A 56384-nucleotide genomic window follows, 5' to 3' on the forward strand; every position below is an offset into this window, starting at 1 on the left:
GCGGGGCCGGGATGGGGGCCAGCGGGCGACGCGAGCGCAGCTCCTTGGCCAGGAGCTTGCGCCGGTAGTCCCGCGGCATGTCGGCGTAGCGCCAGGACTCCTCGCCGAGCCGGTCGAAGAGCTGGCCCAGTGCGTGGTGGTGGGCGTCGGCGTGCTCGCGCACGTCCATGGTGGCGAGCTGGAGGCCGAAGGCGGCCAGCGTGCGGATGGTGCGGTCCATGTGGCCGTCGGCGAAGAGCGCGCCGCGGTGCTCGCGCAGGGAGCTCTGGATGAGGGTGAGGTCGGTGAGCAGCTCGGCGGTGCCGAGGTAGTCGCGGCCTTCCTCGTGCGGGGTGCCCTTGGCGAGGCGCTCCCGCGTGTTGACGAGCTTCTGCCGGATGCAGGTCGCCTTGAGGCGGTACGGCTCCTCCGCGTTCAGCCGCTTGTAGCGCGGGCTGATCTCGGGGAGGCGCTCCAGGTCGGCCTGGAGGGAGGCGAGCAGTTCCTCGGTGGCTCCGGTGTAGCGGATGGAGTTCGACAGCAGGCCGCGCAGGAAGTCGACGAGTTCGAGGGCGTCGGTGATGCCGTGCTCGTGCTGGAGGATCAGCACGTCGCGGGTGACCTCGGGGGTGACGTTCGGGTTGCCGTCGCGGTCGCCGCCGATCCAGGTGCCGAAGGTGAGCGGGCGGGTGCCGGGGGGCAGCTCGACGCCGACGCGCTGGAGCTCGGCGGCGAGGTCCTCCAGGACGTCGCCGACGGCGCCGGCGTGCAGCTCGTCGAGGTAGTAGATGGCGTTGCGGGCCTCGTCGGCGGGCTCGGGGCGGACCACGCGCAGCTCGTCGGTCTGCCAGACCAGGTCGATGTTCTCCGCGAGGCGCAGGTCGTGGCGGCGGCGGTCGCCGGCGCCGGTGACGGGCTCCTCCAGCAGGGCGGCGATGCGGCGCAGCTTGTTGAGGACGCTGCGGCGGGCCGCCTCGGTGGGGTGCGCGGTGAAGACGGGGCGGACGTTGAGGTTCCTGACCGTCGCGCGCAGGTGCTCGGGGTCGGCGTCCTTCAGCATGTCGGCGGTGCGGGCGAGGAGCCCGCCCTCGGCGGCGCGGTGGGCGCGCAGCTCCTTGCCGCGGTGCACCTGCTCGGTGACGTTGGCGAGGTGGAAGTAGATGGAGAAGGCGCGCACCAGCTTGGCGGCGGTCTCCAGGTCGATGTCGCCGAGCAGGGCGGCGGCGGCCTCGCCGTCGGTGCGGGTGAGGGCGCGGACGCGTTCGACGAGGTCGAGGAGGTCCTGGCCCTCCTGGCGTACGAGGGTCTCCCCGAGGAGGTCACCGAGACGGCGGATGTCCGCGCGCAGCTCTGCGTTCGCGGCGTCCGTGGTGCGGGCGGGGACCTGGTCAGCACTGCTCACAGGTGCGGCTCCTTGCAGTGTTCGAGCGCTACTGGGCGGTGGGCTCCCGGCCGTGCGCGGCGACGCTCCCCACGACTGGGGGCGCCCCGACCTGATGCGCAGCTGGGCTGCCCGTGCGGACCGCGCTGTCCGACGGCAACAGGATAGGTGTCCCGTCCGTGTGCCCGGGCAAATGTCTCATCAGGCGGCGCGTGAGCGGCTCCCGCGCACGCCGGTGCCCGGGCGCGCTCCTGTTGCCCCGGCACCCGGTTTTGCCATACTTACGATGCCGTAGGTTACGGGTCCGTAGGGTTCGTAACCCGGAGCCTGCCGACACTCTGACCCCCCAGAGGACCCATATGACCACCAGTCCCGATCTGATCGAGGGTGACTCAGCGCCCTCCGACACACCTGCGCCCTCCGCGACGCTGGGCGGCGAGAAGAAGCGCTCGATCGAGCAGATCGCCCTCCTGCTGTTCATCATCGTTCCCTTCGTGGCCCTGCTGGCGGCCGTCCCCCTGGTGTGGGGCTGGGGGGTGAGCTGGCTCGATCTCGGCCTCATGGTCTTCATGTACTTCCTGGCCTGCCACGGGATCACCATCGGTTTCCACCGCTACTTCACGCACGGCTCCTTCAAGGCGAAGCGCCCGCTGCGGATCGTCCTCGCCGTGATGGGGTCGATGGCGGTGGAGGGCCCGCTCGTGCGCTGGGTGGCGGACCACCGCAAGCACCACAAGTTCTCGGACCACGAGGGTGACCCGCACTCGCCGTGGCGGTTCGGGGAGACGCTGCCGGCGCTAATGAAGGGCCTGTGGTGGGCGCACATCGGCTGGCTCTTCGACGAGGAGCAGACCGATCAGCAGAAGTACGCCCCGGACCTGATCAAGGACCCGGCGATCCGCCGCATCTCGCGTGACTTCCTCCTGTGGACGGTCGTCTCGCTGGCGATCCCGCCGCTGGTGGGCGGTCTGGTGACGATGTCCTGGTGGGGCGCGTTCACGGCGTTCTTCTGGGGCTCCCTGGTGCGGGTCGCGCTGCTGCACCACGTGACCTGGTCGATCAACTCGATCTGCCACGCGGTGGGCAAGCGCCCGTTCAAGTCCCGGGACCGCTCGGGCAACGTGTGGTGGCTCGCGGTGCTCTCGTGCGGCGAGTCCTGGCACAACCTGCACCACGCCGACCCGACCTCGGCCCGGCACGGCGTGCTGCGCGGCCAGATCGACTCCAGCGCGCGGCTGATCCGCTGGTGCGAGCAGCTCGGGTGGGCCACGGACGTGCGCTGGCCGTCGGCGGACCGCATCGAAGCCCGGCGCAGGGAAAACGAGCCGAACGCGGCATGATGGGGACCGTGGCGATCGACGGCGGTAATTCCAGCAGCGACAAGCCCAGGCGTGGCCGCCGGGTACGGATGACGGGCGCGGAGCGGCGTCAGCAACTGCTGGACATCGGCCGGACCCTCTTCGCGGAGAAGGGCTTCGAAGGCACCTCGGTGGAGGAGATCGCGGCGAAGGCCGGGGTGTCCAAGCCGGTGGTGTACGAGCACTTCGGCGGCAAGGAGGGGCTGTACGCGGTCGTCGTGGACCGGGAGATGCGCCAGCTGCTGGACGGGGTGACGGGAGCGTTGACGGCCGGGCATCCGCGGGAGCTGCTGGAACAGGCGGCGTTCGCCCTGCTGGACTACATCGAGTCCTACACGGACGGTTTCCGGATCCTCGTACGGGACTCCCCCGTCGCCCAGTCGACCGGCACCTTCGCCTCGCTGATCAGCGATATCGCCACGCAGGTCGAGGACATCCTGGGCCTGGAGTTCAAGGCGCGGGGCTTCGACCCCAAGCTGGCCCCCCTCTACGCGCAGGCGCTGGTGGGGATGGTCGCGCTGACCGGGCAGTGGTGGCTGGACGTGCGCAAGCCCAAGAAGGCGGAGGTCGCCGCCCACCTGGTGAACCTGGCCTGGCACGGGCTGGACGGGCTGGAGTCGAAGCCGCAGCTGGTGGGCCGCCGCAAGAGCTGACCCGCGCCGCGGGCCCGCCCGCGGGCGGCACGAGACGGAGCCCCGTCACCGGAGATCCGGTGACGGGGCGCCGTCGTGTGGTGCGTGCCGGGCCGGGCGGGCTTCGCCTACGGCGCGCCGGATTCCCGGCCGCGCGGCGGCGGGTCGCGCCGTTCCAGGAATTCGAGCCGGTTGCCGACCGGGTCCTCGGAGTAGAAGCGGTCGTGGCCCGGCAGGTCGTCGTCCCAGACGACCGTGGCTCCCCGCTCCCGCAGTCTGCTCGCGTACGCGTGGATGCCGGTCACCCGTAGCCCCGGGTGCGCCTTGCGGGCGGGCCGGAAGTCCTCCTCGATGCCGAGGTGCAGCTGTACCGGTCCGGCGGCGAACCAGCAGCCGCCGCGCGCGGCGAGGACGGGCGGCTTGGGGATCTCGGTCATGCCGAGGACGTCCGTGTAGTACGCGCGGAGCCGCTCTTCCGAGTCGGGCGGCGCGGCGAGCTGGACGTGGTCGACTGCGCTGAGCACGCTCAGGCCTCCTTGCGGGCGACGGCGAAGATCCTGCGGAACGGGAAGACGGTGCCGCGTGGCCCGCTCGGGTAGGCCACGCGCAGCCGGTCGCGGTATTCGGTGAGGAAGGCGTCGACGGCTTCGCGGTCGTCGCCGAGGGCGGTCAGTACGGGGCGCAGGGCGGTGCCCTTGACCCATTCCAGTACGGGGTCGGGACCCTGGAGCAATTGGTGGTAGGTGGATTCCCAGACGTCCGTGGTGCAGCCCAGTGCGGTGAAGCGGGCGAGGTATTCGGCGGGTTCGAGGTGATGGACGTAACGGGCGCCGTGGCCGGCGAGCCGGGCCCGCCAGCGCGGGGCGTCGCAGAGCTCGGCGAGCAGGGCGTGGCTGGGGGCCTTGAAATTGCCGGGGATCTGGAAGGCGAAGGTGCCGCCGGGGCGCAGGCCGTTGATCCAGGCGCCGAAGGAGCCGGGGTGGCTGGGGACCCACTGGAGGGCGGCGTTGGAGACGATCAGGTCGTAGGGCTCCTCCGGGAGCCAGGAGGCGAGGTCCGCGCGACGGAAGTCGAGGCTGCCGCCTCCGTGAGTGGGGCCGGCGTACTCCTGGCCGGCGCGGTGGAGCATCTCCGGGGAGAGGTCGAAGCCCGTGATGCGGGCCTCGGGCCAGCGGTCGGCGAGCAGCGCGGTGACGTTGCCCGGGCCGCAGCCGAGGTCGGCGATCCGGGCGGGCTGGTGGGGCAGTTCGGGTATGCGGGTGAGGAGGTCCAGGAAGGGCCGTGTGCGGTGGCCTGAGTGATGGAGGTACTGCTGGGGATCCCAGGTGGGAGCGGAGGGGGCAGTGGACGTGGGGGTCCCGGCGTGCCCGGTATCGGAATACATGTTCGAGCCTCCCTGCTGGCGGGGCGGTCGGAAGCGGAATCTGTTCCGGCCCCCTCCATGCCCCATGCTCGTTCTTTTATATCTCGACGTCAAGATACTCGTGGTCAAGATGCTCCACATGAAGAGACTTCACATCGACAGACCCCTTACACTGATCGGCATGGAGGACGAGGTCGACCGACTGGTGGCGGCATGGCGGCGGGAGCGCCCTGACCTCGACGTGGAACCGCTCGAGGTACTGAGCCGCGTCAGCAGGCTCGCGCGCCATCTCGACCGCGCCCGGCGCCTGGCCTTCTCCGAGCACGGCCTGGAGCCCTGGGAGTTCGACGTCCTGACCTCGCTGCGGCGGGCCGGCGCGCCCTACCAGCTCTCCCCCGGCCAGCTCCTGACCCAGACCCTGGTCACCTCCGGCACCATGACCAACCGCATCGACCGGCTCGCCAAGAAAGGCCTGGTCGAACGGCTCCCGGACCCCAGCGACCGCCGGGGGGTCCTGGTGCGGCTCACCCCCGAGGGCCGGGACCGCGCCGACCAGGCCCTCGCCGGACTGCTGGCCCAGGAACGGGCCATCCTGGCCCAGCTCTCGCAGAACCAGCGCGGCGATCTCGCCGGGCTGCTACGCCAGTTGACCGCTCCGTTCGACAACATCCCCGGCTAGGTCGGCCGGTCGCACGCCCGCCCGGCGGGCCAGTGCCACCGCGGCCAGCGTGGAGTGCACCCCGAGCTTGCCCAGCACGTTCTGCATGTGGGTGCGGACGGTGTGCGGGGACAGGAACAGCCGCGCCGCCACGTCCTTGCGGCCCAGCCCCGCCACCATGCAGCGCAGCACCTCGTGTTCGCGCGGGGTGAGCGACTCCACGAGCCGCTCGCTGTCCGTACGGTGCTTGCGCGCCGCGGTCAGTTCCCGGAGCACCCCGGTGAGCAGTGCGGGCGGCAGGTGGGTCTCCTCGCGCAGGACCCCGCGGATGACGGCCAGCAGCCGCGACAGCGAACAGTCCTTCGCCACCCAGCCCGAGGCTCCCGCCTGGAGCGCGAGCGCCGCCCGGCGCGGGTCGTCGCGCTCGGCGAGCACGACCGTACGGACCCCGGGGTGGCTCACCCGCACCCCGGCGACCAGCGCGATCCCGTCCGGGCCGGGCGGCGGCGGCCCGGAGCCCGGCTCCCGCTGGGCGGGCACCGCCCCGGCGACCGTGCCGAGATCGGCGTCGACCAGCAGGACGTCGAAGCGGCGGCCCTCGGCCACCGCGCGTTCGAGGCAGCGCGCCGCGGCGGGGCCGCTGCCGGCCGCGGACACGTCCACGTCCGGCTCGGCCGCGAGCGCGGCTGCGAGCGATTCGGCGAAGATGCGGTGATCGTCGACGACGAGAACCCGGATACGAACCACAAAACCCCCAAGGGTAGGGGAACGGACAGCGGCGGGTACGGCGCCCGGACCGGGTGATCCGCAGCTGCCCCGGCCGCCGCCGAGACATCTCTGCACTACCCCGGACCGGACGACGTACCCGACTTGTCTCGACCCCTGAATCAACACCGGCCCCCACCGGCGTCACGCATCAGCGTAGGGCCGGGGGCGGTGCGCAGTTGGCCGAATAGCAGAAGTTTTCCCGGCGATTTTCCCGCCGGATGCTTCTGAACCGGCTTTGCGGTGGCTTGAATTCACCCGCACCTACGGCCCGGACGACGGTTTACGCCTCCGGGGGTGCCACGGGCAGTTGCACGGGGGGCATTTCACCCGGCGTGTGCACGCTGCGCGCCCGCGCGCAGCGCCCACTTTCGGCGCACGCCCGACACGCGCACGCCCCCCGCACCCAGAAGGTGTGGGGGGCGCGGGCGGAAGCAGTGGTGCGCGCGAGGACCGGTGGGTCAGGAGGTGTGCGTCCGCGCGAAGTTCCAGGCGTCCGTGATGATGCCGGTGAGGTCCGAACGGCTCGGGGTCCACCCCAGGCGCTCGTGCGCCGTGCGGGCGGAGGCGACCAGCATCGCCGGGTCCCCGGCCCGGCGCGGGGCGACGACCTCGGGGATGTCCCGGCCGGTCACCTTGCGCACGGTCTCGACGACCTCCCGCACCGAGAAGCCGCTCCCGTTGCCCAGGTTGCAGATCAGGTGCTCCCCCGCGACGGCCGCCTGGAGGGCGGCCAGGTGGGCCTCCGCCAGGTCGGCGACGTGGATGTAGTCCCGCACGCACGTGCCGTCCGGGGTCGGGTAGTCCTCCCCGTACACCGAGATCGCCTCCCGCTCGCCCAGCGCGACCTGGAGGACCAGGGGGATCAGGTGCGTCTCGGGGGTGTGCCGCTCGCCGAACCGGCCGTAGGCGCCGGCCACGTTGAAGTAGCGCAGGGACACCGCGGCCAGGCCGTGCGCCACGCACTCCCCCACGATCATGTGGTCCACGGCCAGCTTCGAGGCCCCGTACGGGTTGGTCGGCGCGGTCACCGAGGCCTCGGTGAGCAGGCCCTCCGTCGGCTCGCCGTAGGTGGCGGCGGTGGAGGAGAACACCAGCTTGCGCACCCCGGCCCCGCGCATCGCGGCCAGCAGGGCGAGCGTCCCGCCGACGTTGTTCTCCCAGTACTTGCCCGGATTCACCACGGACTCGCCGACCTGCGAGGAGGCCGCGAAGTGCAGCACCGCGTCATAGGAGGGGTCCAGGTACCGGGAGGCGTCCTGGATCCGGCCCTCGATGAACTCGGCGCCCTCCGGGACCCCGGCGCGGAAGCCGGTGCTGAGGTCGTCGAGGACGGTGACCTCGTGCCCGGCCTCCAGCAGGTGGGCAGCGACCACACTGCCGACGTATCCGGCGCCGCCGGTTACCAGGTATTTGTGCATCGCCGTCTGGCTCACTCGACTACTGCCTCTCCCAGGGGACCCGTGCGCGGTACGCGCGCACGCTAGGAGACTGGCTTACCGGATTCCGCGCGTCCGGGGAAATCGGGCGGGGGGATCCGGAGGAAACCGGGCGAAAGCGGCCGCGTCAGCCCAGCGGGGCACCCGCCGGCCGGCCCGGCAGGGCCCGGTCCAGCAGGCCCGTACGGGCGGCCAGCGCGGCCGCCTCCAGGCGCGAGCCCACGCCCAGCTTCATCAGCACCCGCTGCACGTGCGTACGGGCCGTGCTCGGCGCGATCTCCATGCCCGCGGCGATCAGCCGGGTGTCCTCGCCCTCGGCGACCCGCACCAACACCTCCACCTCGCGCGGGGTGAGCAGCCGCAGCAGCCTGCTGCCCTCGTCGTCGGGCTGGGCCGTGGGGTTCAGGAGCTCCGCGAAGGCCCCTTGCAGCAGTTGCGGGGCGATCGCCACCTCCCCGGCCCGCGCCTTGGCCAGCGCCCGCTCCACGCCCTCGATGCGCTCGTCCTGGCGCACGTACCCGCAGGCGCCCGCGGCGAAGGCGGCCGCGATGCCCCGCGGGTTCGGCACCGGGCCCAGGACGACCACGGCGATCTGCGGGCGCTCCCGCTTGATGCGGACGACGGGCTCGAAGACCCCGGCCTCGGCGGGCGACGCGGTACCGAAGAGACAGACCTCCGGCGCACGGCCGATGACCAGGTCGGCGGCGCCCGCGGCCGGGGCGGCGGCGGCCAGCACCCGGTGACCGCGAAGTTTCAGCGCGGAGGCGAGCGCCTCGGCCAGCAGCCGGTGCTCGTCGACCACCACGACCCGTACGCCCATTGCGGAACCCACCCCCCACCTTCTGACCCGGCAAGGTACACGGTTGTTCGACGGTGCGAGGGGGATACGGGCAGAACCCCCCGATCGGTGGGTACCGTTCGGGGGCTTCGCGGCGGAGCCGGACGCCTCAGCTCGCGGTGAACGAGACGAAGAGGAACTCCGGGTCGGCCTTGTCCGAGTACGGCTTGCGGACGTTCGTGCGGGAGATGAACAGCTTGCCGTTGTGGTAGCGGAACTCGCTGTAGTCCGGCGAGAAGGCCGTCTCGGCGCGCTGGGTCTCCTTGTCGGCCGGGTTCTCCATGAGGAGGGTTTCCTTCATCGTCTTGGCGTCGATGCTGACGATCTGGCCGCCCTTGTCGTACGGGGGGTTCTTGTAGGCGATGATGTTCGACCCGTCCATGCGCAGCGGGAAGATCGTGTACCGCTCGCCCGCGTCGGCGCGGTCGGTGGTCTGCTTGCCGGTCTCCAGGTCGAAGGAGAGCAGCTCGTTGGTGCGGCTGCTGCCCGACTGGCCCTGGTGCTCCTGGGAGGGCACGTAGATCTTGCCGTTGCCGACGACCATGTGGTTGCACTTCTCGACTTCGGTGGCCCCGCACTTGGCGGCGAAGTTGCCGGAGGCGAGCGGGATGCGCGCCTTCAGCTCGCCCTTGGGGTCGACGACGAAGAGGTCGCTGACGCCCTTGCCGCCCTTCGCGTTGTCGCCGACGTCGGCCCCCACGATCAGCGGCTTGGTGGAGACGATGTGCGCGTACTCGATGCCCGGGGAGAGCTTGTACGAGGCGGTGGGCGCGCCCGTGGTCGGGTCCAGGATCTGCGCGTGCAGGGTGTAGTTGCCGCTCTGGCCGCACTTGCGGATGACGCCGAGGGCCTCACCGCCCGCGTAACCGGTGTCGCGGCAGCTCTCGCCGTCGACCTTGGGCTGCCACAGGGCCTTGCCGTCGGCGAGGCTCCAGGCGGCGCCGCCCGCGGAGACACCGGCCGCGGCGACGGTCTTGCCGCTGATGGTGACCTCGGAGAACGACACCGGCTTGTCGCCGCCGTTGGCGCTCTTGGCGTTGCCGGACCAGACGAGCTTGCCGCTCTCCAGGTCGAAGACGCCGACCTCGGTGCACGCCGGGTACTTGTTCTCGGGCGTGGGCTGGGCCGCCCGGAAGAGGACCGCCGACTTGTTCTCGCTGATGTGGTGGGTCGCGCCGCAGAGCTCGCCCGGGAAGGGCAGCTCCCACTTCTTGCCGCCGTCGACCAGGTTGTAGCCGACCACCTTCGCCACGTCGGACTTGACGTAGGTGGAGTCGGTGATCCAGGAGCCGGTGACGTTGACGACCTCGGCCGGCGCCGGGCTCGGCTGCTTGAAGAGGACCTTCGACTTGGGGTTGGAGGGTGCCTTCTCCGTGCCGGGCACGAACGTCCCGGGCTTGTCGCCGCCCGTGGAGGCGCTGGGGTCGCTCTGCGCGCCGTCCTTCCTGCCGTCGCCGCCGCCGCTGCCGTCGCCGGAGACGTACCAGAGGCCGCCGGCGACGATGAGGACGATGGCCAGCAGGGCCGCGCCGACGATCATCAGCTGGGTGCGCTTGTCGTGGTTACCGGCGGTGGCGGGCGGGGCGGCGGGCACGGCCGGGCCGGCGGGCGCGCCGAAGGGCGGCGGGCTGCCGGGCTGCTGCGGGTATCCGTAACCGGGCCCGGGCTGCGGGTAGCCGTACGCGGGCTGCCCGGACGGCGGCTGCTGCGGGGGCGCCGGCGGGCCGGGCGGGGCCTGCGGGGGCGGCGGCGTGGGCGCGCCGAACCCGCCGGGTGCGGTGTTCCCCGCAGCCGGGGCGGGGCCGGGGTCCTGCGGGGCTCCGAAGCCGCCGGACGGCGGCTGGTGGGGGGGCGGCGGGGTACTCATGGGGTGTTGTTGCCTCTCGGTGGGGCGGTCGTGGGGCGGGTTCACTTTCCGAAGACCATGAGGAGCTTCTCGTCCTTGCCCTGGGCGTTCAGGCGGGAGACGGAGATGAAGAACCGTCCGTCCGCGTAGTCCAGCCTCGGGGTGCGGAAGGAGCTCTCGATCGGGGTGGCGGGGCCCGACGGGTGGCGCAGGAGTGCGGTGGGGGCGGCGCCGTCGGCGGGGATCGCGAGGACCTCGCCGCCCTGGTCCGACTCGGCCTTGCGGTAGGCGATCAGCTGTCCGTTGAGGACCTTGACCGGCGTGAGGGTGCGCTTGTCCCCTGCCGGGGTGCGCCACTTGTCCTTGCCGGTGGCCAGGTCGAAGGCGACGATCTCGTTGGCGGCGCCGGCGGCGGCCGCGGTGGGCAGGTAGAGGGTGCCTCCGTCGACGACGGCCGAGGGGCAGGTCGTCAGGGCCTTGAAGAGGCCGGTGTCGCCGCAGCCCGTGGCGAAGTTGCCCGCGCCGACGAGGGTGGCGGTCTGCTTCCCGTCGGGTCCCAGGACCAGGATGGAACGCTCCTTGGTCGCCTCGTTGCCGACGTCCACGACGACCGGGTCCACCGAGTAGATGCTGGTGACCTTGAATTTCTTGGGGAGCCGGAAGGCCCAGTTCTTCTTACCGGTGACCGGGTCGACGCCCTGCACCTCGGCGCTGGCGTCGTCGTCGGAGCAGGTGGCGAGGGCGATCATCTTGCCGTTGCCCGTCTCGTAGGAGTCGGGGTTGCAGCCCTCGCCGAGCGCGTGTCCGAAGAGCTTGTCGCCGTTACTGATCTTGAAGGCGCTGGCGGTGCCGCCGCGGCTGACGGTCACGGTGTCGCCCGCCATGGCCAGGGTGGGGCTGGTGAAGATGTCGAAGATGCCCTCCTTGGGCACCTCCTTCGACCAGACCTCCTTGCCCGTCTTGAGGTCGACCACGCGCAGCTGGGTGCAGGAGGCGTTCTCGCCCTCGCCGTCGCGGTACATGACGACCGCTTTCCCGTCGGGGGTGGTCTGGCGGCTGACGGAGCAGATCACGGCAGGGAACGGGAGGGTCCACTTCTCCTTGCCGTCGGTGACCGCGTAGCCGGTGAGCGACTTCCAGACGCTCTTGACCACGGTGTCGCCGACGACCCACTGGCCGGCCGCCTCGACGCCCATACCGGGCCCGTCGATCTTGGCGGTCTTGAGCCACAGGACCTTGTCCTCGCCCTGCTTGCGGCCGGCGTTGAGGTCGCCCAGCTGGCCCCCGTCGCCGCTGCCGTTGCCACTGCCGTCGCCCTTGTCCACGGAGGGCGAGCCGGAGGGGCCGGCCGGCGTGGAGGCCTGCGCGGCGGGCTCCTTGGCGTCGTCCCCCTTGAAGAAGGCGACGTAGCCCACGCCCGCGGCGAGGACGACCGCCGCCACCGACGCGACGATCAGCACGGCCCGCTTCCTCTTCGGCGGCAGGCCGCCGGGCGCGCCGAGCGGGGGCTGCTGCTGGACGGTGGGCGGCTGCTGGGCGTACGGGGGCTGCTGGCCGTACGGCGGCTGCTGCGGCTGCTGCCCGTAGGGGGCCGGGGCCGGGGGCTGCTGGGCGTACGGGTTCTCGCCCTGCGGCGGGAAGCCGTAACCGGGCTGCGGCGGGCCGGGGAGGTGCCCGTAACCGGAAGGCGGCGGTGGCTGGTTCGGCGGCTGGGGCGGCTCGGTCATCAGCGCACACTTTCGGCTTCGGAGGGGGCGTGGAGGATGACCTTTCTATCACTGACGGCGTACATACATCGGGCCGGTCCGCCCCCTGTTCCCAAGGGAGGACCGGCCCGTGACGCCGCCGTTATCCGGCCAGTTGCTACGCCTCTTCCGCCAGCTCCAGCCAGCGCATCTCCAAATCGTCCCGGTCCGCGAGGAGTTCGCGCAGTTCCGCGTCGAGCTTGGCCACCTTGTCGTAGTCGGTGGAGTTCTCGGCGATCTGGGCGTGCAGGTTGCCCTCGCGGTCGGACAGCTTGTTGAGCTGCCGCTCGATCTTCTGGAGCTCCTTCTTCGCGGCACGCGAGTCGCCGGAGGCCGTGGACTTCCCGGCCCCGGCCGCGGCCGGGGCGGGCGCCGGGGCGGCCGCCTCGATCATCCGCCGACGGCGCTCCAGGTACTCGTCCAGGCCGCGCGGCAGCATCCGCAGGCTCGCGTCGCCGAGCAGGGCCATCACCGTGTCGGTGGTGCGCTCGATGAAGAAGCGGTCGTGGGAGATCACGATCATGGAGCCAGGCCAGCCGTCGAGGAGGTCCTCCAGCTGGGTCAGCGTCTCGATGTCGAGGTCGTTGGTGGGCTCGTCGAGGAAGAGGACGTTGGGCTCGTCCATCAGCAGGCGCAGGATCTGCAGCCGCCGCCGCTCACCACCGGAGAGGTCGCCGACCGGCGTCCACTGCTTCTCCTTGGTGAAACCGAACTGCTCGCACAGCTGGCCCGCCGTCATCTCGCGGCCCTTGCCGAGGTCGACGCGGTCGCGGACCCGCTGGACGGCCTCCAGGACCCGCAGGGAGGGGTCGAGTTCACCGACCTCCTGGGAGAGGTAGGCCAGCTTGACGGTCTTGCCGACCGTGACCTTGCCGGCCGCGGGCTGCACCTCGCCCTGGGTGCGGGCCGCCTCGGCGAGGGCGCGCAGCAGGGAGGTCTTGCCGGCGCCGTTGACACCGACGAGACCGATGCGGTCGCCGGGACCCAGGTGCCAGGTGAGGTGCTTGAGCAGTTCCTTGGGGCCGGCGTGGACGCTGACGTCCTCAAGGTCGAAGACGGTCTTGCCGAGGCGGGCGTTGGCGAACCGCATCAGCTCGGACGTGTCGCGCGGCGGCGGCACGTCGGCGATGAGCTCGTTGGCGGCCTCGATGCGGTAGCGGGGCTTGGACGTCCGGGCGGGGGCGCCGCGGCGCAGCCAGGCCAGCTCCTTGCGCATCAGGTTCTGCCGCTTGGACTCCTCGGTGGCGGCGATCCGCTCGCGCTCGGCGCGGGCGAAGACGTAGTCGCTGTAGCCGCCCTCGTACTCGTGCACGTCGCCGCGCTGCACGTCCCACATGCGGGTGCAGACCTGGTCGAGGAACCAGCGGTCGTGGGTCACGCAGACGAGCGCGGAGCGGCGCTCCTGGAGGTGCGCGGCCAGCCAGGAGATGCCCTCGACGTCGAGGTGGTTGGTGGGCTCGTCGAGGATCAGGAGGTCCTGGTCGGCGATGAGCAGCTTGGCGAGCGCGATGCGGCGGCGCTCGCCGCCGGAGAGCGGGCCGATGACCGTGTCGAGGCCCTCGCCGAAGCCGGGCAGGTCGAGTCCGCCGAACAGCCCGGTCAGGACGTCGCGGATCTTGGCGTTGCCGGCCCACTCGTGGTCGGCCATGTCCCGGATGATCTCGTGGCGGATGGTGGCCGCGGGATCGAGGGAGTCGTGCTGGGTGAGGACGCCCATGCGCAGGCCGCCGGACTGCGTGACGCGGCCGGTGTCGGGCTCCTCCAGCTTGGCGAGCATCCGGATGAGGGTGGTCTTGCCGTCGCCGTTGCGGCCGACGACGCCGATGCGGTCCCCCTCGGACACGCCGAGGGAGATGCCGTCCAGCAGGGTACGTGTGCCGTACACCTTGCTGACTGCCTCGACATTGACCAGATTGACCGCCATCAGACGCGCTCCAGGTGGGGTACCCCCGGACACGCGTCCGGGAGAAGGTGTGGATCAGCCCCTCAGCCTAACGCGCCGGGCGGCGCCGGACCGTTTCACGAACGGGGCGCGGGTCCGCGCGTGCGCTCTGCGTACGCCCGCCGAAACCGGCCCGGCGGGCGTGTGAGCTGCGGGGTCCGGGGGCGGAGCCCCGGGACGCGGCCCGCGGGGTCAGGACGGCAGGACCGTGGCGCCCGGCGCCGGCGCGGCCGCCACGCGGGTGGCCCGGCACGTGCCGGAGGCGTCGAGCGCCGCCGCCACCTTCCGCGCCGATTCCTCGTCCCGTACCAGGAACGCCGTCGTCGGCCCCGAGCCCGAGACCAGCGCGGCCAGCGCCCCGGCGTCCGTGCCCGCCGCCAGGGTCCGCGCCAGCTCAGGGCGCAGCGACAGGGCGGCCGGCTGGAGGTCGTTCGCCAGACGGGCGGCCAGCCGGTCCGGGTCGCCGGAGGCCAGGGCGGCGAGCAGCTCCGGGGAGGCCTCGGGGGCCGGCACCGTCGTACCCGCCGTGAGGCGGTCGAACTCGCGGAACACCGCCGGCGTGGACAGGCCGCCGTCGGCCACCGCGAACACCCAGTGGAAGCCGCCGGCCTCCACGGGGGCCAGCAGCTCGCCCCGGCCGGTGCCCAGCGCTGCCCCGCCGACCAGGCTGAAGGGGACGTCGCTGCCGAGCTCCGCGCAGATCTCCAGCAGCTCGGCGCGCGGGGTGTCCAGCCCCCACAGGGTGTCGCAGGCCAGCAGGGCCGCCGCACCGTCCGCGCTGCCGCCCGCCATACCGCCCGCCACCGGGATGTTCTTCGCGATGTGGAGGTGGACCGCGGGCGCCAGACCGGCCCGTCCGGCCAGGATCTCGGCGGCCCGCGCGGCGAGGTTCGTCCGGTCCAGGGGGACCTTGTCGGCGTCGGGGCCGGTGCAGGTCACGGTCAGCTCGTCGGCCGGCGTCGCCGTGACCTCGTCGTACAGGGAGACGGCGAGGAAGACGTTGGCGAGGTCGTGGAAGCCGTCGGGGCGGGCCGCGCCCACCGCCAGCTGCACGTTGACCTTCGCGGGGACTCGTACGGTCACGCTCACAGCGCGGGCTCCTGCGCGGCGGGCTTGTGCTCGGCGATCGCGGCGAACTGCTCCACCGTCAGCGACTCCCCGCGCGCCTGCGGGGAGACGCCCGCGGCGACCAGCGCCGCCTCCGCGCCCGCCGCCGAACCGGCCCAGCCGGCCAGTGCGGCGCGCAGCGTCTTGCGGCGCTGCGCGAACGCCGCGTCCACGACCGCGAACACCTCGGCCTTCGAGGCGGTGGTCTTGATCGGCTCCGCGCGGCGCACCAGCGAGACGAGGCCGGAGTCGACGTTCGGGGCGGGCCAGAACACCTTGCGGCCGATGGCCCCGGCACGCTTGACGTCCGCGTACCAGTTGGCCTTGACCGAGGGCACCCCGTACACCTTGTTGCCGGGCTCGGCGGCCAGCCGGTCGGCGACCTCCGCCTGCACCATCACCAGGGTGCGCTCGATGCTGGGGAAGCGGTCCAGCATGGTCAGCAGCACGGGAACGGCCACGTTGTACGGCAGGTTCGCGACGAGCGCGGTCGGCGCCGGACCGGGCAGCTCCGTCACCAGCATCGCGTCGGAGTGGACCAGCGCGAAGCGGTCCTTGCGCGCGGGCATCCGGGCCTCGATGGTGGCGGGCAGCGCGGCCGCCAGGATGTCGTCGATCTCCACGGCGACGACCCGGTCCGCGGCTTCCAGCAGCGCCAGCGTCAGCGAGCCCAGTCCCGGCCCGACCTCGACGACCACGTCGTCGGGCCGCACCCCCGCGGTGCGCACGATCCGGCGCACCGTGTTGGCGTCGATGACGAAGTTCTGCCCCTTCTGCTTCGTCGGCTTCACGCCGAGTACGGCGGCCAGCTCCCGGATCTCGGCCGGTCCGAGTAGGGCGTCAGAAGGGGTCTCGTTGGGCTGCTGCTCTGCGGTGCTCACCGGGTAAGCGTACGGCCGCAGTGGGGCCACGGACTCGCCCCCCGTTGCACGTAGAGCTTCTTCGCCCGGTACGTCTGTTCCGCGCCCGACGCGTCCTGGGGGCGGCCGCTGCCGCCGAGGGCGTGCCAGGTGCGGACGTCGAACTGGTAGAGGCCGCCGTAGGTGCCCGAGGGGTCGGTGGCGGCGGGGCGGCCGCCGGACTCGCACTGGGCGAGGGCGCTCCAGTTGAGGCCGTCGGCGCCTGCGACGGAGCTCGGCAGGGGTTTGGTGCCGACCTTGACGACCTGGGTGACGGGCTCGCGGACCACCTCGTCGGCGACCGGGCGGGGCTTTTGCGGGACCCCGTTGACGGTGCGCAGGCTGTACGTGACCCTGCGCGCGCCGGGGCGGCCGGTGCGTTCGACGATCTCGGTCCCGGCGAACAGGCCGGGGTCCTCGACCCGCTCGGTCGTGTACGGGATGCGCTCCTCGCGGACCTCGCGGGTGCCGGTGATGCGCAGCACGGTGACGGCCTGGCCGTCGCGGGGGAAGGCGGTGGGGGGCACGGAGGTGGTGTCCTCGCCCCGCAGGGTGATGCCGGCCTGGTCGAGGGCCTCCTGGACGGTGGCGGCGTTGGTGCGGATGGTGCGTTCGCTGCCGTCGGCCATGAAGGTGATGCTGCGTTCGGTGCGGACGCTCAGGGCCATGCCGTCGCGGGGGACGGCGGCGGCGCGGGGGGCGGAGAGGTAGGCGCCCTCGGCGCGGATGCCGAACTGGCGCAGGGCCCCCTCGACGGTGCGGGCGGTGGTCCACACCTGGCGCTGCTGTCCGTCGAGGGTCAGCCGCAGGGGGCGGCCGTAGCGGACGACGACCTCCTCGCCGTCTTCGAGGGGCTCGCCGGGGGCGGGGGCGACGAGGTCGTGGGGGCCGACGCCGAGGCCTTCGGCGGCGAGCAGCTCGTCGATGTCCTCGGCGAAGGTGTGGAGGTTCCTCGGGACCCCGTCCACGGTGAGGCGGACCGCCTTGTCGGCGGCGACGAACGCGGTGGTGCCCCCGGCGAGGAAGGCGACGACCAGGGCTTGCGGCACGATCCGCCGCCAGGTCCCGCCGGGGGGCGGGGCGGGGGCGGCGCGGCGGCGTCTGCCGCTGCCCGGGCCGGGGACCGGCGAGAGCGACGGTGGCGGGGCCGGGACCGGGACCGGTGCAGGGCCGTGGGAGGGGGCCGGGGGCGGGGCGGCGGGCGGGGCGGCCCTGCGGCGGCCCGATCCGGCGCCCGGGATCCCCACGGCTCCCGCGTCCCCCGCGGCCCCGACCGGCACGGCGGTCACGGTGGGGGCCTGGGGGTCGGGCCACTGCGCCGGCTGGCCGCCCCTTGCGCGGCGGCGCCCCGTCCGGCGCGGGGCCGGTACCCCCGGTTCCGGGGCGCCGGGATCCTCGTACGCCTCCGGGGCGGGACCACCACGGCGGTGACTGCCCTGCGTATCGCTCACGACGCTCGCTCCACTGGTGATCCGGCACCGGCCCGGCTGGGCCACGGCACCTTAGCGGAGGAATCGTCACTCTCCAAAGTCGTTCGAACACTCAGCGTCGCGATCAGGCGAGGCCGAGGGCGGGATCAGTAGGCGAAGGCGCGGGCGGTGTTGGCGGCCAGCGCGGTGGCCATGGCGTCCTCGTCGAGGCCGCGCACGGCCGCCATGGCCCTGACCGTCAACGGAATGAGGTACGGGGCGTTGGGCCGTCCGCGGTACGGCGCGGGGGTGAGGTAGGGGGCGTCCGTCTCGACCAGGACGAGCTCCAGCGGGGCCACGGCCAGGGCCTCGCGCAGGGGCGCCGCGTTCTTGAAGGTGACGGTTCCGGCGAAGGACATGTAATAGCCGGCGGCGGCGCACTCCCGGCCCATGTCGGCGTCCCCGGAGTAGCAGTGGAAGACGGTCCGCTCGGGCGCGCCCTCCTCGCGCAGGATCCGCAGTACGTCCGCGTGGGCGTCGCGGTCGTGGATGACGAGGGCCTTGTCCTGTCGCTTGGCGATCTCGATGTGGGCACGGAAGGAGCGTTCCTGCGCGGCCGTTCCCTCCGGCCCGGTGCGGAAGTAGTCCAGTCCGGTCTCACCGACCGCCTTCACGTGGGCGAGGGCGGCGAGCGCCTCGATCTCGGCCAGCGCCTCGTCCAGCGCGGCTTCGCCGCCGCCGGTCCTGGCTCCCTGGCGGGACCAGCCGTCAGGATCCCCGTACACGATCCGGGGGGCTTCGTTCGGGTGGAGGGCCACGGCGGCGTGGACGTTGTCGTAGGCGGCGGCGGTCTCGGCGGCCCAGCGGGAGCCCTTCACGTCGCAGCCCACCTGGACGACGGTGGTGACGCCCACCGAGGCGGCCTTGGCGAGGCCCTCCTCGACGGTGCCGGACTGCATGTCCAGGTGGGTGTGCGAATCGGCCACCGCCACCCGGAGGGGCGCGGGCAGCGGCGGCGGTGCGTCCTTGGACGCGGTGGAAGAGCTCATGCGGCCGATCTTATGACCGGCGCAGCCGCGCCCACAGACGGGCCAGGGGGCCTTCGCGCCGCTCGTCGGCCGCCGTCACGTGGACGGGTCCGGGGGCGTCGTGCGGCAGGGCTCCCGGCGCGCCGGGCGCGCCCGCCGCGAGGGAGCCGGTGTGCCCGCGCCGGCGACGGCGCTCGCGTTCCCTGTCGTTGCCCGCGCCGGTGGCCGGTACGGGTCCGGCGATGCCCGGGGCGATCCCGGGGTGGTGGTAGAGCTGGTCGAGCATGCCGCGCACCGAGGAGACTTGGCCGGCCCGCATGATGCGGACGACGTGTCCGCCGCAGTTCAGGCAGGTGGGGTTGGACAGGGGGGAGGGCACCCGCTCGGCGTTGACCTTGTACATGATGAACGGCTCGCCCTTGCCGTCGACGTGGTGTTCTATCGCGTAGTCCTGCTCCCAGCCGTACCCGCACTTCATGCAGGCGAAGGAGTACGCCTCGTGCACGGTGTGCACGTCGGCCGCGTAGCGGGTGGTGGGGACTGCGGCGGGCGTGACCACGGCGGGCGCGGCTGCGGATGCGGGGGTGTCTGCGATCTCACTCATGCCAGCTCCTCTTGTTCCACTGGTGCATTGCCAGTGGACGCCTCTTCGGGCGGGAGCGCATCAGGCCCTGTCCAGTGTTGGACGGTCCTTGAGCGAGTCATGCCCAAAGCGCCCGGTGCGCGGTCTGAGCTTTGCCTTTCAGGTTAGTCCTTTACCGACTTACGGCACCTTTTGTGCCGCATTCTTTGCCGCGACCACCGCGTCGAACACGTCGCGCTTGGGTACCCCGGCCTCGGCCGCGACGGCCGCGATGGCCTCCTTGCGCCGCTCGCCGGCCTCCTCGCGGACCCGTACGCGGCGCACGAGCTCCTCGTCGTCCACATCGCCGGGCCCGGCGGGGGGCGCGCCCTCCACGACGACGGTGATCTCCCCGCGCACGCCTTCGGCGGCCCAGGCGGCGAGCTCGCCGAGGCCGCCGCGCTTGACCTCCTCGTAGGTCTTGGTCAGTTCGCGGCACACCGCGGCGCGACGGTCGGCGCCGAAGACCTCGGCCATCGCGGCCAGGGTGGCGTCGAGCCGGTGCGGGGCCTCGAAGTAGACGAGCGTGCGCCGTTCCGCTTCGACCTCGCGCAGCCGGCCGAGGCGCTCGCCCGCCTTGCGCGGCAGGAACCCCTCGAAGCAGAACCGGTCCACGGGCAGCCCGGACAGCGCGAGCGCGGTGAGCACCGCGGAGGGCCCGGGGACGGCGGTGACCTTGATGTCCTGCTCCACGGCAGCGGCGACCAGCCGGTAGCCGGGGTCGGAGACCGAGGGCATGCCGGCGTCGGTCACCAGCAGGACGCGCTTGCCGTCCTGGAGCGCTTCGACCAGCTCGGGGGTGCGCGCGGACTCGTTGCCCTCGAAGTACGACACGACGCGCCCGGTGGTGTGCACGCCGAGCCCCTGGGTCAGCCGGCGCAGCCGTCGGGTGTCCTCGGCGGCGACCACGTCGGCCCGCTCCAGTTCCGCCGCGAGGCGCGGCGGGGCGTCGGAGAGGTCGCCGATGGGCGTGCCGGCAAGGACGAGCGTGCCCGTCAGGCCTGCGGCCGTGGCTGCGGTCGTGGCTGAGCTCGTGCCTGCGGTCGTGGCTGAGCTCGTGCCTGCGGTCGTTGCGTTGGCTGGGGCGGCGGCCGGGGCTGCGGCCGGTGCGGCGGTCGGCGTGGATTCGGTACCGCGGGGCTGGTCAGTGGTCACCCGCCCATCCTCTCAGCCCCGCGACCCGGGGCCCCCCGTCAGGCCCGGTCTGGGGCGCACCCGGATCTCTTCCCTACGATGTGCCGGTGACCAGTACCGCGACGCCGCCGCCCAGCCCCGCGGGGGCCCCGCCCGCCTCACCGGCGGGACGCGATGATGAGCCGCCCGTCTGGCTGCGCCGCCTGCGCGCCTTCGGCTACGTGCCGGGCGTCGGCACCTCGCCGCGCGCGGACGTCCGTACCCGCCTGGTGCCCCCGTACGCCAAGCCGTCCCGGCAGCTCTGGATGACCTTCGGCCTGCCCGCGCCGACATGGGGGATCTGGCAGGCCGTCCTGTCGTGGGTGGGGCCGCTGCTGGTGGCACTGGTCGCCGGCGTGCTGCGGTTCGTGCACCTGGGCAGCCCGAAGGCGGTGATATTCGACGAGACGTATTACGCGAAGGACGCCTGGGCCACGGTCAAGCAGGGCTACGAGGCGAGCTGGCCCAAGGACATCGACAAGTCGATCCTCGCCAACCCGGACGGGGTCCCGCTGCCGGTGGACCCGGGCTACGTCGTGCACCCGCCCGTCGGCAAGTGGGTCATCGGGCTCGGCGAGTGGATGTTCGGTTTCACGCCCTTCGGCTGGCGGTTCATGACCGCCGTGCTCGGCACCCTGTCGGTGCTGATGCTGTGCCGGATCGGGCGCCGCCTGTTCCGCTCCACCTTCCTCGGCTGCCTGGCGGGGGCGTTGCTCGCCGTGGACGGCCTGCACCTGGTGATGAGCCGCACCGCGCTGCTCGACCTGGTGCTGATGTTCTTCGTGCTCGCCGCGTTCGGGGCGCTGCTCATCGACCGGGACCGGACCCGGGCCCGGCTCGCCGACGCCCTGCCGGTGGACGAGGAGGGCCGGACGCGGCCCGACGTGAAGATCGCCGAGACGCTGCGGCTGGGCTGGCGGCCGTACCGGATCCTGGCGGGTGTGTGCCTGGGCCTGGCCGCGGGCACGAAGTGGAACGGCTTCGTCGTCCTGGCCTTCTTCGGGGTCCTCACCGTGCTGTGGGACGCGGCCGCACGCCGCACCGCGGGCGCGGGCGCCCCGTACGCGGCGATGCTGCGCCGTGACGCCCTGCCCGCCTTCGTGTCCACGGTCCCGGTCGCGATCGTGACGTACCTGGCCTCGTGGTCGGGGTGGATCCTCAGCCCGGACAACGGCAAGGGCGGCTACCTGCGCGACTGGGCGGCCAAGCACGACCAGGGCAGCGCGCTGTCGTTCCTGCCGGAGTGGCTGCGCAGCCTGTGGCACTACGAGACCGAGGTCTACAAGTTCCACGTGGGGCTGACCTCGGGCCACACCTACGAGTCGAACCCGTGGAGCTGGCTGGTCCTGGGCCGGCCCGTCTCCTACTTCTACGAGTCGCCCGCGCCGGGCACCGACGGTTGCCCGGCGACCGAGACGGGCAAGTGCGCCCGCGAGGTGCTGGCGCTGGGCACCCCGCTGCTGTGGTGGGCGGGCTGTTTCGCGCTGCTGTACGTGCTGTGGCGGTGGTTCTTCCGCCGCGACTGGCGGGCGGGCGCGATCGCGTGCGCGCTGGCGGCGGGTCTGCTGCCCTGGTTCAACTACCAGGAGCGGACGATCTTCTACTTCTACGCGGTGGTCTTCGTCCCGTACCTGTGCCTGGCGGTGGCGATGATGATCGGCGCCCTCCTGGGCCCGGCCGGCTCCTCGGAACGCAGACGGGCCCTGGGCGCGATCGGTGCGGGCGTCGTGGTCCTGCTGATCGTGTGGAACTTCATCTACTTCTGGCCGATCTACACGGGCCAGACCCTCCCGATGGACTCCTGGCGCGGCCGCATGTGGCTGGACACCTGGGTCTAGCAGGCGAAACGACGGGCCCGGCACCTGATGGTGCCGGGCCCGTCGTGGTTGTTAGCGGTGGTCGCTGGCCGTCCTGGGCCGCCCCTCGACGGCCCACAGACGGCCCAACTGCCCAGACAGTCCCTTGTGGAGCTGTCACCCCAACTGGTCGAGCAGACCTCGAACTAGACCGGAGCAGACCCCTCCTAGAGCGGCAAGGAGCACCTCCCATGCTCCGATCTTGCCTCGAGTCAGGCTGCGCTCGCTGTTCCTTCGCTTGGCCACGTGCGACCCCTTGCAGGTGAGTAGTTGCCCCGACGAGCTGCAATCCGAGCTCGTACATCCATTGGGCACCGACCCCAGGAGCACATTGCAGGTCTGGGCCACTCGCTCAACCGCTACGCGCAAAAGGCCTGTTCAGCCCCACGCACTCGTTCTAGGCTTGCCACTTCGGGACAGTCAGTGCCACTTCGTGACACTCAGAACTGGGGAGGACCGTCATGCCGCCACGCGGGGCGAGGGGGGTAGGCATGCCGACGGAGGATGCCGTGCCACGCGGCCCCCACCGTGAGCTACTCACGGAGCTCCATACGTTGTATCGGCTCGCCGGGTATCCCGGACTCCGCAAGATTAGCGACGAAATCACGGACAGCGACAATTTCGACGCAACAGTAAACAGAAATCTCATTTCAAAAATACTAAGCGGCAAGACGAATCCGACCCCGATGCAACTAGACACCCTGGTCCGATATTTCACATCCCTGGGACTAGATGGCGCCAACCCAGCGGAAGAGAGTGCACGCCTAAGGAGCCTATGGTTTCAGGCGCAAGAAGCCGCATCGCCCACTCTATCGCCAACCAAAGCACCCACGTCCTTAAACGAAGCTTTGCACCTGGCAGGCTCCACAGGGTCCCCCGAATCGCTAATTAGAATCTGCACTAACGCCAAACCTGAATTCGTATTGTCGGTTCTCGACGAGCTATCTCGACGTCAATGGGTGGCCTTCCGGAAAGCACTGCGAGACTCACTTGGCGAGACATTCAGCCCCAACAATGTTCCGTCTCTAATCGCGGAAATGCGCCTGACGGGATCTCACCATTGGGGTGGTGATGACATATTGACCACGTTCGCCAAGGTGCGATCGGTCGCCGAGAACGTTGAGCTGATCAGACTCATGGACGCAACTGGGCAGACCGGAGATGTCATATCGATCGTGCATGCTTTCATGGATCGACCCGACGCAGCCGAGATAGCATCCCTGTACGTTTCCATTTTCGAGCTGGGGATATCGCCTTGGGTGTTCGAAGACAACAGAGTCCGTCGCGAAATTGAAACCCAGAAACTAGCGGCAGTCGCGATGGCCTTGGCGGAGGTCGGCCGTTCTGATATTGCGACGCCTGCAGTGCATCATTGGATCCACCCACATACTGACTTCCAGGGGGTGGACCTTGCCCTCGAAATCGAACGCGCCGGACGCGAAGATCAGGCCGGAGTCATACTCAAAGAAGCTCTCCGCAGAGGGAGCATGACTTACGCGTACAGGTATCTAGGCAGCGGCACTATCGCGACAGAAGAGAAGGAAAAATTCACACTTCTGATGCGGCGAATCGGGGAGCCAATCGTAGGTCCAAGACCTTTCGAATCTCAATGATCGGCGGAGTTGGACCCCGAAAGTGGCGCCGGATCGGGAGCCTTGTCCAATAGATTGTGGCCCATGTCAGGCCTAGCCACCCGCTGAGCCAGCCACCCTGAGACGCGCGGTCCGCCATTCACCGCTCCACCCTCCGTCACGGTGCGGACGTGCTTAAAGCCGTGGCGGAGGTAATAGCGCTGCAGCTCCTCGTTCGTCGTCCATGCGTCGAGGCGGAGCCACGAGGCACCCGACCGATACGCCCGGTCAACGGCCCAATCGAGCATCCGCCCGCCAAGGTCCTGTCCGGCATGTGTCCTGGCAACCGTCAGCTTGTTCACGAAGAGCGACGGCTCGGCAAGTTCCTCGCTCAGCCAAAGGCCGTCCTCCGCCTCGGGCGTGAGGGTGATGGTCGCTGCGGTCGTCCCGCCATCACGGACCATGAAGACCGTCCCGGCCTCGATGGTGGCCAGCAGGCGATCTGCCGGGTACGGGCGACGCCACTGGTCTGAGCCGAGTTCACTCAGCCAGGCCGCCGCCTCCTCGCGGAAGGCGAGCAGCTTGGCGAGGTCGTCAGGAGTTGCAGTCTCGATGATCACGGGCGCTCCCCCTCAAGTCGGTCGGGGAGCTCGCCGATCTCGTAGTTCATGCGGTTGAGGTCTCCACGGAACGTGGTGATCGTGCACCGGATGACCTTGTCACCCGCGTATCCCGTGCGGGTCCAGAGCAGCACCGGCACGCCGGCGCTCACGTCCAGGAGTCGCGACTCATCAGGAGTCGGCATGCGCGTGGCGATCTCGTCGAAGTAGCCGACCTGCTCAATCCCAGCGGCCGCCAGGTAGCGGGTCGTGCCCTCCGCGATATCCCCGGGCTCAGCAAGGCGAGGCGCCTCCTTCACAAGCCAGTCGGGGTAGTACGTCGCCTGAGTGGACCACGGCACGTCGTCCACGAAACTAGCGGAATCCGGGCGAGTGAGGGAGCCCCCATTCGACCGGTTCGCCTGACTGTGCATCACGCAGCAGGGGAAACTGATGTGATGGACCAGGGAATGGCCGCGGTCGCCGCCGGCATAGTGGGGCTCCTCGGGGCGGGCATCGGCGGGCTCGCCACCGCCTACGGAGCCAGAATTGGCGCACAGAAGACCATCGAAGCGGCGCGGACTCAGGTGGACCGACAATCGACGGCTGAGCACCGCCATTGGGTACGAGAACAGCGGCGCCAGGCGTACAGCGCCATCATGGAGGCGGACCTCGCCGTCACTGTCGCGCTCGACGATTGCACCATGGAGCTGATCAAGGGGACTCCGCTAACCAACGATGCCGTGAGCAGCATCAAGCGTCAGCTCACGCACTTGGCCACAACTGTTTCCAGAGCGACGTTGTGGGGGCCCGATGACCTGATCGACAAGGCTCAGGACCTAATCCGCGACAGGGCCCGGACCATCGGCCACACAATCGCCTGGTCCATGGTCGTCGAGAGCGGCGACCCCAACGCCGTACAGGCCATAAGGGACGGGATTGCCGGAGAGGAGGCAACCGAGGCCACGCGGGCCACGCGCGCCTTCACTTCAGCCGTCCGGCAGACGCTAGCCGAGCCGACAGCCCATGATCACGGCCCAGAGACGGCCCAGTAGGCCCATGCAGGCACCCCCTAGCGGAAAACGTGCTGGCCAGAGGCTCGAACTGACTGGGCCGAGCGACTTCATCTACTTCTGGCCGATCTACACGGGCCAGACCCTCCCGATGGACTCCTGGCGCGGCCGCATGTGGCTGGACACCTGGGTCTAGCAGGCACGACGAAGGCCGGGACGCTCGTGTGCGTCCCGGCCTTCGTCATGACCCGGGCCCGGCCGGATGTCCCGGTCCGGTAACAGACGTCGCACGGATCCACTGCGCAGCGTAAGGTCCGAGCCAAGGGTTCTTTGAACGTGTTCAGGGGACCGTGGACCGGGGGATGGGGATGAAGTGAACGGGGCAGCGAAAGGCGCCGTCATCGGCGGGGTGTTTCTGGCGATGCTCGGCGGTGCCGGGTACGGGGTGTACGCCCTGGTCGGGGGCGCGGGCGGCGACGCGAAGGACGGCGAGAGCTCCACCCAGGCGGAGAAGGGCAGCGGGCCGGTCAGCGCCAAGGAGACCGCCGCGACCGCCAAGGCCTTCCTGGCCGCGTGGGCGGCCGGGGAAGCGGGGGTGGCCGCCGAACTGACCAACAACAACGCGGCCGCGCTGGCCGCGGTGGGGGAATTCAAGACCAAGGCGTACGTGTCGAAGGCCGTCATCACCCCCGGCGCGCCGAACGGCACCACCGTGCCCTTCAAGGTCGAGGCGGAGATCACGTACGAGGGCACGACCAAGCCGCTCGCCTACGACTCCCAGCTGACCGTCGTACGCGGCCTGACCAGCGGAAAGCCGCTCGTCGACTGGCAGCCCTCGGTGATCCACCCGCAGCTCCAGAAGGACGAGAGGCTACGGGCGGGCACCCCGGCGAACCCGCCGGTCAAGGCGCTCGACCGCAACGGCAAGGAGCTGACGGCCGAGCAGTACCCGTCGCTGCGCGCCATCCTGGACGACCTGCGCAAGGCGTACGGGGAGAAGGCGGGCGGCGCCAAGGGCGCGGAGGTGTGGATCGAGCCCGCCGCCCAGGACGCGCCCCGGCGGACCCTGCTCACGCTGGCCGAGGGCCGGCCCGGGCAGATCCAGACGGTGCTGGACACCGAGGTGCAGGCCGCGGCGGAGAAGGCGGTGGCCAAGCACGCCGAGGCCTCCGTGGTCGCGGTCAAGCCGAGCACCGGCGAGATCCTGGCGGTGGCCAACCACCGCAAGGACGGCTTCAACGCGGCGATGAAGGGTGGCCGCGCCCCGGGGTCGACGATGAAGATCGTGACGGGGGCCATGCTGATCGAGAAGGGCCTGGTGTCGGCGGACAAGCCGGCGTCCTGCCCGGCGACCGCCACGTGGGAGGGCAAGGCCTTCCACAACCTGAACCACTTCGCGTCGGAGGGCGAGCCCTTCGCGTCGAGCTTCGCCAAGTCCTGCAACACCGCCTTCATCAGCCTGATCGACGAGGTGAACGACAACAGCGCGCTGCCGCGGGAGGCCAAGGAGGTCTTCGGGATCGGGCTCGACTGGAAGACCGGGGTGGTCTCCGTGGACGGGTCGGTCCCGGAGGTCTCGGGGGCGGGCGCGGCCGCCGCGTACATCGGCCAGGGCACGATCACCATGAACCCGCTGAACGTGGCCTCGATCACGGCGACCGCCCGGACGGGGGTGTTCCGTCAGCCGGTGATCGTGAAGGCCTCGCTGGACGGGCGCACACTCGCCACCGCCTCGCGCTCCTTAAAGCCGGGGGTTTCGGCGCAGCTGGTCAAGATGATGAAGCTGACGGCGACCAGCGGCACCGGCCGTGAGGCGATGGCCGCGGTCGGCGGCTCGGACAAGGGCGCGAAGACCGGCTCCGCGGAGGTCGACGGCGCGGGCAGCCCGGACAGCTGGTTCACCGGCTTCAGCGGCGACGTGGCCGCGGCGGCCATGGTCGAGGGCGGCGGCCACGGCGGCGAGACGGCGGGCCCGATCGTCGCGGAGGTCCTGAACGCGGGCTGACCCACCACACGGCCTCAGGCCGTCTCTTCCGGATCTTGCCGGGCGAGACGGCCTAGTCCAGCGCGGACCGCAGGGCCCGTACCAGCGCCTGGGCGCGGGGGTCGGCCGTCACCGACTTGGCCAGGGCGTTGGTCACGTAGCCGAAGCCGATGCCCGCCTGCGGGTCCGCGAAGGCGAGGGAGCCGCCGCGGCCCGGGTGTCCGAAGGAGGCCGGTGACAGGAGCGGGGAGGCCGGGCCGTGCAGCATGTAGCCGGGGCCGAAGCGGGTGTTCACGACCAGCACCCGGTCGGGGCCGGCGGACAGCTCGCGGCCGGCGAGGGCGGTGGTCTCCGGGGTGAAGATCCGCGCGCCGTCCTCCACCACGCCGATCGTGGCCCCGTAGAAGCGGGCCAGGGCGCGGGCCGTGCCGATGCCCGCCGAGGCGGGGAGCTCGGCGGCGCGGTAGGCGGGGGCGTTCTCGTCGGGCATCGGGTCGATGGCCGCGAACGCGCGGCGGGTGAGGGAGTGGGGGTCGGCGTAGGCCTCGGAGACGTTGCGCCGCGGCCGGGTCTTCAGCAGGCCCGCGCCGGCGGGCGGGTCGACCGGGGCCACCCGGCCCACCCGGTGGGCCTCGTCCTGCGGCAGGCCGATCCAGAAGTCCAGGCCCAGCGGCTCGGCGATCTCCTCCGCCAGGACGGAACCCAGTGTGCGGCCGGTCGCCCGCAGCACCAGCTCGGACAGCAGCCAGCTGTAGGTCTGCGCGTGGTAGCCGTGTTCGCTGCCCGGCTCCCAGAAGGGATGCTGCGCGGCGACCGCGCGCGCCCCGGACACCCCGTCCGCGGCCTCGGCGGCGGTCAGCCCCCGGTCCAGGGCCGGGACGCCCGCGCGGTGGGCGAGCAGGTCGCGGACCAGGACCTTGTCCTTGCCGCCCGTCGTGAACTCCGGCCAGTACGAGCCCACCGGCGCGGCCAGGTCGAGCAGCCCGCGCTGGTGCAGCAGCAGCGGCACGGCGGCGGCCACGCCCTTGGTCGCGGAGCGGACGACCTGGGCGGTGTCCTCGGTCCAGGGCTCGCCGCCGTCGGCGTCCTTCGTGCCGGCCCACAGGTCGACGACCTTGCGGCCGTCCCGGTACACGGCGACGGCCGCGCCCCGGTCCCCGAGCACGTCGAAATTGCGTACGAACGCGTCCCTGACGGGCTCGAAGCCCTCCGCCACCACACCCTGGATGTCCACGAGCAGTGCAACCACCGACGACCGGTGCTTATGCCACCAGGGCTTATGCCACCGCCACCGAGCGGGGGTCGAAGCCGAAGGGGAGCTCCAGCCGGTGCGCCCGCATCAGCTTCTCGTCGCACAGGAGGTCCTGCGTGCGGCCGTCCGCCGCGATGACCCCCTCGCTGAGGATCACCGAGCGCGGGCACAGCTCCAGCGCGTACGGCAGGTCGTGCGTCACCATCAGCACCGTCACGTCGAGCGAGCGCAGGATGTCCGCGAGCTCGCGGCGCGACGCCGGGTCCAGGTTCGACGAGGGCTCGTCGAGGACCAGGATCTCGGGCCGCATGGCCAGGACGGTCGCCACCGCGACGCGGCGGCGCTGCCCGAAGGACAGGTGGTGGGGCGGCCGGTCGGCGAACTGCGCCATGCCGACCTGGTCCAGGGCGGCGCGCACCCGCTCCTCCAGCTCCGCGCCGCGCAGGCCGGCCGCCGCCGGTCCGAAGGCCACGTCCTCGCGCACGGTCGGCATGAACAGCTGGTCGTCGGGGTCCTGGAAGACGATCCCGACCCGGCGGCGGACCTCGGCGAAGTTCCGCTTCTCCACCGGCAGACCGGCCACGCTCACCGAGCCGACGCCGCCGGTGAGGATGCCGTTGAGGTGCAGGACGAGGGTGGTCTTGCCGGCGCCGTTGGGGCCGAGGAGGGCGACGCGCTCGCCGCGCCCGACGGTGAGGTCCACCCCGAAGAGGGCCTGGTGGCCGTCGGGATAGGCGTAGGCGAGGCCCGACACCTCAAGGGAGGGCGCCTGCGAAGGGGTGGCGGACGCGGAAGGGGCGGAGGGGGAAGCGTTCACAGGGTCCAGCCCATCAGACAGACGGCCAGGGCCGTCAACGGGAGTACGGCCGCGTACGCCCACTGGGCGCGCGTGGCCGTGACGTCGTCGATCACCGGCATCGAGCCGGCGTAGCCGCGGCTGACCATCGCGAGGTAGACCCGCTCGCCGCGCTCGTAGGAGCGGATGAACAGCGCGCCGGCCGTCTTGGCCAGCACCCCCCAGTGCCGGATCCCGCTGGCCTCGAATCCGCGCGAGCGGCGGGCGATGGACATGCGGCGCAGCTCGTCGCTGATCACGTCGCCGTAACGGATCATGAAGGTCGCGATCTGCACGAGCAGCGGGGGCAGCCGCAGCCGTTGGAGGCCGAGGAGCAGGGACCGCAGTTCGGTCGTCGAGGCGAGCAGGACGGAGGCGGCCACGCCGAGGGTTCCTTTGGCGAGGACGTTCCAGGCGCCCCACAGGCCGGAGACGCTGAGCGACATGCCGAGCACCTCCACCCGCTCGCCCTGCGCCACGAAGGGCATGAGCACGGCGAAGGCGACGAAGGGCACCTCGATCAGCAGCCGCCGCAGCAGGAAGCCGGCCGGGATCCGGGCCGCCGCCGCGGTCCCCGCGAGGAGGACGGCGTACAGGCCGAAGGCCCACACCGCCTCGCGCGGTGTGGACACGACGACCAGGACGAACGCGAAGGTCGCGGCGAGCTTGCAGTGCGGCGGCAGCTCGTGGACCGGCGAATGGCCGTGCCGGTAGAGCTTGTGGGCGTGTCCCGCTCCCATCTCAGACGGCCGAGGGCTCGGCGCCGGTGGCGTCGGCGGCGTTGGCGCGACGGCGCACGACCCAGAAGACGCCGGTGCCGACGGCGACGGTCGCCCCGACGCCCAGGGCGCCCGCGAGGCCGCCGGAGAGACGGGCGTCGGCGACGTCCTTCACGGCGTAGTCGGCGAGCGGGGAGTCCTTCGCCGCGTGCTCCTCGACCTTCTGGTCGATGCCCTGGTCGGCGGCGACCTTCTCCAGACCGTCGGGGCTGGCGGAGGCGTAGAAGGACACGAACCCGGCGAGGACGAGCGCGGTGACCAGGCCGGTGGCCCACACCGCCGTGGTGGAGCGGGCGGCCACCGGGGAGGCGGCGGGCGCGGGGGCGTCGACCAGCTCGCCGCCGATGCGCAGCTTCAGCCGGGTGGTCAGCCCGCGGGCCCCGTGGACCAGGTCGGGGCGTACGGCGATCACGGCGCCGACGGTGGCCGCGGTGATGGCGGCTTCGCCGATGCCGATGAGCACGTGCACGCCGACCATGGCGGTGAGCACCTTGCCGAGGGGCACGTCGGTGGTGCCGCCGACGGCGTAGACGGCGGTGAACGCGGCGGCCGCGCCCGGCACCGAGAGCAGGGCTCCGGCGAAGGCGGCGACGGTCACCGAGCGGCGGCCGGCCGGCAGCACCTTGAGCAGCCCGCGGAAGACGCCGTAGGCGATGACGACGGTGACGACGCCCATGACGGTGATGTTCACCCCGAGGGCGGTCAGCCCGCCGTCCGCGAAGAGGATGCCCTGCATGAGCAGGACGACGGACACGCAGAGCACACCCGTGTAGGGGCCGACGAGTATGGCGGCGAGCGCCCCGCCCAGCAGGTGGCCGCTGGTGCCGGCGGCGACGGGGAAGTTCAGCATCTGGACGGCGAAGATGAAGGCGGCGACGAGGCCGGCGAGGGGTGCGGTCCGCTCTCCCCCGGGGCCGCCGGCCTGGGAGAGGCCGCCGAGCTCCCGTCGGGCGCCGCGCAGGCTCACGGCCACCGCGGCCGCGGCGACCACTCCGGCGGCCACCGAGACGGGTGTGTTGATGAATCCGTCGGGCACATGCATGGAGTGACTCCGCTTCTCACTGTCTTGAACCGTTCAAGAGTAGTGCCCTGTTGCAAATCGTTGGCAAGAGCGTCTACGTGACAAATAGTTCCGTGCGGTTTCGTCGGAATGTGCGAGGCTGGAGGACAAACGGGCGCATATGTTCCGAATTGAGGAGTCTTGTCGTGTCAGCCACCGCCGAGAATCCCGCCGCGAGCGCGACGGCGACCGCGACCTCCACCACGCTCACGCCTGCGACCGCGACGGCCGTCGAGGAGCGCGTGACCGCGCGCGTGATCAGCGACGACCCCCTCTACCGCAAGGTTCCGGTGGCCCTGCGCTTCGCCGAGGCCGAGCCGCTGGCCGTGCGGATCGTCTTCCCCGCGGACCTGTCCCCCGAGGGCACCGACAACGAGTGGGTCCTGCCCCGCGCGCTGCTGGAGGCGGGTCTCCAGGCCCCGACCGGAACCGGGGACGTACGCGTCTGGCCCTGCGGCCGCGTCCAGGCCGTCGTGGAGTTCCACTCGCCCGAGGGCGTCGCCGTGGTGCAGTTCGACAGCGTGGCCCTGCGCCGCTTCCTGCGCCGCACCTACGCCGCCCCCGCCACCCGTTAGGCCCAACGCGCCGCCGCGGAACGCAACGAAACGCACCCGGCCCCGTACCGCCTGGTGATCAGACGGTACGGGGCCGGGGTGTCAGCCGTCCGGGACGAGGTCAGGCGTTGACCAGCTCGCGGTCCTTGCCCGGGCCCTCCGCGGCCTTCGGGGACTCCCCGAGGTGCTTGCGCAGGCTCTCGCCCTCCACGTCCACGTTCGGCAGCAGCCGGTCCAGCCACTTCGGCAGCCACCAGGCCTTGTGCCCGAGCAGCGCCAGTACCGCCGGGACGATGGCCATGCGGACCACGAAGGCGTCGAAGAACACGGCGACGGCCAGACCGAAGCCGATCATCTTGATCATCTGGTCGGTGGCCCCGAGGAAGCCCGCGAACACCGCGATCATGATCACGGCGGCGGCCACGACGACCCGCGCGCTGTAGCGGAAGCCGGTCACCACGGCCTGGCCCGGGCGCTCGCCGTGGACGTACGCCTCACGCATACGGGTGACGAGGAAGACCTCGTAGTCCATGGCCAGACCGAAGACGACGCCCACCATGAAGATCGGCATCATCGACATGATCGGGCCGGTCTGCTCCACCCCGAAGAGCGAACCGAGCCAGCCCCACTGGAAGACCGCGACCACCGCGCCGAGGGCGGCGACGACCGAGAGCAGGAAGCCGAGGGCCGCCTTGAGCGGGACCAGGATCGAGCGGAAGACCAGCATCAGCAGCAGGAAGGCCAGGCCGACGACGAGCGCCAGATAGGGCAGCAGCGCGTCGTTCATCTTCTGCGTGAAGTCGATCTCCATCGCGGTGGCTCCGGTGACGAGGACGTCGTCCCCGCTGCCGTCGCGGATCTCCTGGACCAGGTCCTTGGTCTGCGTGGAGATCCCGCGCTCCTTGGGGATGACGGTGATCACCGCGGCGTCGCCGGCCTCGTTGAGGCTCGGCGGGGTGACCGCGACCACGCCGTCCAGACCCTTGATCCGGTCGACGGTCTTGTCGGCGAGCGCCTTGTCCCCGTCGACGACCACCATCAGCGGCCCGTTGAAGCCCGGACCGAAGCCCTCGGACAGCAGTTCGTACGCCTGGCGCTGGGTGGTGGAGACCGGCAGGGAGCCGTCGTCCGGCAGCGCCATCTCCAGCTTGCTCGCCGGTACGGCGATGATCCCGAGGCCGATCACACCGGCGAGGAGCACCATGACCGGGCGGCGCAGCACGAAGCGGGCCCATCGGGTACCGCCGTTGGGCTTCTCCTCGGCGCCGGCGGCGGCCTTGCGGGCGCCCTTGCCGAAGAGCCTGCTCTTCTGGCCGGCGGGCAGGACCTTCTTGCCGGCGAATCCGAGGATGGCCGGGACGAGGGTCAGGGCGACGAGCACGGCGACGACCACGGTGCCGGCGGCCGCGAAGCCCATCTTGGTCAGCATCGGGATGTTGACGACGGCGAGGCCCACGAGGGCGATGACGACGGTCAGACCGGCGAAGACGACGGCGGAACCAGCAGTTCCGGCCGCCCGGCCGGCGGCTTCGTCCCGCTCACGGCCCTCGGCGAGCTCCGCGCGGTAGCGGGAGACGATGAAGAGCGCGTAGTCGATGCCGACCGCGAGGCCGATCATCATCGCGAGCGTGGAGGTGGTGGTGCCGAGGTCCAGCACGTTGGCGAGCGCGGTGATGGAGGAGACGCCGATGCCGACGCCGATCAGCGCGGTCAGCAGCGGCAGACCGGCCGCGATCAGCGAGCCGAAGGTGATCACCAGGACGATCGCGGCGACCGCGATGCCGATGATCTCCCCGGAGCCGGTCTCGGGGGCCGTCATCAGCGCGTCGCCGCCGATCTGGACGTTCAGGCCCGCGGCCTTGGCCTGCGTGCCGGAGTCCTTGAGCGCGTCGCGGGTGACGTCCTTCAGCTCCATGCCGCTGACGTCGTACTTGGCGCTGATGTAGGTGGTGGAGCCGTCCTGGCTCACCGCCTGCGTCTCGTACGGGTCGGTGACCGAGGAGACCTGCTCCGCGCCCGGTCCGGACTTCAGCGCGGCCACGATCTTCTGGACCTCGGCCTTGGGGCCGGGGTCGGTGACCTTGGCGCCCTCGGGGGCCTTGACGACGATGCGGGCGGTGGCGCCGTCGGCGGCCAGGCCCGGGAAGCGCTGGTCCAGCAGGTCGAAGGCCTTCTGGGCCTCCGTGCCGGGTATCGAGAACGAGCCGGAGGTGGGCGCGGACGCCGTGGCCGCGCCGAAGACGGCGGCGAAGAGCAGCAGCACCCAGGCCAGGGCGACGAGCCCGCGGCGCCTGAAGGCGCCCTTGCCGATGCGATAGAGGAAGGTAGCCACGTCGGTGGTTCTCCCGTTCAGGTCGTGGGATGGATCCCGGGGGATCAGGGCGTGAAAAGCCGGCCCGACGACGAGAGCGGCGTGTCAGGAGCAGCAGGCGGGGAAGGGACGGGGACGGGACGGATCAGACGCCGAGGGCGGGGAAGACCACAGCGTCGATGAAGTCACCGAGGAACGCCCGGTCCACCGGGCGGTCCTCGATCAGCGGGAGCGCGATGAACGCCCCGATGAGCATGTGCGGTACGAAATCCAGGGCCGGGCACCCGGGAGCGATCTCACCGCGGTCCACCGCGCGCTGCAGCATCACCTGCAGCCCGGTGATCTCCGGGTCGACCAACAGGTCCCGCAGTGCCCGGTGGAGCTCCGGGCTCTCGTGGACCGCATGGGCCAGACCCCGCATCAGCGCGGTGTCCTTGGCCATCTGCGCGTCGTCCGAGTGCTCCACCATGAGCGCGAAGTCACCGCGGAGGCTGCCCGTGTCGATCTCCCGCAGCGAGACGGGCTGCGTACATCGAAGGGCCTTGGCGACCAGCTCCGGCTTGCTCCCCCACTGGCGGTAGAGGGTGGCCTTGCTGGATTTCGTACGGGCGGCGACCGCGTCCATGGTCAGCGCCTCGTAGCCGACGTCACGCAGCAGGTCGAGGACCGCCTCGTGCAGTTCGGCCTGACGTTCGGGGGTGATCCGGCTGCGCCGGGCCGCCATCGCCTCGGTCATCTCCGTGTCTCCCGTCCGAACGTCCCACGCGTGGGAACGAAACTACTTCGTACGCTTAAGACGATACCCCGACCCTCCAGCGAAACGAAACCGTTCCGTTTCGCTTCCGGCGGTGACCTGGATCACCTGTACGAGTTGCCAGGGCCCCCCGGCGCGGAAAGCATTGGGGGGTGAGTCACGACGTCGCGTACCTCCGGTTCCCGCACCTGCACGACAACCTCCTGTGTTTCGCCACCGAGGACGACCTCTGGGTCGCCCCGCTGGTCCCCGACGGCGAAGTCCCCGGCCGGGCCTGGCGGATCACCGTCGACCGGACCCGGGTCAGCCATCCCCGCTTCTCCCCCGACGGCCGGCACATCGCCTTCACCACCTGGCGCAGCCTCGACCCGGAGATCCACCTCGTCCCCGTCGACGGCGGCCCCGCCCGCCAGCTCAGCTACTGGGGCGCCACCGACACCCGCGTCTGCGGCTGGGACCCGGACGGCAACGTCCTCGCGGTCTCCTCGCACGGGCAGCCCTTCTCGCACTACGCCTGGGCCTACAAGGTGCCCACGGACGGCAGTCCCGGCGGCCGCCTGCCCTGGGGGCCCTGTTCCGACATCCAGGTCGCCGACATCGACGGGGAGCACCGCAGCCTTCTGCTCACCGGGAAGCCCCCGCACGAGCCCGCCGCCTGGAAGCGCTACCGCGGCGGCGCCACCGGCCGCCTGTGGCTGCACGGCGAACGGCTCCTGGAGCACGTCGACGGCCACCTCGACGCCCCGATGTTCGTCGACGGCCGCATCGCCTTCCTCTCCGACCACGAGGGCATCGGCAACCTGTACTCCTGCCTGCCCGACGGCACCGACCTGCGCCGCCACACCGACCACGAGGAGTTCTACGCCCGGCACGCCTCCAGCGACGGCCGCCGCATCGTCTACCAGTGCGCCGGGGACATCTGGCTCGTCGAATCCCTGGCCCCCGACGCCGCCCCGCGCAAGCTCCGTGTCCGGCTGGGGGGTGCGCGCGCCGGCCGGCGCCCCTACCAGGTGGCGGCCGCCCACCACGTCGACTCGCTCTCCGTGGACGCCACCGGCCGGGCCAGCGCGGTCGTGGTGCGCGGCAGCCTGTACTGGCTGACCCACCGCGACGGACCCGCCCGGACCATCGCCGACACCCCGGGTGTGCGGGTGCGGCTGCCGGAGATGCTCGGCAGCGGTGGTCAGGTCGCCTACGTGACCGACGCCGAGGGCGAGGACGCGATCGAGATCGCCTACCTGCCGCGGGCCTCCGGCGAGCGGGAGCCGCGCCGGCTCGCCTCGGGCCGGCTGGGGCGCGTCACCGAGCTGCTCTCCGATCCGGAGGGCGAGCGGCTCGCCATCGCCTCCAACGACGGGCGGCTCCTGCTCATCACCGTGTCCGAAAAAGCGGCTGACGCCGCGGGCACGGAGGAGTCCGACGGCGAGGTCACCGAGCTGATCCGGTCCATCAACGGACCCGTCACCGACCTGGCCTTCTCCCCCGACGGCACGTGGCTGACCTGGTCGCACCCGGGCATCGGACGCTCGCTGCGGCAGATCAAGATGGCCCGGATCTCCGGCCCCGGCGCGCACACGATCGTCGACGTCACCAACGGCCGCTTCGAGGACGAGAATCCGGTCTTCACCCGGGACGGCCGCTACCTGGCCTTCCTGTCGTGGCGCGGTTTCGACCCGGTGTACGACGTGCACACCGGCGACCTGTCCTTCCCCCTGGGCTGCCGCCCGTACCTGGTGCCGCTGTCCTCCGCGACCCCCTCCCCCTTCGCGCTCTCCGCCGAGGGGCGGCCCGCGGCGGGCGGACTGGACCCGGTCGAGGGCGACACGGGCGACGGCGCCGTGACCGTGGAGGTGGAGGGACTGGAGAGCCGGGTCACCCCCTTCCCGGTGACCGCGTCCAAGTACTCGGCCCTGTACCCGGTGAGCGGCGGCGGCCTGGTGTGGCTGCGCTGGCCGATCTCGGGCGCGCTCGGCGAGACCTTCGCCAACCCGGCCGACATCAGCGGCAAGCCGACGCTGGAGCACTTCGACCTCACCAAGGCCCGTAAGACCGAACTTGCCTCGGGGCTGGACTGGTTCGCGGTCAGCGGGGACGGCACCCGGCTCGTGATCAACGACGACGGCGAGCTCCGCGCGGTCCCGGCGACCGAGTCCGGCGACAGCGACTCCACCGTCTACCTGGACCTGCGGCGCATCCTGCACGAAGTGGACCCGGCGGCCGAGTGGCGCCAGGCCTTCGAGGAGGCCGGGCGGATCATCCGCGCGTACTTCTGGGACCCCAAGATGTGCGGCATCGACTGGGACGGGGTGCTGAGCCAGTACCGCCCCCTCGTCGAACGCGTGGCCTCCCCGGACGAGTTCGCCGACCTGCTGCGGGAGGTCCTCGGCGAGCTCGGCACCTCGCACGCCTACGTCTCCGCCGCCCGCCGCAACGAGGGCCCCCCGCACTACCAGCGGGCGATCGGCCTGCTCGGCGCCAACCTCGTCCCCCGGGACGGGGCATGGGTGGTCAGCCGGATCCTGCCCGGCGAGTCCTCGGACTCCAAGGCCCGCTCCCCGCTGGCCGGCACCGGCATCCGGGAGGGCGCGGTGCTCACGCACGTGGACGGGCGGCCCGTGGACCCGGTGACCGGGCCCTATCCGCTGCTCGCGGCGGCGGGCGGGACCACGGTGGAGCTGACCTTCGAGCCCGCGGAGGGCGAGGGCCGGGCCCGCCGGGTCGCCCTCGTGCCGCTCATCGACGAGCGGCCGCTGCGCTACCAGGACTGGGTGTCCAAGCGGCGCGCGGTGGTCCGGGAGATCAGCGGCGGCCGGTGCGGCTACCTCCACATCCCCGACATGGGCGGCTCGGGCTGGGCGCAGTTCAACCGCGACCTGCGGATGGAGATGTCCCGGCCCGCGCTGATCGTGGACGTGCGCGGCAACGCGGGCGGGCACATCAGCGAGCTGGTGGTGGAGAAGCTGACCCGCTCCATCCTCGGCTGGGACCTGACCCGCGACGCCCAGCCGGTGTCGTACGCCTCCAACGCGCCCCGCGGTCCCATCGTGGCGCTGGCCGACGAGGCGACCTCCTCGGACGGGGACATGATCACCGCGGCCTTCAAGCTGCTGGGGCTGGGTCCGGTGGTGGGCCAGCGCACCTGGGGCGGGGTCGTCGGCATGACCGGCCGGCACACCCTCGGCGACGGCACGGTGATCACGGTGCCGATGAATGCCGCCTGGTTCCCCGAGTACGGGTGGTCGGTGGAGAACCACGGCGTGGAACCGGACCTGGCCATCCAGCGCACCCCGCTGGACTGGGCGGAGGGGCGGCACGCCCAGCTGGACGACGCCGTGCACCTGGCGCTGGAGCTGCTGGAACAGGACCCGGCCGCGGTCCCGCCCGGCTACACGGACGTACCGGACCGGCGACGTCCCAAGCTGCCGCCCAGGCAGTGAGGCACGCACGAGGGGCGCGGTCCCTGAACGGCGGGACCGCGCCCCTCGGCGCTGTGATGCGGCGGTGCTGTGCTGCTGCGCGGGTGCTCCCGCGCGTTCAGGCCCGGTCGTCGACCTCGTCGCGTATGCCGTCGAACCTCCGCCTCGGCGCGCCCTCGACCTCGGTGACGCGCTCCGGCGCCTCGGCGCGGGCGCCCTCCGCGGCCCGCTGGGCCCGCTCCCTGAGCTGCTGCGCCTTGGCCTCGAACTGCTCCCTGATACCCATGCTTTCACTCCCTGAGGGGTAGTGGTGGTGGGGCTCGACCAGGGTTGCACGGGCGGACAAAGCTCGCATTTCGATCAGCGGTGCTGCGCGCGCTCCTGTTCGTCGGCAGCTCCGCCGGCCCCCACAAGCCCCTTGGACACGCTGCCCAGTCGTGGCTCGAACCGCTTCATCTCCCGCTGCCCGGCCACCGCGATCATCCCGGGCAGGTAGCCGCGCATCCCCTGCATCCCGCGCAGCCACCACTGCGCGTACACGTGCGGCGAGCGCCGCTCGATGCCCGCGACGATGCGGTCGACCGCGGGCCCGAGCGGGTACGTGCGGTTGGACGGCCACGGCAGGCGCTGGCGCAGCTCCCGCATGACGTCGTTCTCGTCGGCGCCGCGCACCATGTCGGTGTCGGTCCAGGAGAGGTAGCCGACGCCGACCTTGACGCCCTTGTAGCCGACCTCGGCGCGCAGGCAGTGGGCGAAGGCCTCGACGCCGGACTTGGAGGCGCAGTAGGCGGTCATCATGGGCGCCGGGGTGAGCGCGGCGAGCGAGGCGATCTGCAGGAAGTAGCCGCGGCTCTCCATGAGTACGGGCAGGAACGCCCGGGCGGTGACGGCGCCGCCGATGAGGTTGACCTCGATCACCCGGCGCCATGCGTCGGGGTCCGACTCGGCGAACGGGCCGCCGGCGGCCACGCCCGCGTTGGCGACCACGATGTCGACCTTCCCGAAGCGCTGCTTGACCTCCCGCGCGACGCGGGCCATGGCCTCGTGGTCGGTGACGTCGGCGTACCAGTGGTCGCTGTCGGTGTGCAGCCGCTCGGAGACCTCCTTGAGCGCCGCCGGCTCCAGACCGACGAGGGCGACCTTCGCGCCGCGGGCCGAGAGCTTGCGCGCGAGCAGCTCACCGACCCCGCGTGCGGCGCCCGTGACGACGGCGACCTGGCCTTCCAGACTCCTGCGCGGACTCATCGCGTCGTCTCCTTCGTGTCGTTCGCGTCGTTCGTGTCGTTCGCGTCGTTCACGGACCGGACGAGGCCCCGTATGACGGTGCTGACGGCCTCCGGGGCCTCGATCGGGGTCATGTGCCCCATGCCGGTGAGCTCGGTGAGGCCCACGCAGTCCGGCAGATCGGCGGCCAGCCGGCGCGCGTGCACGAGGGGCGTGAGCCGGTCGGCGGTGCCCGCGACGACGGCGGTCGGCACGGCGAGCCGGGCCACTCCCGCGTCGAGGTCCAGCCCCGCCAGGACCTGGGACCAGGCGTGGCGTACCGCGGTGGGGCACGCGTGGACGATACGGGCGCACGCCTCGACCCGGTCGGGCGCGGAACCGGGGGCCATGGTGGCGTACTTGAGGACCTTGCGGGCCATGGGCGTGACCGGCCCGAGCGGGGCGCGGGATCCGAGGACCGCGCCGGTGATGAGGGCGCGTACCCGCCCGGCGGCCAGCGGCACCACCCGCGCCTCCGCGATCAGCCGGGAGCTGCCGGTGCTGCACAGCAGCGCGGCCGCGACGTGCTCGGCGAACTCCGGCCGGCCCGCGGCCGCCATGATCGTCATGCCGCCCATGGAGTGCCCGGCGACGACCGCGCGCTCCCCGGGGGCGAGAGCGGCGCCGAGCACCGCCACGAGGTCGTCCGCCAGGGCGGTGGTGCTGTGCGCCGCGGCGGCGGGGCTGCGGCCGTGCCCGCGCTGGTCGTAGGCGATGACCCGGTGGTCCGTGGCCAGCTCCCGTATCTGCGCGGCCCAGAACGCGGTGGAACAGGTCCAGCCGTGCGCGAGCACCACGGCCGGCGCCCCTTCCTCCCCGTGCACCTCCACGTGCAGCCGGGCCCCGTCGGCCGAGACGGCGACGAGCTCGCGCCGCGGGCCCCGTCGGCCGAGACGGCGACGAGCTCGCGCCGCGCGGCGGGCGGCGCGAACGGCCCGGAGGTGACGTGCGTCAGCCGGCTCACGCGGCGCCCTCCGCGAGCTCGGCGGCCCCGCCGCCCGCGGCCGGGTGGTCCGGGGCCGGGGCGTCCGGCTGCGGCGCCGCCTCGGGCCCCGCGGGTACGGGGACCCGCTCGCGCTCCCGGCCGCGCACCCGTACGACCTCGTACTCGGCGAGGTCCACGGTCCGGGTCTCGCGGCGGAACTCGCCCGTCGTGCCCGGCCAGACCGTCGTGTTGCGGCCCTGCGCGTCCAGGTACCAGCTGGTGCAGCCGCCGGTGCTCCACACCGTCCGCTTCATCCGGTCCTGCACGTGCCGGTTCCACTTGTTGACGGCGGGGGGGCGCGCGGACAGCGCGACCTTGCCGCCCAGGCTGCTGCCGCCGAGGACGGCGAGCTGGCGCAGGTAGTCGGCCATGTAGTTGAGCTGCGACTCGATCATCAGGATCATCGAGCTGTTCCCGAGCCCGGTGTTCGGACCGATGATCGTCATCCAGTTGGGGAAGCCGGCCGCGCTCGCTCCGCGCAGCGAGGCCATCCCGTCCTTCCACTGGGCGGCCAGGGTCTTGCCCTCCGCGCCGACCACCCGCTCGGCGATCGGCAGCTCCGTCACGTGGAAGCCGGTGCCGAAGATGATCGCGTCGACCTCGGTGCACGTCCCGTCGGCGGCGACCAGGACCGAGCCCCGGATCTCCTTCAGCCCGGAGGCGACCAGGTCCACGTTGGGCCGGGCCAGGGCCGGGTAGTACGTGCTGGAGAGCAGGATCCGCTTGCAGCCGATCCGGTAGGAGGGCGTCAGCTTGGCGCGCAGCGCCGGGTCCTTGATCGAGCGGGCCATGTTGGCCTTGGCGAGCGCTTCGACCAGCCCGAGCTGGTTCGGCCGCTTGGTGAAGGCGCTGACCTGGAGGTCGCGGATCCCCCACTGCAGGCCGCGGCGCGCCGCCTGCGTGAAGGGCAGCTGGCGGTGCAGCCAGCGCTCCACGGCGGTGATGGCCCGGTCGGTGCGCGGCATGACCCACGGCGGGGTCCGCTGGAACAGCGTCAGGCGCTGCAAGTCCGGGGCGATGGCGGGCACGATCTGGATGGCGGAGGCGCCCGTACCGACCACGGCGACGCGCTTGCCGGTGAGGTCGTAGTCGTGGTCCCAGCGCGCGGAGTGGAAGACCTTGCCGGGGAACTGGGCGAGCCCCGGGATCTCGGGCGTCTTGGGCTCGGACAGCGGACCGGTCGCCGAGACCACCACGTCGGCCGTCAGCTCGCCCCGCGCGGTCTCGATCTCCCAGTGCAGCTCGTCGGCGTCCCAGCGCATCATCCGGACCTCGGATGCGAGCCGGATGTGGGGCCGCAGGCCGAAGGTGTCGGCGACGTGCTCCAGGTAGGCACGGATGGCCGGCTGCCCGGAGAAGGTCCGGGGCCAGTCCGGATGGGGCGCGAAGGAGAAGGAGTAAAGGTGCGAGGGCACGTCGCAGGCGCACCCCGGATAACTGTTGTCGCGCCAGGTCCCGCCGACCGCGTCGCCGCGCTCCAGGACGACGAAGTCGGTGATCCCCTCGCGCCGCAGCCGTACCGCGGCGCCCAGTCCGCTGAATCCGGACCCGATCACCGCCACCCGCACGTGCTCACGTCCGCCCGTGCCGCCCCTGCCGCCCGTGCCCGTGCCGCCCATGTCCGCCGCCTTCCGCTTCATCCGCAGTCCCAGCCACGCAACGCCGCACACAATCGAAACACTGCCAGCAATCACTGGCACAATCGGGAGGGTAGAGCAGCTCCGTACTCATGGGTAGGGGTCACACCCGGAAAGTTACCGCTGGTACGCCATAAGGTGCGTCTGTGGCGAAGGAAGAGACGCGAGCGAAGACGGTGCGCGAGTACCGCACGGAGGAGCTGGCCGAGGCGGCCGGCATCCCGGTCCGCACCCTGCGCTTCTACCGTGAGCGCAAACTGCTCCCGCCGCCGCGCCGCGAGGGCCGGATCGCCTGGTACGACGACCACCACCTGGCCCGGCTGCGCACCATCGCCGCCCTGCTGGAGCGCGGCCACACCCTCGGCGGCATCGCCGAGCTGACCGCCGCCTTCGAGTCCGGCCGCGACGTCGGCCAGCTCGGCGAACTCCTCGGCATGGCCGGGTCGGAGGAGACCCCGGTCCGGCTCACCCCGGAGGCACTGGCCGACTACTTCGAGGGCGAGGTCACCCCGGAGAACCTGGCGGCCTCCCTGGGTCTGGGCTACCTGGCCGTCGACGGGGACACGATCGTGCACGTCAGCCGGCGCCTGCTGGACGCCTCCTCGGCCCTGGTCCGCGAGGGCGTCCCGCTGTCAGCGGTGCTGGAGGCGGGCCGGCGCGTGCGCGAGCACGCCGACGCGATGGCGCTCCTGTTCACCGAGCTGATCGCCACGCACCTGCCGCCCGAGACCCTGCCGCGCCTGCGTCCGCTGGCCAAGAGCGTGGTCGAGGCGGAACTGACGATGGCGATGGACCGCCTGGCGGCCGGGGCCCGGACACCGGCCTCGGATCAAGCGCCCAGTTCGTAGACCACGGTCACGGGCGCGTGGTCCGACCAGCGCTCGGGGTGCGTCTCGGCCCTCTCCACGAAGCCCTTGACCGCCCTCGCGGCCAGGCCCGGGGTCGCCACCTGGAGGTCGATGCGCCAGCCGGCGTCGTTGTCGAAGGCCCGCCCGCGGTAGGACCACCAGGAGTACGGCCCCTCGGTGTCCGGGTGCAGCTCGCGCACGACGTCCACGTACCCGGCCTCGGCGTACACCTTCCCCAGCCACTCCCGCTCCTCGGGGAGGAAGCCGGCGTTCTTGCGGTTCGTCTTCCAGTTCTTGAGGTCGGCTTCCCGGTGGCAGATGTTCCAGTCACCGCACACGACGACCTCCCGCCCGCCGGCGGCCGCCCGCACCTTCAGCTCCCGCAGGTACATCAGGAACTCGGCCATGAACCGGTACTTCTCGTCCTGGCGCTCGGTCCCGGCCTCCCCGGAGGGCAGGTAGAGGCTGGCCACGGTCACACCGGGCAGATCGACCTCCAGGTACCGCCCGCTGGTGTCGAACTCCTCGCTCCCGAAGCCGACCTGCACCCGCTCGGGCGCGCGGCGCGTGTACAGCGCGACTCCGGCCCGGCCCTTGGCGGCCGCCGGCGCGAACACGGTGTGCCACCCCTCCGGGCTGCGCACGTCCTGCGGGATCTGCCCCTCCTCGGCCCGTACCTCCTGAAGGCAGACCACATCGGCGTCGGATCCCTCGAGCCACGCCCCGAAGCCCTTCTTGGCGGCGGCGCGGATCCCATTCACATTCACGGAGGTCACGGTGAGCATCCCAGCACCATAGCGGGACGGTTCCGTACCATGTTCGGATGTCTCACCGCATACAGCTGCGCACCGTTCCGTACGACCACCCGGACGCGGTCAAGCTCAACGACCAGGTCCAGCTCGAATACCAGGAGCGGTACGAGGGCGAGGGCGACGCCACCTTCCTGGACCCGGCGATGTTCGCCCCGCCGCAGGGCCTGTACCTCCTGGCGTACGACGCCACGGACGCCCCGGTCGCGAGCGGTGGCTGGCGCAGGCAGGACGAGAACGACGAGGGCTACTCGGACGGCGACGCCGAGCTCAAGCGCATGTACGTCGTCCCGGAAGCCCGCGGCCTGGGTCTGGCCCGCCGGATCCTGACCGCCCTGGAAGCGGACGCCCGCGCGGCGGGCCGCCGGCGCATGGTCCTCGAAACGGGCGACCGGCAGCCGGAGGCGATCGCCCTCTACCTCTCCTGCGGCTACACCCACTCCGCCAAGTTCGGCTACTACCGCTTCCACGACTCCAGCCGCTGCATGGTGAAGCAGCTGACCGGCTGACCGGCCCCTCCAGCCCCGCCGCACCCCCAGCCCCGCCGGTTTGAGGCGCGGAGCCCCGGCAGCCGGTCCGCGGCAGCCTTAGCGCGGGAGCCAGACGGCTCGGTCCGTGCCCCACCGCGACGGCCCCACCGCCCACTCCCCGAAGGGACTGGCGGCGTGCCGCAGCACCCCGTACCCCGACGGAGCCTCCCGGAGGAACGGCCCCGCCGCGTATCCGCGACCGGGCTGCGCCGCCCCGGCCGGGGACAGGTCCCGCACCAGCCACGACCCCGTCCCGGCGAGGGAGAACCGCAGCCCGCGCCCACCCCCCTGCGCCAGCGCCCTCAGCACGCCCGCCGCCACCAGGTACCCCGTCCCGTGGTCCAGCGCCTGCGCCGGCAGCACCCCGGGCACACCGTCCGCCCCCGCGCAGCGCGCAGCGATCCCGTAGCCCGCCTGTACCAGCGAGTCGAACCCCCGCCGCCCCGCCCACGGCCCCCACTCCCGCCACCCCCAGGCGCACAGCTCGGCCACCACCAGTCCAGGCCACCGCTCCAGCAGTTCCCTCGCCCCGAGCCCGTACCGCTCCAGCGCTCCCGGCCGGTACCCCGTCACCACCACGTCGGCCCCGGCCAGCAGCTCCTCGAAGACCGCCCGGTCCCCCGCCACCGCCAGGTCGAGCCGCGCCGACCGCTTCCCGAAGCCGGTGTCCGCGTACGCGTCGTCCGCCTCTGGCAGCGCCGGCGGGTCGATCCGCAGCACGTCCGCCCCCAGCACTCCGAGCGTCCGCGTCGCGACGGGCCCGGCGATGACCCGGGTCAGGTCCAGGACCCGCACCCTGGCCGCGGGCCGCCCGGCCGGGGCCGCCCCGAGGGGCCGCCCCCGCGCACCGGATTCCCGCACGGCCTCCACCAGCGGCTGCGGTTCCCCGTACTCGCCCGTCACGGCGACGGCGAGTCCGCCCGCCCCGTACACGAGCTCCTGCACCTCGACGGCCGTCCGTCCCGCCACCGCGGCGCGCACCGCGTCCGGCGTCGCGGACGGCAGCGCCAGCGCCCGTACCAACGCCGCCTCGTGGTGGGGGTAGTTGGCGTGGGTCCGCACCCATCCGTCGGCCGCCCGCCAGAAACCGGACAGCGGCGCGAAGGTCACCGGGGTCCGCCCCGCCACCCGCAAGTGCCGCTCGCTGACGAACGCGGTCGCCACCGCCCCCTCGTCCACCACGAGCGGCGCTACGTCGTCCACCCCGCCCCCGGCCCGTACCGCGGCCAGCTCCGCCGCGGCCAGCGCGCACGCCCCGACGGTCGCCCGCGCCAACTCGCGTACCGGCAAGGGCCCGTCCGCGAGGTTCCCGACTCCCCGGTACCGCACCCGCCCGACCGCGTCCGGCGCCCCGCCGAGCGCCTCCCAGGCCTGGACCGTGCCGGCGTCCCGCTCACCAGTGATCACCATGTGCTCATCATTCCCGAGGCGAACGGGTCCTGCGGCTGAGCCCCCACCCCGTCCGGGTGCGTCATACAGCCCGTCTCAAAAAGGGCAGAACTGACGATCCTTGGTCTCACGCCTGACCGGTTCGGCGCCTTACGTTGCCAAAAGCGACCATCGGGACCGCCGTGGCCCTGCCGGTCATGCCACGACGAGGAGCTGCCATGAGGGTCTGGTCCTGCCCGTCCGGAACCTGGGAGTTCGCCTGGACCCTGCCGCACCCGCGCTTACGCCCGGGGGTCTGCGGTTACCGGGGCTTTCGACTGGATCCGGCCGGAGTGCACCGGCGTCTGGAGCTCCCCGACGGAATGGTGACCCTGGTCGCCGGATTCGGCGGCCCGGCCACGGTCACGGACCTGCGCGGCGACCCGCCGCGTCCGGCCGCCTCCCACGTCTCCCTGGTGTCCGGTCTGCACACGCACGCGGTGCTCGTCGAGCACGACGGTCCCGTCAGCGGTCTCCAGATCATGCTCGCGCCGTGGACCGCCTTCACCCTCCTCGGGACGGGCATGCACGACCTGGCCAACACCGTCGTCGCGCTGGAGGACGTACTCGGCGTCCGGGGCCGGACCCTTCCCGCCGTGCTCGCCTCCGTCCCGGGCTGGGCCGGCCGCTTCGGCCTCCTGGACTCGGTCCTGATCCACGCCCTGGAGAAAGGGCCCCCGGCCGCCCCGCAGGTGGCGCGGGCCTGGCAGCTGCTGTCCGCCGGGCCGCGGCCGCCGGACCTCGGCGTGCTGGCCGCGCAGGTCGGCTGGAGCGAACGGCAGCTGAGGCGGCGCTTCGAGGAGCAGATCGGCCTCTCGCCGAAACCGGCCGCGCGGGTGGCCCGGCTGCGTTCCGCCCTGCGCATGCTCACCGGCGGGCAGTCGGCCGCCGCGACGGCTTCGGCCTGCGGATTCCACGACCAGGCCCACTTCCACCACGAGTTCAAGGCGATGACCAGTCTGACCCCGGCCGATTTCCTGGTCCGCCGTAGATCGGGAGCCGCCGGGCCCCAGCCGCTGGACCGGATACCCGGGGAGCCCACCGGCGTCGCGCTCACCGGCTGATCCGGGGCGCCCGCCGGCCGCCGGGCGTCAGGGCCGGTTTCTACAAGACACCCCACAGCGCCCGTGTCAGGGTGATGCCGCCCTGAGACCTCGCCTGACCAGAGAAAAGGTGACCAAGGTGCCGCTGGACGACGAAGTGACCGTAGTGCGGACTCCCGCCGAGTTCCTCGACATGCCCGACGAATACCAGGACATGGCCAAACGCCAGATGCTCATCCACACCGAGGGCGAGCTGTCCGGCGCCGACGACTACATCCGGGTGTTCTACCCGCTCGCGCCGAACGCGGAGGAGCGCCAGGTCTGCTGCGAACGGGCCGCCGAGGAGTTCAACCACTTCAAGGTCGCCAGCGCGGTCCTCGCGGACCTGGGGGTGGACACCACGTACATGGGGACCCAGTCCCTGGAGGAGCGGCGCAAGCTCTTCCTGTCCGCGGACTTCCACAACAGCACCACGTGGGCCGAGCGCGGTGTCGTGTCCTGGCTCATCGAGGACGCCGTCATGGAGCTGCTCAAGGAGATGTCCGTCAGCAGCTACCGCCCCTGGGCCGATTCCTTCCGGACCGTGATCCAGGACGAGCGGGTCCACATCGCGCACGGCGCGCGGATCGTCCGCGGCCTGGTGAAGGACCCGGACGGCAAGAAGCAGGTGCAGGCCGCCGTGGACCGGCTGTGGCCGCATTCGCTCGCGGTGTTCGGCAACCCCGAGGCCAAGAAGGCGGAGATCGCGGTCCGCTGGGGCCTGCGCACGCGCACGAACGCCGAGGCCCGGCATGACTGGGAGGTCCGCGGCGGCGCGAAGGTGCGCAAGCTCGGCCTGACCGTCCCGTCATGACCCCGCACGGCCGGCCCGGAACACCTGTTGGCAGAGGAGCCCGCCCATGTCATCCGTACCGCTCAACCTCACCCGTCGGCCCCGCTCGCGGGAGGAGATCCGCGAGCGGGTCGCCGACATCGTCCGCCAGGAGCCGGAACTCGGCGTGCGGCTCGACGCGTTGCGCTCGTTCAGCCGCAAGGTCCGCAACACGGAGGTGCACCTGACCGGTGCCTGCAACATCCGGTGCGACGGGTGCTGGTTCTTCGCCCACGACTTCGACTCGGCGGTGCGCGACGAGCGCGATCTGACGAAGGTCCGGGCGTTCGTGGAGCGCATCAAGGCCGGCGGGGTCACCTCGGCCCTGCTGATCGGCGGGGAGCCGACGCTCGTCCCCGACCGGATCCGGCCGTTCGTCGACCTGCTGGACTTCGTCACCATCTCCACCAACGGTCTGCTCGCGCTGCCGATGGAGGGCTTCGAGGAGGTGGCGATAGCGGTGTCCGTCTTCGGCGGCGGCCCGCTGGACGACCAGCTGCGCGCGATCCACCCCAACGGCCGGCGGTTCTCCGGCCTCATCGACACGGCTCTGGAGAACTACCGCGGTGACCCGCGGGCCACTTTCGTCTACGCGCTGACCGAGCAGGGCTCCGGCTACATCGAGGAGACCGTCGGCAAGATGGCGGAGAACGGGAATCTGGTCAGCTTCAACTTCTACAGCGAGTACGGCGGCGAGCATCCCCTCAGGGAGCCGGAGGGCCGCAGACTGCTCAACGAGGCCCTGCGGGTGCAACAGCTGTTCCCTGACGCGGTGGTCAACGACCCGTACTACATAGAGGCCCTGATCACGGGCCGTTCGCACGGTCAGAGCTTCGGGTACGACGTCTGCCCCAGCATCAGCGTCGACCACAAGGCGCACGAGCAGCGGATCGCCAACGGCAATCCGGTGCTGCCGGGGTTCAACGCGTGGGGCGCCGACCTGGAGACGGTGCAGTTCTGCTGTACTTCCGGCCACTGCGGGGACTGCCGCGACAGCCAGGCGGTGCACAGTTGGCTGTTGATGAGCATGCACGAGTTCCTGGACGGCCCGGACGCCCTGCGCACCTGGCTCGGTGTCTCGGAGGGGTACTGGCGCCAGTGGAGCTGGTCCCCGTACAGCCCGCACCGGACGGCCTGACCGGGTCTCCGGCTCCGCACGACAGCACTTCGACCAGAAAGGGATCCACCGACGTGCCCCAGCCGTTCAGCGTCCGTATCGGTGTGCGCGAGTACGAGCTCGACACCCGCGGCCACCTCAACCAGGCGGTCTACCTCCAGTACTGCGAGCACGCCCTGTGGGAGGTTCTCCGGGCCGCGGGGGTGCCCGGGGACAAACTGCTGGCGAGCGGGGTCGGGCCGGCTCAGCTCGAATGCACGCTGAAGTTCAAGCGGGAGCTCCAGGGCGGGGAGGAGGTCGACGTCTTCTGTCTCTTCACCTGGGGAGAGGGCAAGACCTTCCGGCTCCGCCAGGACATCCGCAAGGCCGACGGGACCCTCGCGGCGGAGGTGACGGGCACGCTGGGACTCCTGGACCTGTCCGCCCGCAGCCTGATCCCCGACCCCGGCGGCCACCTGCGCGCCCTCGCGGAACACCCCGCTGTCCTCGGCCTCTAGAGGGCGTCCGGCAAAAACAGAGATCCCGTCCGGTCTGACGACCGGACGGGATCTCTTGACGTTCCCGGGAGCAACCCGCGAACTGTCGTCTGTGGACCTGTGGGGATTTGAACCCCAGACCCCCTCGATGCGAACGAGGTGCGCTACCAGACTGCGCCACAGGCCCTTGCGACGTGTGAAACATTAGCATCCCCGCGCGGGTGCTCCAAAACCGGTAACCGGGGAGCGTCCGCGCAGGTCAGCGATCACTCGTTCGCAGCGCGCGGGCGGTCGTCGCTCTCGTACTGGTCGAACAGCGGCGTGCGGCCACGGCCCTGGCCGCGGGGGCGCGGGGTGGTCGGCTGCTTCGGGTCCGGCTTGGCGGGCTCGGGCTGGGCGCGCAGGCGGGGTTCCGTCGGCTCGGCGGTGCTGGAGCGGGTCGCGCTCCAGGCGTCCGGGGTCGCGGGGCCGGTGGCGCGGGGGGCGACGGGGGCCGTCACGTACGTCGGCAGCGGGACCGGGACCGGCTCCCAGCTGTCGCCGCGGGCGGGGCCGCGTTCGCGCTCGCGCTGCTGGTCCACCCACTCGGCGTGGTCGGTCTGCTCGACCAGCGCCCGCCGCCCCGCCTCCTGCGGCGAGACCGGCGGCGCGGGGTCCGGCTCGGCGACGCCGGTTTCGGCCGCGCCTTCGGCGGGCCGGCGGCGCGGGCGGTTCTCCCGCAGCTGCCGCGCGGCCGCCTCGGCGCGCCGCCGGTCCATCGTGAACTCGTAGCGCCGCCGCTCCTGGACCCGCAGGTGCACGATGTACGCGCTGAGCAGGAGGGCGGGCACGGCGGGAGCCCACAGGAAGCGCAGGCCGCCGACCGCGGCGACGACCGCGCCGAGGGTGAAGACCAGGAAGAGGAGCGCGGTGGTGCGCCGACGGCGGGCGAGGACCTGGAGGCGCTGTTCGCGCCGGGCCCGTTCCGCCCGCTGCTCCCGCTCGGCGGTGGCCGGTCTCGGCTCCGCCCTGGTCGGGGGCACGACGACGGCCCGGGCGTCGGCGTCCACGGAATTCACCGTTTCCGTCGCGGCGTCCGGGTCCGCGTGGGGCTGGGGCACCGCCTCCTCGTCACCGCGCTCACGCAGCCCCTTGGCGTAACGGCGCTCCATTCCCGCCCGGCCGGAAAGCAGCCGAATGGCGGTGGAGAAGCGTTCCGTCGGACGGGCTTCGTTCAGCTCGTCCTGCCTCCGGAGCCACATGGGCACCAAGTAGGCGGCCCAGGCCCCGACAATGACTGCGTAGATGAGGCCGCTGCTGCTCACACCCCACACCGTAGAGGGGTGCGGGCGAGGGGATCGGCCAATTGGGCCGGTGTGTCGCGCGATCTCGCTGATATCACGGACTTTTTTTGTGATTCTTCGGATCAGGTTATGGGCGAATCGGTTCAGACCGCGGATTAATTCGAACAGATATTCGTTTACGTTATTTCGGCGGGCCCGGCGGGGACTGCGGGGATTGCGACTGCCGCGCCCGGTGCCAGCGGCGCAGCAGCCCCTCCGGCACCTCCTCCACCGTGACCGCGTACACGAGATGGTCGCGCCAGGCCCCGTCGATGTGCAGGTAGCGCGGGCGCAGCCCCTCCTCGCGCAGGCCCAGCTTCTCCACGACGCGCCGGCTCGGCCCGTTCTCGGGGCGGATGCAGACCTCGATCCGGTGCAGTCCGACCTTCCCGAAGCAGTGGTCCACCGCCAGGGCGACCGCCGTCGGCATCACGCCGCGGCCCGCGACCTCGCGGTCCACCCAGTAGCCGACGTGGGCCGCGCACATGGAGCCCCAGGTGATCCCGGCGACCGTCAGCTGGCCCACCAGCCGTCCCCGGTACTCGATGACGAACGGCAGCATCCGGCCCGCGCTCGCCTCCGCCCGCAGGTGGCGCACCATCTGCCGGTACGTGGGCCGCTGGATCACCGGCCCCCACGGCGCGGGCGGCGGGATCGTCGCCTCCCACGGCCGCAGCCAGTCGCGGTTGCGCCGGTTGACCTCGCGCCAGGCCTTCTGGTCCCGCAGCTTTATCGGCCGGAGCGTGACGTCGCCGTCCCGCAGGACCACCGGCCAGGTGGGGCTGTTCAGCTCGCGCTCCCGGAGGTGTCCGCCGGTCTGGGGTGATCTCCGCCCCGGATCTGGTCCACCGCGTGCGGCAGGATCCGGGACAGGACGGCGAGGCCGTCGCGCACCCCTCCGGTGGAGCCCGGCAGGTTGACGATGAGGGTGTGCCCGGCCACGCCCGCCAGGCCCCGGGACAGGGCCGCGGTCGGCACCTTCGCCAGGCCTTCGGCGCGGATGGCCTGCGGGATGCCGGGGACCTCGTAGTCGAGCACCCGTGCGGTGGCGTCCGGGGTGCGGTCGGTGGGCGAGATCCCGGTGCCGCCGGTGGTCAGGATGACGTCGTACCCGGCGGCCACACCCTCGCGCAGCGCCTTCTCGACGGGATCGCCGTCGGGGACCACCCGGGGGCCGTCCACGGCGAAGCCGAGCTGCTCCAGCGCCTCGGCCAGCAGTGGGCCGCCCTTGTCGGCGTACACGCCCTGGGAGGCCCGGTTCGAGGCCGTGACGACCAGGGCCCGGCCCTTGGAAGCGGGTACGGGCGCTCCGGTCGCGGCCGCCTGCGCACCCGGGACCGGCAGGTGGCTGTGGACCTCGCCGCCGCGCGGGGCGTTCACGACCGCGCCCAGTCGCCGGACTTGCCGCCGGTCTTCTCCTCCACCCGCACGTCCGTGATGACCGCGCCCTTGTCGACCGCCTTCACCATGTCGATCACGGTGAGCCCGGCGACCGCGACGGCGGTCAGCGCCTCCATCTCGACGCCCGTGCGGTCGGTCGTCTTCACGGTGGCGAGGATCTCGACGGCGTCGTCGGCGACCGACAGGTCGACCTTCACGCCTGAGACGGCCAGCGGATGGCACAGCGGGATCAGGTCGGGGGTCTTCTTCGCCCCCATGATCCCGGCGATCCGCGCGGTCGCGAGGGCGTCGCCCTTGGGCACGCCCTCGCCGCGCAGCAGCTCGATCACCCGGGGGGAGACGAGGACCCGTCCGCTGGCGCGGGCCGTCCGGGTGGTGACGTCCTTCTCGGAGACGTCGACCATCCGGGCCGCGCCGGCCTCGTCGATGTGGGTCAGCCTGCTGTGGGTACTCATTGCTGTGCCGCTCCGCTCTGGGCCCCGGAAGGGCCTGTGTGGTGCGACACACGCTACCCGCACCGGCCCGGCTTCAGCCGAGCAGGACCACTTCCAGCTCGGTCCCCGGCTCCACCGAAGTGACGTCCTCCGGTACGACGATCAAGGAGTCGGCGTGCGCCAGCGCGGCGATCAGGTGGGAGCCCGATCCGCCGACCGGGCGCACCGTCCCGCTCTCGGCGTCGTACGCCCCGCGCAGGAACTGGCGGCGCCCGGCCGGCGAGCCCAGCGCCTTGTCGGCCCGCAGGACCGCCCGCACGCTCGGCCGGCGGACCTGCGACTCCGGCAGCCCCATGAGGGCGCGGATCGCGGGGCGCACGAACAGCTCGAAAGAGACGTACGAGGACACCGGGTTGCCGGGCAGCGCCAGCAGCGGGGTGTGGTCGGGGCCGATGGAGCCGAAGCCCTGCGGCTTGCCCGGCTGCATGGCGATCTTGCGGAAGTCGATCCCGCCGCCCTCCACCCCGTCCTCGCCCGCGCCGACGCCGGACAGCGCCTCCTTGACCACGTCGTACGCGCCGACGCTGACCCCGCCCGTGGTGACCAGCAGGTCGGCGCGGATCAGCTGGTCCTCGATGGTGGCGCGCAGGGTCTCGGCGTCGTCCGCGACGGCCCCGACCCGGTAGGCGATGGCCCCCGCGTCCCGCGCGGCCGCCGCCAGCGCGAAGCTGTTGGAGTCGTAGATCGTCCCGTTGGTCAGCGGCTCGCCGGGCTGGACCAGCTCGCTGCCCGTGGACAGGACCACCACGCGCGGGCGGGGGCGGACCCGGACGGTGCCGCGTCCGATGGCGGCCAGCAGGGCGATCTGCGGCGGGCCCAGGACCGTACCGGCCGCCAGGGCCAGGTCGCCGGCCTGTACGTCGCTTCCGCGCGCGCGGACGTGCGCCCGCGGTGCAGCGGCGCGGTGCACCCGTACCTCGCCGCCCGCCCGCTCCGGGGCGGCGCTGGCCGGGGTCATCCCGGCGGCCGCACCGCCGCCCGTGCCGCCGTCGGTCCACTCCACCGGTACGACGGCTTCCGCGCCGGGTGGCAGCGGGGCGCCGGTCATGATCCGGGCGGCCTCGCCGGGGCCGACGGTGGGCAGCTCACCGCTGCCCGCCGCGACGTCCCCGATGACCGTCAGCACCGCGGGGAACTCCTCGCTCGCCCCCTGGACGTCGGCCGTGCGGACGGCGTAGCCGTCCATCGAGCTGTTGTCGAAGGGAGGGAGGGCGACGGGCACGGTGACGTCTTCGACCAGGACACAGCCCTGGGCGTCCAGCAGCTGGAGCTCGATCGGCTCCAGCGGCCGGACGGCCGCGAGGACGTCCGCGAGGTGCTCGTCCACGGACCACAGACGGTGGCCGCCCGCCGGTCGTGGATGCTGCGGTGCGGAACTGCTCAAGGTGCTACATCTCCTCCGTGACGTAACGGTGAAGCCAGGTGCGGAACTCCGGGCCCAGGTCCTCGCGCTCGCACGCGAGGCGGACGATGGCCCGCAGGTAGTCGCCGCGGTCCCCGGTGTCGTAGCGGCGGCCCCGGAAGACCACGCCGTGCACCGGACCGCCGACGCTCTCGTCGGCGGCCAGCTTCTGCAGGGCGTCGGTGAGCTGGATCTCCCCACCGCGGCCCGGCTCGGTCTCCCGCAGTATGTCGAAGATCGCGGGGTTGAGGACGTAGCGCCCGATGACCGCGTAGTTGCTGGGTGCGTCCGCGGGCTCCGGCTTCTCGACGAGGCCGGTGACGCGGACCACGCCCTCCTCGTCCGTGGGCTCGACGGCGGCGCAGCCGTAGAGGTGGACGCTGGCCGGGTCGACCTCCATGAGGGCGATGACGGTGCCGCCGGTGCGGGCGTAGATCTCGGCCATCTGACGCAGCAGCGGGTCGCGCGGGTCGATGAGGTCGTCGCCGAGCAGGACGGCGAAGGGCTCGCGGCCGACGTGCGGCTCGGCGCACAGCACGGCGTGGCCGAGGCCGCGCGGGTCGCCCTGGCGGACGTAGTGCATGGTGGCGAGGTCGCTGGACTCCTGGACCTTCTTCAGCCGGTCGTCGTCGCCCTTGGCGATGAGAGCCGACTCCAGCTCGTAGTTCCGGTCGAAGTGGTCTTCCAGAGCACGCTTGTTACGCCCAGTGATCATGAGCACATCGTCGAGCCCGGCCGCGACCGCCTCCTCCACCACGTACTGGATGGCCGGCTTGTCCACAACCGGGAGCATTTCCTTGGGGGTCGCCTTGGTCGCCGGAAGGAACCGAGTACCGAGGCCAGCGGCCGGAATCACGGCCTTCTTGATCACGGGGTGCAACATAGTCATGCCCCGAACGATAGTGGGTACCCACGAACGCCCGACCAGACCGCAGTACGTAGATCCGCTTATGTCCCGATTCGCAAGGGTATTTGATTCCGCCGTGGCCAAGAACCCGCTCCCCGTTTCCGCCAAGGCCGCGCTGCGCCGGGAACTCCTCGCCGCCCGCCGCGCCTTGTCCACGGACACCTGCCGTACGGCGGCCACCGCACTCGCCGCCAGGGCCCTCGAACTGCCCGAACTGGCCGGTGCCCGCACCGTGGCGGCGTACGTCTCCGTCGGCACCGAACCCGGCACCCGCGAGCTCCTCGACGCCCTGCGCGCGGCCGGCAAGCGCGTACTGCTCCCCCTGCTGCTGCCCGACAACGACCTCGACTGGGCGGTGTACGAGGGGCCGCGCAGCCTCGCCGAGGCCGCCCACGCGGGGAAGATGCGCCTGCTGGAGCCGACCGGCCCGCCGCTCGGCCCCGACGCGGTGACCGGGGCCGACGCGGTGCTGCTGCCCGGACTGGCCGTGGACCGGCGCGGCATGCGCCTGGGCCGCGGCGGGGGCTCCTACGACCGGGTGCTGGAGCGGCTGGAGCGCGCCGGGGCCCATCCCGCGCTGGTCGTGCTCCTCTACGACGACGAGGTGGTCGCGCGGGTCCCGGAGGAACCGCACGACCACCCCGTGCAGGCGGTGGCGACCCCGTCAGGGGTGCGCCGCTTCAGCTCGTGACGCCCGGCCGTCTATGAGCCCTCGGGCTTGAGCGTCAGGGTGTCCACCGTGGCCTTGTCCACGGCGTCCTTGCCGAAGGGCCAGTCCAGCAGCTCGCCCTTGGCCCACAGCGTCGTCTGGTCCGTGTAGTGCGCGCTGTACGCGTGCCCCGAGGCGCCCGTCAGGTTGATCCAGCGGGACTTGTCGAGGTCGTTGAGGTTCACGACCATCCGCATGGACGGCACCCAGGTGACCCCGTACCCGCTGGAGGCGTTCCAGCCGGTCGCGTTGACGGTGGCCTCGCCGCCGCCCAGCTTCCACGGGCCGCGGTTGAGGAGCCACTGCATGAAGCCGGGGCCCTCGGTGCCGATCGTCTGGTTCTTCAGCGTCAGCCGGTGCAGCCGGCCCCAGCTCCAGGTGGACTGGTCCTTGCCGAGCTTGGCGGTCAGCTCCCAGCGGGCGTCCTTCATGGCCCGGGCGAAGAGCTCGTCGCGGGTGGTGGTCGCCGGCTGGGTCAGGGTCCTGGGCGAGCTCCACCACTGCGACTTCTCGTCCTTGACCAGGCGGCGGACCACCTCGAACCAGCGGTCGCCGCCGTCCGGCTGCGCGGAGTCGGAGTCGCGGGTGCCGCATTCGCGGACCGTCTTGGCGAGGTCGTCGGCGGGGCCGGTGCCGTTGCCGAGGACGTTCATGCAGCTGCCCTCGATCCGCAGCTCCTTGGGCATCTTGTCGCCGAAGGACAGCTTGAGGATGTTGCGCCAGACCGCGTTGAAGTAGGCCGCGGCCGCCGAGTCGGGCTCCTGCGTGTAGTTCCAGCCGTCCAGCAGCTTCTGCGCGGCGCGCACGCCCGGGTCCGACACCTCGATCTTCGCCAGCATGGGGGTCAGCAGCGCGGCGATCTCGCTGCTGTTGTCCATCTGCATGGTGCGCATGTCGTCGGTCGAGATCTTCCCGCCGTCCTTGATCTTCGCCTCGATGAGGTCGTTGATCCGCTGGCTGCGGGCGCCGTAACC

Annotated in this window: 51 protein-coding genes, 1 tRNA gene and 2 pseudogenes (2 of these 54 only partly in view); 17 read left to right on the top strand and 37 right to left on the bottom strand. The window is 71.9% G+C overall.

From position 1 onward, the window contains the following. On the bottom strand, window positions 1–1381 hold the 5' portion of the coding sequence (ppc, locus tag AC07DU_RS06845) for a phosphoenolpyruvate carboxylase (protein ID WP_479110009.1). Its footprint begins 1367 nt before the window's first position; the window shows 1381 of its 2748 coding nt (coding positions 1–1381); it begins with the start codon at window positions 1379–1381; the stop codon falls past the left edge of the window. 338 nt (window positions 1382–1719) lie between these two features. On the opposite strand from ppc, the gene AC07DU_RS06850 reads away from it, so the two are divergent. Then, the gene (locus AC07DU_RS06850; protein WP_360891452.1) at window positions 1720–2700 is read left to right on the top strand and encodes an acyl-CoA desaturase; all 981 of its coding nucleotides are present in this window, start codon (window positions 1720–1722) and stop codon (window positions 2698–2700) included. Next, complete coding sequence (locus tag AC07DU_RS06855; RefSeq protein ID WP_360891650.1) at window positions 2700–3371, top strand: TetR/AcrR family transcriptional regulator; 672 nt, start codon at window positions 2700–2702, stop codon at window positions 3369–3371. The genes AC07DU_RS06850 and AC07DU_RS06855 overlap by 1 nt, the downstream gene beginning before the upstream one ends. A gap of 107 nt (window positions 3372–3478) precedes the next feature. Here the strand turns inward: AC07DU_RS06855 and AC07DU_RS06860 are convergent, their stop codons facing one another. Next, window positions 3479–3874, bottom strand: a complete 396-nt coding sequence (locus AC07DU_RS06860) for a VOC family protein (RefSeq protein WP_479110011.1) — start codon at window positions 3872–3874, stop codon at window positions 3479–3481. A gap of 2 nt (window positions 3875–3876) precedes the next feature. Continuing rightward, window positions 3877–4734, bottom strand: a complete 858-nt coding sequence (locus AC07DU_RS06865) for a trans-aconitate 2-methyltransferase (protein WP_479110013.1) — start codon at window positions 4732–4734, stop codon at window positions 3877–3879. Between the two features lie 160 nt (window positions 4735–4894). On the opposite strand from AC07DU_RS06865, the gene AC07DU_RS06870 reads away from it, so the two are divergent. Beyond that, window positions 4895–5392 (top strand): MarR family winged helix-turn-helix transcriptional regulator, encoded by a 498-nt coding sequence (locus AC07DU_RS06870; protein WP_030386194.1) that lies wholly within the window; start codon window positions 4895–4897, stop codon window positions 5390–5392. On the opposite strand, the gene AC07DU_RS06875 is transcribed toward AC07DU_RS06870, so the two are convergent. The 12 genes from AC07DU_RS06875 to rsmI all read right to left on the bottom strand — a co-directional run bounded on the left by AC07DU_RS06875 (window position 5351) and on the right by rsmI (window position 20010). Further along, window positions 5351–6118, bottom strand: coding sequence for a response regulator transcription factor (locus AC07DU_RS06875; protein ID WP_360891444.1), 768 nt, complete (start codon window positions 6116–6118; stop codon window positions 5351–5353). The two genes, AC07DU_RS06870 and AC07DU_RS06875, sit on opposite strands and share 42 nt — an antisense overlap. Before the next feature lie 479 nt (window positions 6119–6597). Beyond that, complete coding sequence (gene galE, locus AC07DU_RS06880) at window positions 6598–7557, bottom strand: UDP-glucose 4-epimerase GalE (protein WP_479110419.1); 960 nt, start codon at window positions 7555–7557, stop codon at window positions 6598–6600. Window positions 7558–7702: 145 nt separating this feature from the next. Further along, window positions 7703–8395, bottom strand: coding sequence for a response regulator transcription factor (locus AC07DU_RS06885; RefSeq protein WP_360891644.1), 693 nt, complete (start codon window positions 8393–8395; stop codon window positions 7703–7705). 127 nt (window positions 8396–8522) lie between these two features. After that, the gene (locus tag AC07DU_RS06890) at window positions 8523–10280 is read right to left on the bottom strand and encodes an outer membrane protein assembly factor BamB family protein (protein ID WP_479110015.1); all 1758 of its coding nucleotides are present in this window, start codon (window positions 10278–10280) and stop codon (window positions 8523–8525) included. Window positions 10281–10321: 41 nt separating this feature from the next. Then, window positions 10322–11986 (bottom strand): outer membrane protein assembly factor BamB family protein, encoded by a 1665-nt coding sequence (locus AC07DU_RS06895; RefSeq protein WP_479110017.1) that lies wholly within the window; start codon window positions 11984–11986, stop codon window positions 10322–10324. A 136-nt stretch (window positions 11987–12122) separates the two neighbouring features. Further along, on the bottom strand, window positions 12123–13928 hold the full coding sequence (locus AC07DU_RS06900) for an ABC-F family ATP-binding cassette domain-containing protein (protein ID WP_360891436.1): 1806 nt from the start codon (window positions 13926–13928) through the stop codon (window positions 12123–12125). A gap of 210 nt (window positions 13929–14138) precedes the next feature. Further along, a complete protein-coding gene (locus AC07DU_RS06905) occupies window positions 14139–15035 on the bottom strand; it encodes a 4-(cytidine 5'-diphospho)-2-C-methyl-D-erythritol kinase (protein ID WP_479110019.1) in 897 nt (298 codons plus the stop codon). Next, window positions 15032–15934 (bottom strand): 16S rRNA (adenine(1518)-N(6)/adenine(1519)-N(6))-dimethyltransferase RsmA, encoded by a 903-nt coding sequence (gene rsmA / locus AC07DU_RS06910; RefSeq protein ID WP_479110021.1) that lies wholly within the window; start codon window positions 15932–15934, stop codon window positions 15032–15034. Before rsmA ends, AC07DU_RS06905 begins: the two co-directional genes overlap by 4 nt. Then, window positions 15931–17241, bottom strand: a complete 1311-nt coding sequence (locus AC07DU_RS06915; RefSeq protein ID WP_479110421.1) for a ubiquitin-like domain-containing protein — start codon at window positions 17239–17241, stop codon at window positions 15931–15933. The genes rsmA and AC07DU_RS06915 overlap by 4 nt, the downstream gene beginning before the upstream one ends. Before the next feature lie 287 nt (window positions 17242–17528). After that, the gene (locus AC07DU_RS06920) at window positions 17529–18410 is read right to left on the bottom strand and encodes a TatD family hydrolase (RefSeq protein WP_479110023.1); all 882 of its coding nucleotides are present in this window, start codon (window positions 18408–18410) and stop codon (window positions 17529–17531) included. A 10-nt stretch (window positions 18411–18420) separates the two neighbouring features. Continuing rightward, a complete protein-coding gene (locus tag AC07DU_RS06925) occupies window positions 18421–18993 on the bottom strand; it encodes a hypothetical protein (RefSeq protein WP_479028480.1) in 573 nt (190 codons plus the stop codon). A gap of 159 nt (window positions 18994–19152) precedes the next feature. Beyond that, entirely contained in the window at window positions 19153–20010 is an 858-nt protein-coding gene (gene rsmI, locus AC07DU_RS06930; protein ID WP_479029036.1) for a 16S rRNA (cytidine(1402)-2'-O)-methyltransferase, read from the bottom strand. Between the two features lie 242 nt (window positions 20011–20252). On the opposite strand from rsmI, the gene AC07DU_RS06935 reads away from it, so the two are divergent. Both AC07DU_RS06935 and AC07DU_RS06940 read left to right on the top strand, forming a co-directional pair. Further along, a complete protein-coding gene (locus AC07DU_RS06935) occupies window positions 20253–22022 on the top strand; it encodes a dolichyl-phosphate-mannose--protein mannosyltransferase (RefSeq protein WP_479110025.1) in 1770 nt (589 codons plus the stop codon). A 1097-nt stretch (window positions 22023–23119) separates the two neighbouring features. Continuing rightward, window positions 23120–23653, top strand: a complete 534-nt coding sequence (locus AC07DU_RS06940) for a hypothetical protein (protein ID WP_479110027.1) — start codon at window positions 23120–23122, stop codon at window positions 23651–23653. Here the strand turns inward: AC07DU_RS06940 and AC07DU_RS06945 are convergent. Then, complete coding sequence (locus tag AC07DU_RS06945) at window positions 23647–24231, bottom strand: GNAT family N-acetyltransferase (protein WP_479110029.1); 585 nt, start codon at window positions 24229–24231, stop codon at window positions 23647–23649. The genes AC07DU_RS06940 and AC07DU_RS06945 overlap by 7 nt on opposite strands. Next, window positions 24228–24584, bottom strand: a pseudogene (locus AC07DU_RS06950) (UTRA domain-containing protein); the annotation flags it as partial. The gene AC07DU_RS06945 and the pseudogene AC07DU_RS06950, both read right to left, overlap by 4 nt. Before the next feature lie 84 nt (window positions 24585–24668). Between AC07DU_RS06950 and AC07DU_RS06955 the strand changes: the two are divergent. From AC07DU_RS06955 to AC07DU_RS06965, 3 genes are all read left to right on the top strand, one after another. After that, window positions 24669–25265 carry a hypothetical protein gene (locus AC07DU_RS06955; protein ID WP_479110031.1) on the top strand — a complete coding sequence of 199 codons (597 nt, stop codon included), beginning with the start codon at window positions 24669–24671 and terminating at the stop codon, window positions 25263–25265. A 4-nt stretch (window positions 25266–25269) separates the two neighbouring features. Continuing rightward, window positions 25270–25419, top strand: coding sequence for a hypothetical protein (locus AC07DU_RS06960; RefSeq protein ID WP_469151420.1), 150 nt, complete (start codon window positions 25270–25272; stop codon window positions 25417–25419). Between the two features lie 177 nt (window positions 25420–25596). Beyond that, window positions 25597–27228, top strand: coding sequence for a penicillin-binding transpeptidase domain-containing protein (locus AC07DU_RS06965; protein WP_479110033.1), 1632 nt, complete (start codon window positions 25597–25599; stop codon window positions 27226–27228). Window positions 27229–27280: 52 nt separating this feature from the next. On the opposite strand, the gene AC07DU_RS06970 is transcribed toward AC07DU_RS06965, so the two are convergent. The 4 genes from AC07DU_RS06970 to AC07DU_RS06985 are packed head-to-tail and all read right to left on the bottom strand — an operon-like array spanning window position 27281 to window position 31115. After that, complete coding sequence (locus AC07DU_RS06970; protein ID WP_479029038.1) at window positions 27281–28447, bottom strand: serine hydrolase domain-containing protein; 1167 nt, start codon at window positions 28445–28447, stop codon at window positions 27281–27283. A gap of 37 nt (window positions 28448–28484) precedes the next feature. Further along, window positions 28485–29276 (bottom strand): energy-coupling factor ABC transporter ATP-binding protein, encoded by a 792-nt coding sequence (locus AC07DU_RS06975; RefSeq protein ID WP_360891411.1) that lies wholly within the window; start codon window positions 29274–29276, stop codon window positions 28485–28487. Continuing rightward, window positions 29273–30034 carry a cobalt ECF transporter T component CbiQ gene (cbiQ, locus tag AC07DU_RS06980; RefSeq protein WP_453372875.1) on the bottom strand — a complete coding sequence of 254 codons (762 nt, stop codon included), beginning with the start codon at window positions 30032–30034 and terminating at the stop codon, window positions 29273–29275. The genes AC07DU_RS06975 and cbiQ overlap by 4 nt, the downstream gene beginning before the upstream one ends. A 1-nt stretch (window position 30035) precedes the next feature. Then, complete coding sequence (locus tag AC07DU_RS06985) at window positions 30036–31115, bottom strand: energy-coupling factor ABC transporter permease (protein ID WP_479110035.1); 1080 nt, start codon at window positions 31113–31115, stop codon at window positions 30036–30038. Window positions 31116–31279: 164 nt separating this feature from the next. Between AC07DU_RS06985 and AC07DU_RS06990 the strand changes: the two genes are divergently transcribed. After that, entirely contained in the window at window positions 31280–31708 is a 429-nt protein-coding gene (locus AC07DU_RS06990) for an SsgA family sporulation/cell division regulator (RefSeq protein ID WP_479110037.1), read from the top strand. A gap of 100 nt (window positions 31709–31808) precedes the next feature. Here AC07DU_RS06990 and AC07DU_RS06995 read toward each other — a convergent pair whose 3' ends face one another. Beyond that, on the bottom strand, window positions 31809–34019 hold the full coding sequence (locus AC07DU_RS06995; protein ID WP_479110039.1) for an MMPL family transporter: 2211 nt from the start codon (window positions 34017–34019) through the stop codon (window positions 31809–31811). Window positions 34020–34143: 124 nt separating this feature from the next. Beyond that, window positions 34144–34734, bottom strand: coding sequence for a TetR/AcrR family transcriptional regulator (locus AC07DU_RS07000; protein ID WP_479028506.1), 591 nt, complete (start codon window positions 34732–34734; stop codon window positions 34144–34146). A gap of 170 nt (window positions 34735–34904) precedes the next feature. On the opposite strand from AC07DU_RS07000, the gene AC07DU_RS07005 reads away from it, so the two are divergent. Further along, window positions 34905–38189 (top strand): S41 family peptidase, encoded by a 3285-nt coding sequence (locus AC07DU_RS07005; protein WP_479110041.1) that lies wholly within the window; start codon window positions 34905–34907, stop codon window positions 38187–38189. A gap of 97 nt (window positions 38190–38286) precedes the next feature. Here AC07DU_RS07005 and AC07DU_RS07010 read toward each other — a convergent pair whose 3' ends face one another. From AC07DU_RS07010 to AC07DU_RS07025, 4 genes and pseudogenes are all read right to left on the bottom strand, one after another. Next, window positions 38287–38454 carry a hypothetical protein gene (locus AC07DU_RS07010; RefSeq protein ID WP_360891391.1) on the bottom strand — a complete coding sequence of 56 codons (168 nt, stop codon included), beginning with the start codon at window positions 38452–38454 and terminating at the stop codon, window positions 38287–38289. A gap of 74 nt (window positions 38455–38528) precedes the next feature. Beyond that, window positions 38529–39413 carry an SDR family oxidoreductase gene (locus tag AC07DU_RS07015; RefSeq protein ID WP_361939038.1) on the bottom strand — a complete coding sequence of 295 codons (885 nt, stop codon included), beginning with the start codon at window positions 39411–39413 and terminating at the stop codon, window positions 38529–38531. Beyond that, window positions 39410–40395, bottom strand: a pseudogene (locus AC07DU_RS07020) (alpha/beta fold hydrolase). Before AC07DU_RS07020 ends, AC07DU_RS07015 begins: the two are co-directional and overlap by 4 nt. Next, window positions 40392–42035, bottom strand: a complete 1644-nt coding sequence (locus tag AC07DU_RS07025; RefSeq protein WP_479110423.1) for a flavin-containing monooxygenase — start codon at window positions 42033–42035, stop codon at window positions 40392–40394. Before AC07DU_RS07025 ends, AC07DU_RS07020 begins: the two are co-directional and overlap by 4 nt. A 164-nt stretch (window positions 42036–42199) precedes the next feature. Between AC07DU_RS07025 and AC07DU_RS07030 the strand changes: the two genes are divergently transcribed. Next, complete coding sequence (locus AC07DU_RS07030; RefSeq protein ID WP_453372867.1) at window positions 42200–42901, top strand: MerR family transcriptional regulator; 702 nt, start codon at window positions 42200–42202, stop codon at window positions 42899–42901. Here AC07DU_RS07030 and AC07DU_RS07035 read toward each other — a convergent pair. Further along, window positions 42883–43686: an exodeoxyribonuclease III gene (locus AC07DU_RS07035; protein WP_360891380.1), complete on the bottom strand. Its 804-nt coding sequence runs from the start codon at window positions 43684–43686 to the stop codon at window positions 42883–42885. The genes AC07DU_RS07030 and AC07DU_RS07035 overlap by 19 nt on opposite strands. A 38-nt stretch (window positions 43687–43724) precedes the next feature. Here AC07DU_RS07035 and AC07DU_RS07040 point away from each other — a divergent pair, with 38 nt between their 5' ends. After that, complete coding sequence (locus tag AC07DU_RS07040) at window positions 43725–44219, top strand: GNAT family N-acetyltransferase (RefSeq protein ID WP_479110043.1); 495 nt, start codon at window positions 43725–43727, stop codon at window positions 44217–44219. Window positions 44220–44297: 78 nt separating this feature from the next. On the opposite strand, the gene AC07DU_RS07045 is transcribed toward AC07DU_RS07040, so the two are convergent. Beyond that, window positions 44298–45650 (bottom strand): CoA transferase, encoded by a 1353-nt coding sequence (locus AC07DU_RS07045; protein ID WP_479110045.1) that lies wholly within the window; start codon window positions 45648–45650, stop codon window positions 44298–44300. Window positions 45651–45847: 197 nt separating this feature from the next. Between AC07DU_RS07045 and AC07DU_RS07050 the strand changes: the two genes are divergently transcribed. The 4 genes from AC07DU_RS07050 (at window position 45848) to AC07DU_RS07065 (ending at window position 49196) form a co-directional block, all read left to right on the top strand. Next, window positions 45848–46732, top strand: a complete 885-nt coding sequence (locus AC07DU_RS07050) for an AraC family transcriptional regulator (protein WP_479110047.1) — start codon at window positions 45848–45850, stop codon at window positions 46730–46732. A gap of 109 nt (window positions 46733–46841) precedes the next feature. Beyond that, a complete protein-coding gene (locus AC07DU_RS07055; RefSeq protein WP_479110049.1) occupies window positions 46842–47564 on the top strand; it encodes a Phenylacetic acid catabolic protein in 723 nt (240 codons plus the stop codon). Between the two features lie 46 nt (window positions 47565–47610). Further along, window positions 47611–48720, top strand: a complete 1110-nt coding sequence (locus tag AC07DU_RS07060) for a radical SAM protein (RefSeq protein ID WP_479110051.1) — start codon at window positions 47611–47613, stop codon at window positions 48718–48720. Window positions 48721–48773: 53 nt separating this feature from the next. Then, window positions 48774–49196 (top strand): acyl-CoA thioesterase, encoded by a 423-nt coding sequence (locus AC07DU_RS07065; RefSeq protein WP_361939059.1) that lies wholly within the window; start codon window positions 48774–48776, stop codon window positions 49194–49196. Window positions 49197–49288: 92 nt separating this feature from the next. Here the strand turns inward: AC07DU_RS07065 and AC07DU_RS07070 are convergent. The 7 genes from AC07DU_RS07070 to galU form a co-directional block, all read right to left on the bottom strand. Beyond that, window positions 49289–49362 (bottom strand) — tRNA-Ala (locus tag AC07DU_RS07070). Between the two features lie 79 nt (window positions 49363–49441). Then, window positions 49442–50479: a divisome protein SepX/GlpR gene (sepX, locus tag AC07DU_RS07075; protein ID WP_479110053.1), complete on the bottom strand. Its 1038-nt coding sequence runs from the start codon at window positions 50477–50479 to the stop codon at window positions 49442–49444. 160 nt (window positions 50480–50639) lie between these two features. Then, window positions 50640–51266, bottom strand: a complete 627-nt coding sequence (locus tag AC07DU_RS07080) for a GNAT family N-acetyltransferase (RefSeq protein WP_360891357.1) — start codon at window positions 51264–51266, stop codon at window positions 50640–50642. 17 nt (window positions 51267–51283) lie between these two features. Next, window positions 51284–51841, bottom strand: a complete 558-nt coding sequence (locus tag AC07DU_RS07085) for a MogA/MoaB family molybdenum cofactor biosynthesis protein (protein WP_360891627.1) — start codon at window positions 51839–51841, stop codon at window positions 51284–51286. A 32-nt stretch (window positions 51842–51873) separates the two neighbouring features. Beyond that, window positions 51874–52353 carry a cyclic pyranopterin monophosphate synthase MoaC gene (gene moaC / locus AC07DU_RS07090; protein WP_360891354.1) on the bottom strand — a complete coding sequence of 160 codons (480 nt, stop codon included), beginning with the start codon at window positions 52351–52353 and terminating at the stop codon, window positions 51874–51876. Between the two features lie 73 nt (window positions 52354–52426). Then, complete coding sequence (gene glp / locus AC07DU_RS07095) at window positions 52427–53776, bottom strand: molybdotransferase-like divisome protein Glp (RefSeq protein ID WP_360891351.1); 1350 nt, start codon at window positions 53774–53776, stop codon at window positions 52427–52429. 4 nt (window positions 53777–53780) lie between these two features. Next, window positions 53781–54683: a UTP--glucose-1-phosphate uridylyltransferase GalU gene (galU, locus tag AC07DU_RS07100; RefSeq protein ID WP_360891349.1), complete on the bottom strand. Its 903-nt coding sequence runs from the start codon at window positions 54681–54683 to the stop codon at window positions 53781–53783. Window positions 54684–54777: 94 nt separating this feature from the next. Here galU and AC07DU_RS07105 point away from each other — a divergent pair, with 94 nt between their 5' ends. Then, window positions 54778–55392, top strand: coding sequence for a 5-formyltetrahydrofolate cyclo-ligase (locus tag AC07DU_RS07105; RefSeq protein ID WP_479110056.1), 615 nt, complete (start codon window positions 54778–54780; stop codon window positions 55390–55392). An 11-nt stretch (window positions 55393–55403) separates the two neighbouring features. Here AC07DU_RS07105 and AC07DU_RS07110 read toward each other — a convergent pair whose 3' ends face one another. Next, window positions 55404–56384, bottom strand: the final stretch of a protein-coding gene (locus AC07DU_RS07110; protein WP_479110058.1) for a penicillin acylase family protein. 1836 nt of this gene lie beyond the right edge of the window; only the last 981 of its 2817 coding nucleotides appear in the window; its start codon lies off the right edge, out of view — the gene reads right to left on this strand; it ends in the stop codon at window positions 55404–55406.

It is taken from the genome of Streptomyces sp. NPDC045695, from assembly GCF_056432025.1.

Excerpts from the sequence above, each read along its gene's own strand:
- AC07DU_RS06850 (WP_360891452.1), top strand. The coding sequence starts at position 1,720 with ATGACCACCAGTCCCGATCTGATCGAGGGTGACTCAGCGCCCTCCGAC.
- AC07DU_RS06855 (WP_360891650.1), top strand. The coding sequence starts at position 2,700 with ATGGGGACCGTGGCGATCGACGGCGGTAATTCCAGCAGCGACAAGCCC.
- AC07DU_RS06865 (WP_479110013.1), bottom strand. The coding sequence starts at position 4,734 with ATGTATTCCGATACCGGGCACGCCGGGACCCCCACGTCCACTGCCCCC.
- AC07DU_RS06870 (WP_030386194.1), top strand. The coding sequence starts at position 4,895 with ATGGAGGACGAGGTCGACCGACTGGTGGCGGCATGGCGGCGGGAGCGC.
- galE (WP_479110419.1), bottom strand. The coding sequence starts at position 7,557 with ATGCACAAATACCTGGTAACCGGCGGCGCCGGATACGTCGGCAGTGTG.
- AC07DU_RS06885 (WP_360891644.1), bottom strand. The coding sequence starts at position 8,395 with ATGGGCGTACGGGTCGTGGTGGTCGACGAGCACCGGCTGCTGGCCGAG.
- AC07DU_RS06890 (WP_479110015.1), bottom strand. The coding sequence starts at position 10,280 with ATGAGTACCCCGCCGCCCCCCCACCAGCCGCCGTCCGGCGGCTTCGGA.
- AC07DU_RS06895 (WP_479110017.1), bottom strand. The coding sequence starts at position 11,986 with ATGACCGAGCCGCCCCAGCCGCCGAACCAGCCACCGCCGCCTTCCGGT.
- AC07DU_RS06900 (WP_360891436.1), bottom strand. The coding sequence starts at position 13,928 with ATGGCGGTCAATCTGGTCAATGTCGAGGCAGTCAGCAAGGTGTACGGC.
- AC07DU_RS06920 (WP_479110023.1), bottom strand. The coding sequence starts at position 18,410 with ATGAGCTCTTCCACCGCGTCCAAGGACGCACCGCCGCCGCTGCCCGCG.
- AC07DU_RS06925 (WP_479028480.1), bottom strand. The coding sequence starts at position 18,993 with ATGAGTGAGATCGCAGACACCCCCGCATCCGCAGCCGCGCCCGCCGTG.
- AC07DU_RS06955 (WP_479110031.1), top strand. The coding sequence starts at position 24,669 with ATGGACCAGGGAATGGCCGCGGTCGCCGCCGGCATAGTGGGGCTCCTC.
- AC07DU_RS06960 (WP_469151420.1), top strand. The coding sequence starts at position 25,270 with ATGCAGGCACCCCCTAGCGGAAAACGTGCTGGCCAGAGGCTCGAACTG.
- cbiQ (WP_453372875.1), bottom strand. The coding sequence starts at position 30,034 with ATGGGAGCGGGACACGCCCACAAGCTCTACCGGCACGGCCATTCGCCG.
- AC07DU_RS06985 (WP_479110035.1), bottom strand. The coding sequence starts at position 31,115 with ATGCATGTGCCCGACGGATTCATCAACACACCCGTCTCGGTGGCCGCC.
- AC07DU_RS07000 (WP_479028506.1), bottom strand. The coding sequence starts at position 34,734 with ATGACCGAGGCGATGGCGGCCCGGCGCAGCCGGATCACCCCCGAACGT.
- AC07DU_RS07010 (WP_360891391.1), bottom strand. The coding sequence starts at position 38,454 with ATGGGTATCAGGGAGCAGTTCGAGGCCAAGGCGCAGCAGCTCAGGGAG.
- AC07DU_RS07015 (WP_361939038.1), bottom strand. The coding sequence starts at position 39,413 with ATGAGTCCGCGCAGGAGTCTGGAAGGCCAGGTCGCCGTCGTCACGGGC.
- AC07DU_RS07025 (WP_479110423.1), bottom strand. The coding sequence starts at position 42,035 with ATGGGCGGCACGGGCACGGGCGGCAGGGGCGGCACGGGCGGACGTGAG.
- AC07DU_RS07035 (WP_360891380.1), bottom strand. The coding sequence starts at position 43,686 with ATGCTCACCGTGACCTCCGTGAATGTGAATGGGATCCGCGCCGCCGCC.
- AC07DU_RS07040 (WP_479110043.1), top strand. The coding sequence starts at position 43,725 with ATGTCTCACCGCATACAGCTGCGCACCGTTCCGTACGACCACCCGGAC.
- AC07DU_RS07045 (WP_479110045.1), bottom strand. The coding sequence starts at position 45,650 with ATGGTGATCACTGGTGAGCGGGACGCCGGCACGGTCCAGGCCTGGGAG.
- AC07DU_RS07050 (WP_479110047.1), top strand. The coding sequence starts at position 45,848 with ATGAGGGTCTGGTCCTGCCCGTCCGGAACCTGGGAGTTCGCCTGGACC.
- AC07DU_RS07060 (WP_479110051.1), top strand. The coding sequence starts at position 47,611 with ATGTCATCCGTACCGCTCAACCTCACCCGTCGGCCCCGCTCGCGGGAG.
- moaC (WP_360891354.1), bottom strand. The coding sequence starts at position 52,353 with ATGAGTACCCACAGCAGGCTGACCCACATCGACGAGGCCGGCGCGGCC.
- galU (WP_360891349.1), bottom strand. The coding sequence starts at position 54,683 with ATGACTATGTTGCACCCCGTGATCAAGAAGGCCGTGATTCCGGCCGCT.